Annotated in this window: 54 protein-coding genes and 1 pseudogene (2 of these 55 cut by a window edge); 26 read left to right on the top strand and 29 right to left on the bottom strand. The window is 65.8% G+C overall.

Translation table 11 applies throughout. The features are described 5' to 3' along the window. From AYK61_RS05060 to sthA, 3 genes are all read right to left on the bottom strand, one after another. On the bottom strand, positions 1-853 hold the 5' portion of the coding sequence (locus AYK61_RS05060; protein WP_094615355.1) for an alpha/beta fold hydrolase. 188 nt of this gene lie to the left of the window's left edge; 853 of the gene's 1,041 nt are visible here — the first part of the coding sequence; it begins with the start codon at positions 851-853; its stop codon lies beyond the left edge, outside the window. Between the two features lie 228 nt (positions 854-1,081). Beyond that, positions 1,082-2,026, bottom strand: coding sequence for a proteasome assembly chaperone family protein (locus AYK61_RS05055; protein WP_121870038.1), 945 nt, complete (start codon positions 2,024-2,026; stop codon positions 1,082-1,084). 178 nt (positions 2,027-2,204) lie between these two features. After that, on the bottom strand, positions 2,205-3,620 hold the full coding sequence (gene sthA / locus AYK61_RS05050) for a Si-specific NAD(P)(+) transhydrogenase (protein ID WP_121870037.1): 1,416 nt from the start codon (positions 3,618-3,620) through the stop codon (positions 2,205-2,207). 164 nt (positions 3,621-3,784) lie between these two features. On the opposite strand from sthA, the gene AYK61_RS05045 reads away from it, so the two are divergent. The 4 genes from AYK61_RS05045 (at position 3,785) to AYK61_RS05030 (ending at position 7,589) form a co-directional block, all read left to right on the top strand. Then, on the top strand, positions 3,785-4,870 hold the full coding sequence (locus AYK61_RS05045; protein WP_068050661.1) for an S-(hydroxymethyl)mycothiol dehydrogenase: 1,086 nt from the start codon (positions 3,785-3,787) through the stop codon (positions 4,868-4,870). Then, positions 4,867-5,499, top strand: coding sequence for an MBL fold metallo-hydrolase (locus AYK61_RS05040; protein WP_121870036.1), 633 nt, complete (start codon positions 4,867-4,869; stop codon positions 5,497-5,499). The genes AYK61_RS05045 and AYK61_RS05040 overlap by 4 nt, the downstream gene beginning before the upstream one ends. A 112-nt stretch (positions 5,500-5,611) precedes the next feature. Further along, positions 5,612-6,322: a DUF5642 family protein gene (locus AYK61_RS05035; protein WP_121870035.1), complete on the top strand. Its 711-nt coding sequence runs from the start codon at positions 5,612-5,614 to the stop codon at positions 6,320-6,322. A 151-nt stretch (positions 6,323-6,473) separates the two neighbouring features. Next, positions 6,474-7,589: a DUF4192 domain-containing protein gene (locus tag AYK61_RS05030; RefSeq protein WP_183130161.1), complete on the top strand. Its 1,116-nt coding sequence runs from the start codon at positions 6,474-6,476 to the stop codon at positions 7,587-7,589. A gap of 39 nt (positions 7,590-7,628) precedes the next feature. Here the strand turns inward: AYK61_RS05030 and galE are convergent, their stop codons facing one another. After that, positions 7,629-8,609 (bottom strand): UDP-glucose 4-epimerase GalE, encoded by a 981-nt coding sequence (galE, locus tag AYK61_RS05025; protein ID WP_121870033.1) that lies wholly within the window; start codon positions 8,607-8,609, stop codon positions 7,629-7,631. A 46-nt stretch (positions 8,610-8,655) separates the two neighbouring features. Continuing rightward, the gene (locus tag AYK61_RS05020) at positions 8,656-9,342 is read right to left on the bottom strand and encodes a metal-dependent transcriptional regulator (protein ID WP_032397915.1); all 687 of its coding nucleotides are present in this window, start codon (positions 9,340-9,342) and stop codon (positions 8,656-8,658) included. 185 nt (positions 9,343-9,527) lie between these two features. Here AYK61_RS05020 and AYK61_RS05015 point away from each other — a divergent pair, with 185 nt between their 5' ends. Both AYK61_RS05015 and AYK61_RS05010 read left to right on the top strand, forming a co-directional pair. After that, a complete protein-coding gene (locus AYK61_RS05015) occupies positions 9,528-10,796 on the top strand; it encodes an acetoin utilization protein AcuC (protein ID WP_121870032.1) in 1,269 nt (422 codons plus the stop codon). 64 nt (positions 10,797-10,860) lie between these two features. Next, positions 10,861-13,518, top strand: coding sequence for a bifunctional GNAT family N-acetyltransferase/acetate--CoA ligase family protein (locus tag AYK61_RS05010; RefSeq protein ID WP_121872451.1), 2,658 nt, complete (start codon positions 10,861-10,863; stop codon positions 13,516-13,518). Positions 13,519-13,645: 127 nt separating this feature from the next. Here the strand turns inward: AYK61_RS05010 and AYK61_RS05005 are convergent, their stop codons facing one another. The 3 genes from AYK61_RS05005 to AYK61_RS04995 form a co-directional block, all read right to left on the bottom strand. Next, positions 13,646-14,617, bottom strand: a complete 972-nt coding sequence (locus AYK61_RS05005; RefSeq protein ID WP_032377730.1) for a sigma-70 family RNA polymerase sigma factor — start codon at positions 14,615-14,617, stop codon at positions 13,646-13,648. A 178-nt stretch (positions 14,618-14,795) separates the two neighbouring features. Continuing rightward, positions 14,796-16,289: a class I SAM-dependent methyltransferase gene (locus AYK61_RS05000; protein ID WP_121870031.1), complete on the bottom strand. Its 1,494-nt coding sequence runs from the start codon at positions 16,287-16,289 to the stop codon at positions 14,796-14,798. Positions 16,290-16,322: 33 nt separating this feature from the next. Beyond that, positions 16,323-16,691: a DUF3099 domain-containing protein gene (locus AYK61_RS04995; protein ID WP_121870030.1), complete on the bottom strand. Its 369-nt coding sequence runs from the start codon at positions 16,689-16,691 to the stop codon at positions 16,323-16,325. Positions 16,692-16,793: 102 nt separating this feature from the next. Between AYK61_RS04995 and AYK61_RS04990 the strand changes: the two genes are divergently transcribed. Further along, the gene (locus AYK61_RS04990; protein ID WP_068050652.1) at positions 16,794-17,030 is read left to right on the top strand and encodes a DUF3039 domain-containing protein; all 237 of its coding nucleotides are present in this window, start codon (positions 16,794-16,796) and stop codon (positions 17,028-17,030) included. Here AYK61_RS04990 and AYK61_RS04985 read toward each other — a convergent pair. Then, positions 17,003-18,115, bottom strand: coding sequence for a YihY/virulence factor BrkB family protein (locus AYK61_RS04985; protein ID WP_259467935.1), 1,113 nt, complete (start codon positions 18,113-18,115; stop codon positions 17,003-17,005). The two genes, AYK61_RS04990 and AYK61_RS04985, sit on opposite strands and share 28 nt — an antisense overlap. A 190-nt stretch (positions 18,116-18,305) precedes the next feature. Between AYK61_RS04985 and AYK61_RS04980 the strand changes: the two genes are divergently transcribed. Next, positions 18,306-20,045 carry a DEAD/DEAH box helicase gene (locus AYK61_RS04980; protein WP_121870028.1) on the top strand — a complete coding sequence of 580 codons (1,740 nt, stop codon included), beginning with the start codon at positions 18,306-18,308 and terminating at the stop codon, positions 20,043-20,045. 112 nt (positions 20,046-20,157) lie between these two features. Here the strand turns inward: AYK61_RS04980 and AYK61_RS27590 are convergent, their stop codons facing one another. Further along, the gene (locus tag AYK61_RS27590; protein WP_027496884.1) at positions 20,158-20,352 is read right to left on the bottom strand and encodes a hypothetical protein; all 195 of its coding nucleotides are present in this window, start codon (positions 20,350-20,352) and stop codon (positions 20,158-20,160) included. Positions 20,353-20,585: 233 nt separating this feature from the next. Here AYK61_RS27590 and AYK61_RS04970 point away from each other — a divergent pair, with 233 nt between their 5' ends. Both AYK61_RS04970 and AYK61_RS04965 read left to right on the top strand, forming a co-directional pair. After that, a complete protein-coding gene (locus AYK61_RS04970; RefSeq protein ID WP_121872450.1) occupies positions 20,586-21,515 on the top strand; it encodes a DMT family transporter in 930 nt (309 codons plus the stop codon). 28 nt (positions 21,516-21,543) lie between these two features. Continuing rightward, the gene (locus AYK61_RS04965) at positions 21,544-21,903 is read left to right on the top strand and encodes a DUF952 domain-containing protein (RefSeq protein WP_121870027.1); all 360 of its coding nucleotides are present in this window, start codon (positions 21,544-21,546) and stop codon (positions 21,901-21,903) included. A gap of 76 nt (positions 21,904-21,979) precedes the next feature. Here the strand turns inward: AYK61_RS04965 and AYK61_RS04960 are convergent, their stop codons facing one another. Both AYK61_RS04960 and ppgK read right to left on the bottom strand, forming a co-directional pair. Then, positions 21,980-23,311 (bottom strand): RNA polymerase sigma factor, encoded by a 1,332-nt coding sequence (locus AYK61_RS04960; protein ID WP_037189474.1) that lies wholly within the window; start codon positions 23,309-23,311, stop codon positions 21,980-21,982. A 159-nt stretch (positions 23,312-23,470) separates the two neighbouring features. Continuing rightward, positions 23,471-24,292: a polyphosphate--glucose phosphotransferase gene (gene ppgK / locus AYK61_RS04955; protein ID WP_121870026.1), complete on the bottom strand. Its 822-nt coding sequence runs from the start codon at positions 24,290-24,292 to the stop codon at positions 23,471-23,473. A 187-nt stretch (positions 24,293-24,479) separates the two neighbouring features. Between ppgK and AYK61_RS04950 the strand changes: the two genes are divergently transcribed. Continuing rightward, on the top strand, positions 24,480-25,367 hold the full coding sequence (locus AYK61_RS04950; protein WP_397485423.1) for an inositol monophosphatase family protein: 888 nt from the start codon (positions 24,480-24,482) through the stop codon (positions 25,365-25,367). A 15-nt stretch (positions 25,368-25,382) separates the two neighbouring features. On the opposite strand, the gene cei is transcribed toward AYK61_RS04950, so the two are convergent. After that, a complete protein-coding gene (gene cei, locus AYK61_RS04945; protein ID WP_121872448.1) occupies positions 25,383-26,063 on the bottom strand; it encodes an envelope integrity protein Cei in 681 nt (226 codons plus the stop codon). 545 nt (positions 26,064-26,608) lie between these two features. On the opposite strand from cei, the gene AYK61_RS04940 reads away from it, so the two are divergent. Further along, the gene (locus tag AYK61_RS04940; RefSeq protein WP_027496891.1) at positions 26,609-26,911 is read left to right on the top strand and encodes a DUF4193 domain-containing protein; all 303 of its coding nucleotides are present in this window, start codon (positions 26,609-26,611) and stop codon (positions 26,909-26,911) included. A 73-nt stretch (positions 26,912-26,984) separates the two neighbouring features. Here the strand turns inward: AYK61_RS04940 and AYK61_RS04935 are convergent, their stop codons facing one another. Then, positions 26,985-27,449 (bottom strand): DUF3093 domain-containing protein, encoded by a 465-nt coding sequence (locus tag AYK61_RS04935; protein ID WP_121872447.1) that lies wholly within the window; start codon positions 27,447-27,449, stop codon positions 26,985-26,987. 220 nt (positions 27,450-27,669) lie between these two features. On the opposite strand from AYK61_RS04935, the gene dut reads away from it, so the two are divergent. Both dut and AYK61_RS04925 read left to right on the top strand, forming a co-directional pair. Further along, the gene (gene dut, locus AYK61_RS04930; protein ID WP_121872446.1) at positions 27,670-28,122 is read left to right on the top strand and encodes a dUTP diphosphatase; all 453 of its coding nucleotides are present in this window, start codon (positions 27,670-27,672) and stop codon (positions 28,120-28,122) included. Positions 28,123-28,186: 64 nt separating this feature from the next. Beyond that, a complete protein-coding gene (locus AYK61_RS04925) occupies positions 28,187-29,029 on the top strand; it encodes a DUF3710 domain-containing protein (protein WP_121870025.1) in 843 nt (280 codons plus the stop codon). Here the strand turns inward: AYK61_RS04925 and AYK61_RS04920 are convergent. Continuing rightward, positions 29,011-29,733, bottom strand: a complete 723-nt coding sequence (locus AYK61_RS04920; protein WP_259467934.1) for an alpha/beta fold hydrolase — start codon at positions 29,731-29,733, stop codon at positions 29,011-29,013. The two genes, AYK61_RS04925 and AYK61_RS04920, sit on opposite strands and share 19 nt — an antisense overlap. Before the next feature lie 122 nt (positions 29,734-29,855). Between AYK61_RS04920 and AYK61_RS04915 the strand changes: the two genes are divergently transcribed. Both AYK61_RS04915 and AYK61_RS04910 read left to right on the top strand, forming a co-directional pair. After that, the gene (locus AYK61_RS04915) at positions 29,856-30,233 is read left to right on the top strand and encodes an OB-fold nucleic acid binding domain-containing protein (protein WP_032397922.1); all 378 of its coding nucleotides are present in this window, start codon (positions 29,856-29,858) and stop codon (positions 30,231-30,233) included. A gap of 109 nt (positions 30,234-30,342) precedes the next feature. Continuing rightward, positions 30,343-30,996 (top strand): DUF3159 domain-containing protein, encoded by a 654-nt coding sequence (locus tag AYK61_RS04910; protein ID WP_259468166.1) that lies wholly within the window; start codon positions 30,343-30,345, stop codon positions 30,994-30,996. On the opposite strand, the gene AYK61_RS04905 is transcribed toward AYK61_RS04910, so the two are convergent. Next, the gene (locus AYK61_RS04905) at positions 30,970-31,629 is read right to left on the bottom strand and encodes a TrkA family potassium uptake protein (protein ID WP_032397923.1); all 660 of its coding nucleotides are present in this window, start codon (positions 31,627-31,629) and stop codon (positions 30,970-30,972) included. The genes AYK61_RS04910 and AYK61_RS04905 overlap by 27 nt on opposite strands. Positions 31,630-31,678: 49 nt before the next feature. Next, complete coding sequence (locus AYK61_RS04900; RefSeq protein WP_183130159.1) at positions 31,679-32,344, bottom strand: TrkA family potassium uptake protein; 666 nt, start codon at positions 32,342-32,344, stop codon at positions 31,679-31,681. A gap of 177 nt (positions 32,345-32,521) precedes the next feature. On the opposite strand from AYK61_RS04900, the gene AYK61_RS04895 reads away from it, so the two are divergent. From AYK61_RS04895 to AYK61_RS04885, 3 genes are all read left to right on the top strand, one after another. After that, entirely contained in the window at positions 32,522-34,519 is a 1,998-nt protein-coding gene (locus AYK61_RS04895) for an APC family permease (protein WP_121872443.1), read from the top strand. Then, entirely contained in the window at positions 34,516-35,787 is a 1,272-nt protein-coding gene (locus AYK61_RS04890; RefSeq protein WP_121870023.1) for a class I SAM-dependent RNA methyltransferase, read from the top strand. The genes AYK61_RS04895 and AYK61_RS04890 overlap by 4 nt, the downstream gene beginning before the upstream one ends. A gap of 203 nt (positions 35,788-35,990) precedes the next feature. Beyond that, positions 35,991-36,512: a CGNR zinc finger domain-containing protein gene (locus AYK61_RS04885; RefSeq protein WP_183130158.1), complete on the top strand. Its 522-nt coding sequence runs from the start codon at positions 35,991-35,993 to the stop codon at positions 36,510-36,512. 24 nt (positions 36,513-36,536) lie between these two features. Here the strand turns inward: AYK61_RS04885 and AYK61_RS04880 are convergent, their stop codons facing one another. Together AYK61_RS04880 and AYK61_RS04875 are read right to left on the bottom strand one after the other, a co-directional pair. After that, on the bottom strand, positions 36,537-37,376 hold the full coding sequence (locus AYK61_RS04880) for an ABC transporter permease (RefSeq protein WP_121870022.1): 840 nt from the start codon (positions 37,374-37,376) through the stop codon (positions 36,537-36,539). Next, entirely contained in the window at positions 37,373-38,335 is a 963-nt protein-coding gene (locus AYK61_RS04875; protein WP_121870021.1) for an ATP-binding cassette domain-containing protein, read from the bottom strand. The genes AYK61_RS04880 and AYK61_RS04875 overlap by 4 nt, the downstream gene beginning before the upstream one ends. 182 nt (positions 38,336-38,517) lie before the next feature. On the opposite strand from AYK61_RS04875, the gene AYK61_RS04870 reads away from it, so the two are divergent. After that, positions 38,518-39,273, top strand: a complete 756-nt coding sequence (locus AYK61_RS04870) for a sigma-70 family RNA polymerase sigma factor (protein WP_121870020.1) — start codon at positions 38,518-38,520, stop codon at positions 39,271-39,273. Beyond that, positions 39,270-40,028: an anti-sigma factor gene (locus AYK61_RS04865; RefSeq protein ID WP_121870019.1), complete on the top strand. Its 759-nt coding sequence runs from the start codon at positions 39,270-39,272 to the stop codon at positions 40,026-40,028. Before AYK61_RS04870 ends, AYK61_RS04865 begins: the two co-directional genes overlap by 4 nt. 42 nt (positions 40,029-40,070) lie before the next feature. Here AYK61_RS04865 and glsA read toward each other — a convergent pair whose 3' ends face one another. Then, the gene (gene glsA / locus AYK61_RS04860) at positions 40,071-41,897 is read right to left on the bottom strand and encodes a glutaminase A (protein WP_121870018.1); all 1,827 of its coding nucleotides are present in this window, start codon (positions 41,895-41,897) and stop codon (positions 40,071-40,073) included. 180 nt (positions 41,898-42,077) lie between these two features. Here glsA and dxs point away from each other — a divergent pair, with 180 nt between their 5' ends. Further along, positions 42,078-43,958: a 1-deoxy-D-xylulose-5-phosphate synthase gene (gene dxs, locus AYK61_RS04855; protein ID WP_121870017.1), complete on the top strand. Its 1,881-nt coding sequence runs from the start codon at positions 42,078-42,080 to the stop codon at positions 43,956-43,958. On the opposite strand, the gene AYK61_RS04850 is transcribed toward dxs, so the two are convergent. From AYK61_RS04850 to AYK61_RS04840, 3 genes and pseudogenes are all read right to left on the bottom strand, one after another. Further along, positions 43,945-45,336, bottom strand: a complete 1,392-nt coding sequence (locus AYK61_RS04850) for an MFS transporter (RefSeq protein WP_121870016.1) — start codon at positions 45,334-45,336, stop codon at positions 43,945-43,947. The genes dxs and AYK61_RS04850 overlap by 14 nt on opposite strands. A 243-nt stretch (positions 45,337-45,579) precedes the next feature. Then, positions 45,580-45,849 (bottom strand): YciI family protein, encoded by a 270-nt coding sequence (locus AYK61_RS04845; RefSeq protein ID WP_121870015.1) that lies wholly within the window; start codon positions 45,847-45,849, stop codon positions 45,580-45,582. A 1-nt stretch (position 45,850) separates the two neighbouring features. Then, positions 45,851-47,156: pseudogene (locus AYK61_RS04840) on the bottom strand (sugar porter family MFS transporter). Here AYK61_RS04840 and AYK61_RS28225 point away from each other — a divergent pair. After that, on the top strand, positions 47,080-47,256 hold the full coding sequence (locus AYK61_RS28225) for a hypothetical protein (protein ID WP_374700633.1): 177 nt from the start codon (positions 47,080-47,082) through the stop codon (positions 47,254-47,256). The pseudogene AYK61_RS04840 and the gene AYK61_RS28225 overlap by 77 nt on opposite strands. Positions 47,257-47,472: 216 nt before the next feature. On the opposite strand, the gene AYK61_RS04835 is transcribed toward AYK61_RS28225, so the two are convergent. From AYK61_RS04835 to AYK61_RS04810, 6 genes are all read right to left on the bottom strand, one after another. Continuing rightward, entirely contained in the window at positions 47,473-48,219 is a 747-nt protein-coding gene (locus AYK61_RS04835) for an SDR family oxidoreductase (protein WP_121870014.1), read from the bottom strand. Then, complete coding sequence (locus AYK61_RS04830) at positions 48,216-49,187, bottom strand: sigma factor (protein ID WP_259467933.1); 972 nt, start codon at positions 49,185-49,187, stop codon at positions 48,216-48,218. The genes AYK61_RS04835 and AYK61_RS04830 overlap by 4 nt, the downstream gene beginning before the upstream one ends. A gap of 97 nt (positions 49,188-49,284) precedes the next feature. Beyond that, the gene (locus tag AYK61_RS04825; protein ID WP_121870013.1) at positions 49,285-51,390 is read right to left on the bottom strand and encodes a 3-hydroxyacyl-CoA dehydrogenase NAD-binding domain-containing protein; all 2,106 of its coding nucleotides are present in this window, start codon (positions 51,388-51,390) and stop codon (positions 49,285-49,287) included. Then, positions 51,387-52,613 (bottom strand): acetyl-CoA C-acyltransferase, encoded by a 1,227-nt coding sequence (locus AYK61_RS04820; RefSeq protein WP_068050622.1) that lies wholly within the window; start codon positions 52,611-52,613, stop codon positions 51,387-51,389. The genes AYK61_RS04825 and AYK61_RS04820 overlap by 4 nt, the downstream gene beginning before the upstream one ends. A 72-nt stretch (positions 52,614-52,685) precedes the next feature. Continuing rightward, on the bottom strand, positions 52,686-53,966 hold the full coding sequence (locus tag AYK61_RS04815; protein WP_121870012.1) for a ribonuclease D: 1,281 nt from the start codon (positions 53,964-53,966) through the stop codon (positions 52,686-52,688). A 40-nt stretch (positions 53,967-54,006) separates the two neighbouring features. Then, complete coding sequence (locus AYK61_RS04810) at positions 54,007-54,606, bottom strand: DUF3000 domain-containing protein (RefSeq protein ID WP_037189453.1); 600 nt, start codon at positions 54,604-54,606, stop codon at positions 54,007-54,009. Positions 54,607-54,731: 125 nt separating this feature from the next. Between AYK61_RS04810 and hemE the strand changes: the two genes are divergently transcribed. The 3 genes in view from hemE to hemQ are tightly spaced (at most 4 nt apart) and all read left to right on the top strand, a layout consistent with a single transcriptional unit that may run on beyond the window. Further along, on the top strand, positions 54,732-55,805 hold the full coding sequence (hemE, locus tag AYK61_RS04805; protein WP_121870011.1) for a uroporphyrinogen decarboxylase: 1,074 nt from the start codon (positions 54,732-54,734) through the stop codon (positions 55,803-55,805). Further along, positions 55,802-57,157, top strand: coding sequence for a protoporphyrinogen oxidase (locus tag AYK61_RS04800; protein WP_121870010.1), 1,356 nt, complete (start codon positions 55,802-55,804; stop codon positions 57,155-57,157). The genes hemE and AYK61_RS04800 overlap by 4 nt, the downstream gene beginning before the upstream one ends. 4 nt (positions 57,158-57,161) lie before the next feature. Then, positions 57,162-57,671, top strand: partial view of a hydrogen peroxide-dependent heme synthase gene (gene hemQ / locus AYK61_RS04795; RefSeq protein ID WP_121870009.1) — the 5' portion only. The gene runs 186 nt beyond the window's last position; 510 of the gene's 696 nt are visible here — the first part of the coding sequence; the start codon lies at positions 57,162-57,164; its stop codon lies beyond the right edge, outside the window.

The following is a 57,671-nucleotide window of genomic DNA, read 5'->3' as shown; positions in this document are numbered from 1 at the left end:
CTCGGAACGGGAAGTGTCCGGAATTCTCGAACACCTCCAACGTGGAACCGGGCATGGCCGAGTGAGCGAGGCGAGCATGGCTGACCGGAATCACCGAGTCCTGGTCACCCCAGACGAGCAGAACCGGCAGGTTCTCGGTCAGATAACACCGGTCCAGCATCGTGACCACCTGGCCGCGCCAGTCGACGACGGCGCGCAAGGTCCGCAGATACGCCTCGTACGTCGTCGGAGCCGGGAGCTCGCTCAGCACTCGGATCAGATCCGGAGTGTCGTGCAGAAGCGACCCGGGGCGCAGGGGAGAGCTGTGCAGTTTGCTCAGCAGGCCACCCGCCAATTTGACCGCGGGGATCGCGCCGGGCAGGCGGAGCAGTTTGACCGCTTCGCTGAGAAACGGCATGGACGCCAGTCGAAGAATGGGATGTACGTCCTTGGTGACGCCACCGGAGGACACGAGAGCCAACCTGTCGACCATGCCCGGGAACTGGTAAGCGAACTGCATGGCGACGCCGCCGCCCAGTGAGTGACCGACGACGGTGACGTGTTCGATACCCAGCACCGAGAGCAGGTCACGCATGCCGTTTGCGTACGCGGCGACGGAGTAGTCCGCACGCGGCTTGTCCGAGCGACCGTGCCCGAGCAGATCCGGCGCGATGACGGTGTAGTTCTTCGCGAGGTGCGGGATGACCTCGTTCCACGTCTCGGAGTTGTCGCCGATCCCGTGGATCAACAGCAACACCGGACCTTCACCGGCCATCCGGAATGCCCGCCGGTATCCGTGAATGGTCCGGAAGATCAGCCGTGGTTCTTCGTCGGGAACCGGGCGGAGCTTGCGACTGCGCGGATTGGTGCTCATCTGCGCCTCCTGAAATTCCCTGGTGCACCGCGCGCGGCGGCACAGTACGGCGACGCCGTGCACGAGTGTGTAGACGTACGTACCGGAGTACGTGTTGCTACGACTCTTGCACGAGATGACGCTCGGGGCAGAACATCGAGCGTATTTGCGGTTACAGGTATGTTTCGATCGGCCCGGGCTGTCCGATATGCCCGCCCGAGCGATCATCTTCTGTGACCACTCACACTGTTACTGCTCGGTGGTGCCGTCTCCCTCGTCGAGACCGGCCTGCTCGGCGAGGAAGCGCTCGAACTCGGCCCCGAGCTCGTCGCCGCTCGGCAGCGGCTCGTCACTGGCCAACAGCGTCGACTGCTGTTCCTGCGCGGCAACGTAGGTGTCGTACTGGCGCTCGAGTGCCTGCACCACCGACTGGACCTCTTCGTTTCCGGTGATGTGCTCGTTCACCTGCTCCCGAACCCGCGCCGCGGCTTCACCCAACGCCGCCAGGGGCAGATCCAACTCGGCGGCCTCGCCGACGTTCTCGAGCAGCGTTTCGGCTGCACCGGGGTAGTCCGTCTGGGCGAGGTAGTGCGGGACGTGCACCGAGAAGCCCATCGACTCGTGACCGTGCTGCGCCATCCGAAGCTCGAGCAGGGACGAGGCGCTGCCTGGCACCTGCAGGTCACCTGCCCAGCTGTTGCCTTCCTTGACCAGATCCTTGTCGCTGGCGTGGGCCGTCACACCGAGTGGCCGGGTGTGCGGAATGGCCATCGGGATCGAGCCGAGACCGATGGTCCTACGGACGCCGAGCTGTTCGGCGAGCAGGCGCACAGCGGTGGTGAACTTCTCCCACCGCAGATCCGGTTCCATACCGGCCAGCAACAGGAACGGGGTGCCGGTTCGATCCTTGACGGCATAGAGGTTCAGTTCGGGAGCGTCGTAGTCCGAGAAATGATCGGACTTGAACGTCATCGTCGGCCGACGGGACCGGTAGTCGATCAACTCGTCCACATCGAACGACGCGACCAGCTCCGATTCCAGGCTCTCGCGCAGATGAGTCGTGGCCAACTTCACCGCGTGACCTGCGTCGGAGAAGCCCTCCAGGCCGTGCACGAGGACGGGTCCGACGCCGTCGTTGGAGAAGATTTGTGGTGCCGGAAACTCCAGCTCGTACATCTTCGACTGTTCGGTCATGGCCTGGCCCCTTTCGGATCGACTCGTCGGTACCTCGACGCGAGATTCGAGCCAGAATACGCCGACCCTCGGCTCGCGCCGTGTACGCGCCGACGTCGAACGTGGCGAATCACTACTCGAGAAGAACAACCGGCCGCCCGCCGTTCATTCCCCGACAGTCGTTCGACCTGCCGTCCGGTCAGCGGTCGAAGTTGGCCAGCGCACGGATCTTGTTGGTGACATCGAGGGCTGCGACCTTGTATGCCTCGGACAGCGTCGGGTAGTTGAACACGGCATCGACGAGGTAGTCGACGGTGCCGCCGCACCCCATCACCGCCTGCCCGATGTGCACCAGATCCGTCGCACCCGACCCGAAGATGTGAACGCCGAGTATCGACCGGTCCTCGGTGGAGACGAGCAACTTCAACATCCCGTACGAGTCACCGGCGATCTGACCCCGAGCGAGTTCGCGGTACCTCGACACCCCGACCTCGTAGGGGATCGATCCCTTCGTCAGGTCGACCTCCGTGGCTCCGACGTACGAGACCTCGGGAATGGAGTAGATACCGATGGGCTGCACGTCGGTCAGCTTGGCGCTCGACTCGCCGAACGCGTGGTAAGCCGCCAACCGGCCCTGATCCATCGACGTCGCGGCCAACGCCGGAAACCCGATGACATCGCCGACCGCGTAGATGTGATCGACCTTGGTCTGGAAATGCTCGTCGACGAAGATGCGACCGCGCGCGTCGGCCTCGAGACCGGCGTTCTCGAGTTCGAGCGCCGTCGTCAGACCCTGGCGGCCGGCCGAGTACATCACCGTCTCCGCCGGGATCCTCTTGCCGCTGGCAAGCGTCGTCACCGTTCCGTTCGGGCCGACGTCGACCGCGGTCACCGCCTCCCCGAAGCGGAAGGTCACCGCGAGATCGCGGAGGTGAAATTGCAACGACTCGATGATCTCGCGATCGCAGAAGTCGAGCATCGAATCGCGCTTCTCGACGACGGTGACCTTCGTTCCCAGAGCAGCGAACATCGACGCGTACTCGATTCCGATGACACCGGCCCCGACCACGACCATCGACGCCGGAATGAACTCGAGGTTGAGGATTCCGTCCGAGTCGAGTACTCGATAGTCGTCGAACGCGATGTCGGCCGGACGGGCGGGAGCGGTGCCGGTGGCGATCACCACGTTGGCGGCCTTGACGGTGATGCGTTCGCCCCGCATCTCGTCCTCGATCACGATGGTGTGCGCGTCGAGGAACTTGCCGACACCGGTGATCAACTCGATGCGGTTGCGGAGCAGTTGCGAACGCACCACCTCGATCTCCTTGCCGATCACGTGCTGCGTTCGGGCCAGCAGATCGGCCGGAGTGATGTCGGCCTTCACCCGGTAGCTCGCCCCGTACAGCTCACGTTGATTCATGCCCGTGAGATACAGAACGGCCTCGCGCAGCGTCTTGGACGGAATGGTGCCGGTGTTGACGCAGACCCCGCCGAGCATGTGGCCCTTCTCCACGATCGCCACCCGCTTGCCGAGCTTCGCAGCCGCAATGGCCGCCTTCTGGCCACCGGGGCCGGAGCCGATGACCACCAGGTCGTACTCCATGGGTTCAGACATTCGTCATAGGTACCGCTCGCACGCAAAGACTGCGTGCCCACCCGGTCACAACCTTGTGAACTCCACGATTCGGTGCGTCGAACCCATGCAGATGTCGCCACGTGCTGATGCGTTGTGCGAGGCTGAACACAGCACGAAACACCCGATTTACAGTGGAGGAACACATGCCGCAGCAGGTCCGCGCCGTCGTCGCCAAGAGCAAGGGCGAGCCCGTCTCCATCGAGACGATCACCATCCCCGATCCCGGGCCCAACGAGGTCGTCGTGAAGATCCAGGCCTGCGGGGTGTGCCACACCGACCTGCACTATCGCGAAGGCGGCATCAACGACGAGTTCCCGTTCCTGCTCGGACACGAGGCAGCCGGAATCGTCGAGACCATCGGCGACCGCGTCGAGCACGTCGAGGTCGGAGACTTCGTCGTACTGAACTGGCGCGCCGTGTGCGGGGAATGTCGAGCCTGCAAGCGCGGCACCCCGTGGTACTGCTTCGACACCCACAACGCCGCCCAGAAGATGACCCTCGAGGACGGCACCGAGCTGACACCGGCTCTGGGCATCGGCGCATTCGCCGAGAAGACCCTGGTGCACGAGGGCCAGTGCACCAAGGTCGCCGCAGACGCCGATCCCGCCGTCGTCGGACTGCTCGGCTGTGGAGTGATGGCCGGGCTGGGCGCGGCAATGAACACCGGCAACGTCTCGCGCGGAGATTCGGTGGCCGTGATCGGCTGCGGCGGCGTCGGCGATGCCGCGATCGCCGGAGCACGCCTGGCCGGCGCATCGACGATCATCGCGGTCGACCGTGACCCGGGCAAGCTCGAATGGGCACTCGGCCTCGGAGCCACCCACACCGTCGACTCCTCGGTGGTGGACGCAGTGGAGGCCGTGCAGGAGCTGACCGGCGGGTTCGGTGCCGACGTGGTCATCGACGCCGTCGGTCGCCCGGAGACCTGGAAGCAGGCGTTCTACGCACGCGACCTCGCCGGAACCGTGGTGCTAGTCGGCGTACCGACACCCGAGATGACCCTCGAGATGCCGCTGATCGACTTCTTCTCACGCGGCGGATCGCTCAAATCCTCCTGGTACGGAGACTGCCTGCCCGAGCGAGACTTCCCGCAGTTGGTGGATCTGTACCAGCAGGGCCGTCTGCCGCTCGAGAAGTTCGTCACCGAGCGCATCACCATCGACGACGTCGAAGCCGCCTTCGAGAAGATGCATCAGGGCACTGTCCTGCGTTCGGTGGTGGTCCTGTGAGCGGGCAGTTCCGCGTCCAGAATGTCGTCACCTCGGGCACGTTCAGCCTCGACGGTGGTACCTGGGACGTCGACAACAACATCTGGCTGATCGGTGACGACGACGAGGTCGTGATCGTCGACGCAGCACATACCGCGGCCCCGATCGTCGACGCGGTCGCAGGCCGGACCGTCAAGGCCGTCATCTGCACCCACGGTCACAACGACCACGTGACCGTGGCACCCGAACTCTCGGACACACTCGACGCGCCGATTCTGCTGCATCCAGCCGACGATATGCTGTGGGAACAGACGCACCCGGGCGTCGGGCACTCGACCCTCGAAGACGGTCAGCGCATCACCGTGGCCGGAACCGACATCCTGGCACTGCACACCCCCGGGCATTCACCGGGATCGACGTGCCTGTACCTGCCCGAGGCGGGGGAGTTGTTCAGCGGCGACACCCTCTTCTCCGGCGGTCCGGGTGCCACCGGACGGTCGTACTCGGATTTCCCGACCATCATCGGGTCCATCCGTGATCGGCTCTTCGCGCTTCCTGTCGAGACCCGCGTCAACACCGGCCACGGTGACGGAACCCGCATCGGCGACGAGGCACCACACCTCGAGGAGTGGATCGCCCGCGGAAGCTGACTTCGCGACACTGCGGCGGGTCGCCTGCCGCGTTCGAGGTGGTCGGAATGAGACAGTGGTGGGACGCCGGAGCGTGTGCTGCGGCGTCCCACCGACCCGAAGAGGACGTCTTGTGAGCCCCGCCGCACGCAGAACCCCCCTGTCCATCGCCGCGACCTCGGCGGCGATCGCAGCTCTCGTGCTGGCCGGTTGCAGCTCCACCGTCACCGGCACTGCCGAGCCCAGCGCTGGTGCCGCCACCTCGTCGTCGCAGTCCGGCGTGGATCTGAACACGCTGCTGATCGACCCGTCCAGCTTCCCGGCACCGTACGACGCCCTGGTGCTGCCTCAGCAGGCGATCTCGCAAGCCGCACCCGATCTCAGCGGAATTCCTGCCGGTGCAGAAGTCAGCCCGGCAGGATGCAAGCCCGCCGACCAGGACTTCGGCCCGACGGGCACGGCCATGATCGTCGGCACCGACAACGACAGCCGATCCACCATCTCGATCGAGTTGACCGCAGTGGACGAACCGCTCTCGGCGCGCAAGGAGCAACTCGAAGAGTGCGGTGAGGTGACCGCAACCAAGTCCGGCGCGACCTCGACGGTGACCTCCACTCTGACCCCGGCCCCGCCCATCGATGCGGACGACACCTTGGCCGTCCGGCAGACAGTTGCATCGGGCGCAGGCGGCGACGCCGTCACCCAATCGATGCTGACGTTGATGGCCCAGATCGACGGAGTACGAGTGTCGGCCACGTTCATGTCGTTCGGCTCGGGCACGCCCGATGCGATGACCCTCGACGAGTTGTTCACCGCGGCAGTCCAGAAGGTCGGCCAGAGCTGACGGAGCCCTAGCAGACGGCACCGACACGAATCGTTCGTCCCCAGCTCCGGCGATGCGATTCATCCACAACACGGCAGTTCTCCACAGGGCAGTACGAAAGCCCAGGTCGAGACTCGGTCGGTCGTCGGGACCCCGGCCAGGATTCTCCGGTATGTACACACCGACGAACTCACACGACAACTTCGACTCCCGCCATCGCGTTCGCCTCGGCCACGCGAGCGACCTGATGGCAGCCGTGCCGGCCATGCTCGGGTTCCACCCGCATCGATCGATGGTGCTCATCGCGGTCAAGGACGGCGGTGCCTGCGTCGGACCGACGATGCGTCACGACCTCGTCCTGGCAGGCGAACACATCGATCGGCGCGCAGGCGGTCACACCCGCGCGACCCCGGAGATGCTCGACGTCATCGGCTACCTGGCCGGCTACTGCGCGATGGAGAACATCCCGGCAGTCATGGCGGTGTTCGTCGACGACAGGCTCGATCGAACCGTCAGAACACCGCATCTGCTCGACGTCGAAGCGCTGGTGATCGAACTCGACGCCACACTCGCATCGTTCGGAGTGCAGCTCGGCGAGGCCCTCGCGGCGTCGGAGATCGCCGATTCCGCCGAGTGGTGGACGTTGCGCGGACCGCAGCGGCACGGCGTGATATCCGATCCGTCGGCGTCGCCGATGACCGTTGCCCGCGTGCTCGACGGCTACTCCGTCCGACGGTCCAGGCGCGAGCTGGCCGAGACCATCGCGCCGGGCCCCGACGCGACCGTGCGGGCCGTGGCCGCCGAGATGTCGCGCCGACGACGCGACGGCGGCCGGTCTCGTACCGACGACTTGACGTCGGTGCTGTCGTACGTCGCACGGGGACCGTACGACACCGAATTGGACCCGACCGACATCGCTCGGATCGCACTCGCGATCGGCCACGTCCAGGTGCGTGACGCACTGCTGGCGTTGACCCTCGGCGACGACGCGGGATTCGTCGAAGAGTTCTGGGCGAGGATGTGCCGCGTCCTGCCGAAGGTCGAACGCGCCATCGCCGCAACACTTCTGGCCTTCAGCGCGTACGTGCGCGGAGACGGGCCGATGGCCCGTATCGCGATCGATGCGGCACTGGAAGCCGACGAGACCTACTCACTGGCGCGACTGCTGGACAGATCGCTCAGCGCAGGCGCAGGTCCCGAACTCGTTCGCGAAGTGGCCGAGAGCGGCTTCGCATGTGCGCGCGCCTGCGGAGTTCGGTTGCCCGGCGACCCGTTCGGTCGACGATGACGGCAGTCGGGCACATCGACGATCGGCCGGCGACGCGGGTCAGCGCGCTGCGTGCGACCGATCGCCGAGCTGCTGCAGGAAGGTCCACGCATCGGCCACGATCCGATCGAGATCGGTCAGCTCCGGCGTCCATTTCAGCTCCTCGACCGCACGTGCGCTCGAGGCGATCAGGACGGCAGGATCACCGGCACGACGGGGAGCATGTTCGACGGCGATGGGCAGGCCCGTGACGCGCTCGCAGGACGAGATGACCTCGTGTACGGAGAATCCGGTGCCGCTGCCGAGGTTGTAGATGGTGTGCTCACCCGGTTCTGCCGCATCGACGGCGAGAATGTGCGCCTCGGCGAGGTCGGCGACGTGGATGTAGTCGCGAACAGCCGTACCGTCCGGAGTGGGCCAGTCGGTGCCGAACACAGAGATCTTCTCGCGCTGCCCCAGAGCGACCTGAAGCACGAGCGGAATCAGGTGGGTCTCCACGACGCGATTCTCGCCGAAACCGTTGTAGGCACCGGCGACGTTGAAGTACCGCAGGCTGGTGGCGGCGAGGCCGTAGGCCGCGGCGTACGACGTGATCGCGTGATCGATCGCGAGTTTGGTGGCACCGTAGGGATTGGTGGGGCGGGTGGGTGCGTCCTCGGTGATGGGAGTCTTCTCGGGCTCGCCGTACGTGGCGGCTGTCGAGGAGAACACCAGCTTCGCGGTGCCGGATGCTCGGATGGCATCGAGCAACGCCAGCGAGGTGACGACGTTCCCGCTCCAGTACTTGTCCGGCGAGACCACCGACTCGCCCACGAGAGATTGCGCGGCGAAGTGCAGGACGGCGTCGAATCCGCCGCCGATCAGCACGTCTGCGGCAACATCCTTGATGTCACCTTCGACGAACGTGGCACCGCCGGGCACTGCGTCCCGGTTACCGGTGGACAGGTTGTCCACGACCACGACCTCGTGACCGCGCTCGACGAGCACGGCCGCGCAGACGCTGCCGACGTACCCCGCACCACCGGTAACCAGAAGCTTCACTGTTCGTTCTCCCTCACACACGTCGAACGCCGTCGTCGGTGTGAGGTCAGACCTTCTTCACCTGGACGGCGTGCGCCATTTCCTCGGATATGTCGACACCACTGTGTCCTGGCACCGTGATCGTGATCGATCCGGGCTTGGCCTCGACTGTAACGCGAGCATCGGGGACCACGCCCGCTTCGCGGAGCTGAGCGATCACCTCGGGGTCGGACTGAACGTGCTCGGCGAGACGACGCACCACGACTGCTGTCGGCTGGCCGACCGGAACATCGGTGAGGCGGATGAGAGCCTCCGGTGCCAGAGTCGACTGGCCGAGACCGAGTTCGGCCAACCCTGGGATCGGGTTGCCGTACGGCGAGGTCGTCGGGTTGTTCAGTACGGTGACCAAACGACGCTCGACCTCCTCGCTCATCACGTGCTCCCAACGGCACGCCTCGGCGTGAACGTCTTCCCATCGCAGACCGATGATGTCCACGAGCAGACGCTCCGCCAAACGGTGCTTGCGCATGACCGCAACCGCCAGACTGCGGCCCTTCTCGGTCAGCTCGAGGTGCCGATCGCCTGCGACGGACAACAGCCCGTCGCGCTCCATCCGAGCAACGGTTTGGCTGACGGTGGGACCACTTTGTTCGAGCCGTTCGGCGATTCGCGCGCGGAGCGGAATCACGCCCTCTTCTTCCAAATCGTAGATCGTCCGGAGGTACATCTCCGTGGTGTCGACCAGATCCTTCACACTCAACCCCTTCGTCGGGCTCGATCCTACCGTCAGCGCCCAGAAATAGGCGCTGCACCCAGTCGTAGCGGGCGCGGCGCACCACAACTGTGGACGTCGTTTCCCATGGCTTCTCACAAGGGGGCTCTCGGGACAACACCGGAACCCGGCAACACCATCCCGCCCGACAACGTAGTTTTGTCCCTATGTCTGATCAGGCGACACGCGCCGCCGCGTCCATCCCGAACCGCCCCGAGGACATCGTCGTGTGGAGTACGGACTACCTCGGCTACCGGTGGAGCGACGACCACCCGATGAACCCGACTCGACTCGATCTGACGATGGCGCTCGCCACCGACATCGGCCTGCTAGAGGGCGTCGAATTGGTCGAGCCGTCCGCTGCACCGGATTCCGAACTGCTCCGGTTTCACACCAGCGCGTACATCGAGGCCGTCAAACAGGCACCGTCGCAGGGCCCGGCCCTGCGCGATCCCGACGACGTCGTCCACGGACTCGGTTCCGACGACAACCCGGTGTTTCCGCAGATGCACGAGGCGAGCGCCATGCTCGCCGGCGGCTCGCTGGCCGCCGCCCGCGAAATCGCGTCGGGTCGTGCTCGACGCGCGGTGAGCATCGGTGGCGGCATGCACCACGCGATGGCCGACTGGGCCTCGGGCTTCTGCGTCTACAACGACGCCGCTATCGCCATTTCGTGGTTGCTGGACAACGGGTTCGACCGAATCGCCTACATCGACGTCGACGCTCACCACGGGGACGGCGTTCAAGCGGCATTTCTCGGTGACCCGAGAGTGCTCACCGTCTCGCTGCACCAACATCCGGCGACGCTGTGGCCGAACACCGGATGGTCGACCGAGGTGGGAACCGAACGTGGTGAGGGAACCTCGATCAACGTTCCGTTGCTGCCCGGCACCGCGGACCGGTTGTGGCTGCGAGCGTTCCACGCGATCGTGCCGGGCGCGATCGGCGCGTTCAATCCCCAGATCATCGTCAGTCAATGCGGTGTCGACAGCCACCGCGAAGATCCCCTCGCAGATCTCGCCCTGACCGTCGACGGCCAGAACGCGGCATTCCTGGCCATGCGTGATCTGGCGGACAAGCATTCCGAAGGTCGGTGGTTGGCCGTCGGCGGTGGCGGGTACGGCCTGGTGCGAGTCGTTCCACGGTCCTGGACGCACCTCATCGCTGCCGCGCTCGGCCGCGACATCGACCCGATGTCGGCGCTGCCGGACACGTGGCGCGAGCGGGTACGGACCATGGCACCGAGTGTCGACCTGCCGCAGACCATGGGTGACGGGGGAGACGTCGACTACCCCGCCTGGGACGGACCCGGTGGATCTCTCGCCGGTACCGACGGCACCGACAGGGCGCTCGAACGCGTCGACTCGGCGATCATCGCCACCCGTCGAGCAGTGTTTCCACTGCTCGGACTCGATCCGGAGGACCCGCGTGACTGATCAGACCGACAGCCCCTCGGCCGAGGAGCCGGCCGTTGCGGCGTCGGACCCGAGCGACAAGGACCTGGCCCGAGAGCGAGCGGAGACAACTTTTCCGCGACACTGGGTTGCCGACGTCCTGACCTCCGACGGTGGTGTGGTGCACCTGCGTCCCATCGTCCCGTCGGACTCCGAGCGCATCGTCGCCTTCCACGGCCGGCTGTCCGAGCGGACGAGATACCTGCGATATTTCGGTCCCTACCCCACGATGCCCCAGCGCGACGTCCTCAACTTCACCACGGTCGATCACCACGACCGGGTGGCGTTCGTCGCAGTGCTCGGTGACGACATCATCGCGGTCGGCCGATACGAACGACTGCCCGAGGGCGACGGTAATTCCGCCGAGGTGGCCTTCGTCGTCGCCGACGCGCATCAGGGCCGCGGGCTGGGTCCGATCCTGCTCGAACACCTCGCGGGAGCGGCCGCCGAGAACGGGGTGAACATGTTCGTCGCCGAGGTGCTCGCCGAGAACCGGAACATGGTCACCGTCTTCCGTGAAGCGGGTTATCAGGTCAGCAGGTCCTTCGAGGGGGGAGTGCTGCGACTGGAGTTCGCCATCGACCCGAGCGAAGCTCTGCTCTCGGTGCGCAATTCGCGTGAGCGTGCCGCCGAGGCCCGCAGTGTGCGCAACGTGCTCAGCCCACGATCGGTGGCCGTGATCGGAGCATCGACCGACAGCTCGAAAGTGGGCAACGCCGTTCTCGCGAATCTCCTGGCGGGCAACTTCACCGGCCCCGTCTATCCCGTCAACGCCGACCATCGTTCGGTCCGCGGGGTCCGCGCCTACGCCACGGTGCACGACATCCCCGATCCGGTCGATCTGGCGATAGCAGCGGTACCGGCCGATGCGATCGACGCCGTGCTCGACGACTGCCTCGACAAGGGCGTCAAAGCGTTGCTGGTGGTCTCGGGTGGATTCGGCGAGACCGGACCCGCGGGCCAGGAGAGCGAGCGCAGGCTGGTGCTCGCCGCGAGGGCGCACGGAATGCGGTTGATCGGGCCCAACGCGCTCGGTGTGGCGAACACCGATCCCGAGTTCGGCCTGAACGCCACGCTGGCTCCGCATCTGCCCACTCCGGGCAACGTGGGGTTCTTCTGTCAGTCCGGTGCTCTCGGTATCGCGATTCTGGACGAGGCCGCCAACCGCAGGCTGGGACTGTCGACGTTCGTCTCGGCCGGAAACCGCGCCGATGTGTCCGGAAACGACCTACTGCAGTACTGGGATTCGGACCCGGCCACCGAGGTGATCCTGCTGTACCTCGAGAGCTTCGGTAATCCCAGGAAGTTCACCAGGATCGCCCGACGGGTCGCGCGCACCAAGCCCATCATCGCGGTCAAGAGCGGTCGCGGGGCCGTGCCGCCCGCACACGCGATCGGTGCCGACATCGACGACTCGATCGTGCGCGCACTGTTCGCGCAGGCCGGAGTCATCCAGGTCGACACCATCTCCGAACTGTTCGACTGCGCCGTCCTGTTCGGAAATCAGCCTCTTCCGGTCGGCCCGCGGGTTGCCGTGGTGGGAAATTCGACGGCTCTGGGTGTGCTGGCAGTGGACGCTGCGCGAGCCAAGGGCCTGCACGCGAGCAATCCGACCGATGTCGGTCCGCAGGCGGGCCCCGAGGAGTTCGCCGCGGCCGTGTCGTCGGCATTGGCCGCATCCGACATCGACGCGGTCATCGTCGTGTTCGTTCCACCGGTAGCGGTGGAGGTCGAACCGTTCGCGGCCGCGCTCGGCAACGCCGTCCGTGGATCCGACAAGCCCGTACTCTCGACGTTCCTCGCCACCGAGGGCATTCCGGACGTCCTCGCGGTCCGCGGACCGGGTGGACACCCCGTGCGTGGATCGGTGCCGTCGTACTCGAGTCCGGAGCGGGCCGTTGCGGCGCTGGCTGCTGCGTGGCGGTACTCGTCGTGGCGTTCGCGGCCGGTGTCGAATCTCGTCCGGCCCAAGAGCATCGACTCCGAACGTGCCAAGCAGCTGGTCGAGGGATGGCGGTCGGCGGGCAGTCACGGACGCTGGCTCTCGGATTTCGAGACCGCAGAACTGCTGAGCTGCTACGGCCTCGACGTCGTGGCCTTTCGGACCGTGACCGACGAGGACGAGGCTGTCGCGGCAGCAGACGAACTGGGATACCCGGTGGCGGTCAAGGCCACCGGGGAGCGGCGGCGGCACCGGCCGGATCTCGGTGGAGTGCGCCTGGACATGGCCGACGCCTCCGCGGTGCGGGTGGCGTATCGGAATTTGGCGGCTGCCTCGGGCGAGCCGCTGTTGCACGTCCAGCGCATGGCGGTCAAGGGAATCGGCTGCGTCGTACGCGTTCAGGACGACCCGTCTTTCGGATCACTCATCTCGTTCGGTCTGGCCGGGGTGATCTCGGATCTGTTGGGCGATCGTGCGTATCGAGTGCTGCCACTGACCGAGGACGAGGCCGCGCAACTGATCGACGCACCGAAGGCGGCTCCGCTGCTGTCCGGATATCGCAATGCGGTGCCCGTCAACAAGAAAGCCCTGATCGACCTCGTTCAGCGAATTTCTGCGCTGGCAGAAGACATCGCCGACATTCGCGAGATCTCGTGTGAGCCGGTTCTGGCGTCCGCCGACGGCGCACAGATCACCGACGCCCGGGTGCGCATCGGGCCCGAGCCCACCAAAGCCGATCTGGGGCCGCGCCGCCTGCGCTGAACGGACGGGCCACGAAAAAGCGGCAGCCGAGTCGACGTTCCGAGGGGGAGAGAACGTCGGCTCGGCTACCGCGTGAGGCGGCGCGAACGGGGATGGTCACCGTCGCTCCACCCGGTCGGGGCTGTGCTCAGCTGGCGTACGACCGCAGCTTCTCGGCGCGGTCGCCCTGCCGAAGCTTGACCATCACCTCGCGCTCGATCTGACGGACACGCTCACGGGAGAGACCGAAGAGCTTGCCGATCTGATCGAGGGTGCGGGGCTGTCCGTCGTCCAGGCCGTAGCGGAGACGAATGACCTGCTGCTCCCGTTCGTCGAGAGTGCCGAGAACGACACGGACGTCGCTGTGCAGCAGTCCGGCGATGACGGCGTTCTCGGCGGACGTCGCCTCGGAATCCTCGATGAAGTCGCCGAGAGGTGCTTCCTCGTCGCTGCCGACCGGCATGTCCAGGCTGACCGGGTCGCGGCTGTGGTCGAGCAGATCCGCGATCTTCTCCACCGCGATACCCGATTCGCTCGACAGCTCTTCGTCCGTTGCCTCGCGGCCGAGCTGCTGATGCAGCTCACGCTTGATCCTGGCCAGCTTGTTGACCTGTTCGACCAGGTGGACGGGCAGCCGGATCGTGCGGCTCTGATCTGCCATACCGCGGGTGATGGCCTGACGAATCCACCACGTCGCGTACGTCGAGAACTTGAAGCCCTTGGCGTAGTCGAACTTCTCCATCGCGCGGATGAGCCCGAGGTTGCCCTCCTGGATCAGGTCGAGCAGGGGCATACCGCGGCCGGTGTAGCGCTTGGCGAGAGACACGACCAGGCGAAGGTTCGCTTCGAGCAGGTGGCTGCGTGCAGCACTGCCGTCACGAACGATGATGGCGAGGTTGCGCTTCTTGACCGCGCTCAGTCGCTTCGTGTTCTCGAGAACCTGCTTCGCGTAGAGACCAGCCTCGATCCGCTTGGCCAGATCGACTTCTTCGGCAGCCGTCAGCAACGCGGTGCGGCCGATGCCGTTGAGGTACACGCGAACGAGATCGGCTGCTGGGCTCTGGGCGTCCAGATCGGCATCGGTGGGCCGCGGACGAATCGTGGTGCTGGGGCTGGTCATGACTTGCCTCCTGGTCGGTGGTGTCTCACAGGGTTCAACGCTCGGGAGACTCCGATAAGTTCCCACGCCGATCCTGTAGATACCCGTGTGACCAGGGATTACGTCATGTTCGTCCTGAGAAGTTGCTGAGAAGTGAAGTCGCCGGGAACGGTCGCTCTCCCGGGGCGGTGTCGGGGACTCATCGAGCCGGCAGAACCAAGCCGTGCCGGACGAGCCCCTGCATCATCGTCACCGCATGCACTGCCAGTTCCTCGGCGTCCTCGTCGTGCGCAGCAGCGAGCAACTCCACCAGTTCGCCGACCGGTAGGCCATCGGGTCGAAGCCCGGCGAGCAGAGCCGCACCGAGTTCGTCGACGTCGTGTTGCCACTGCGGGCCGTTCCCGCGATGGACCCGCACCGCCACCGGAGCCCAGCCCTCCTCGCCGGGAAGGTAGATGCGTTCGAGTGCGGTGTTCGGGTCGAGAGTGAGTACCGAGTCGAGGATGTCGTGCTCCCGCAGCCAGTCCAGCCGCGCGAAGTACTCGATCGATTCGTTGCCCAGCGGGTCGGAGAAGCCGTGCGTGAGCTCCTCGGCAAGCAGCTCGGTCGGCGCATCCGTTCGGCGGAGATAGACGAACCCGAAGCCGATTCCCTCGACATCGGCGGCGGCGAAGTGGTCGAGCCAGGACTGTGCCACCGCGGCCGCGTCGGGATCGCGGGGATCGAGTCCGCCGTCACGCATCCAGGTGCCCACGTAGAGCGCGGGATCGGCGACGTCACGCTCGACGACCCAGGCGTCGATTCCGTGCGCGGGCAGCCACGACGCCACCCGCGCACGCCAGTCCTCACCGCGGACGTGCACCCATGACGCCAGGATGGCCGCGGTACCGCCGAGCGTCAGGTGATCCGGGGCCCCGCCGATCATCAGAGCGCTCGCTCCGTCGAGGTCGAGGCCGGAATCGCGGTACGAGTGCTGCACTTCGGCGCGGCCGACGACGAACGGCGGGTTGGCGACGATGCGATCGAATCGACGCCCGGCGACGGGCTCGAACCACGAACCGTGCAGCAACTCGACGTCGAGCCCGTTGAGCGCCATCGTCGCGGCAGCGAGGTCCATCGATCGCGGACTGATGTCGGTCGCGGTCACCTGCTCCGCATAGCCGCAGGCGTGCACGGCCTGGACGCCGCAGCCGGTACCGACGTCGAGAACGCTTGTCGCCGGGGACGTGGGCGTTCCGCGCAGCAGCGACAACGAGGCCTGCCCGACGCCGAGCACGTGGTCGGGAGCGGTCTCGGCGGCGCGCATGCTGCCGTCCGGATCCGAGACGATCCACCGAGTTCCGTTTCCGGCGTCGAGCGGTCGAATATCGAGCAGCGTCCGCACTGTCGATCCGGAGCGGGTGAGAATCCCGGCTGCGACGGCGTCGGCAACCGTCAGTGGTGCGATGGCGTCGGCGACGTCGGACTCGGGGCAGTCGTCGACGAGCAGGAACAGGCGCACCAGAACACCCAGCGCACCACCGTCCCGGCTCGCGTTGCGTACCGGCACCGGCTCGCTGCGACCGAGGGCAGCGTGGGCGTCGTAGCCGAGCAGCGTCAGTACGCCGTCGGCGTCGTACCCCGCCCGCTCGAAGGCCTCACGTAGATCGGAGCAGGCGACGACGAGCGGGGACGTGGAATTCGGTGCAGTCACGACGCAAGTGTCGCATCGGCGATGGCCGCTGCGTCAGTCGTCGCCCGGTTCGATCACCCGGTGGTTGCTCGATTCCAGTTGCGGCCTGTCCACGGTCCGGTAGTCGTATCGGCTCATCTCGTCCTTGGTGCGGGGCGGCCGATCGTTGGCGATCAGCACCGCCATCCACGGCAGTGGAATGGACGCTCCGACTATCGCCATGGAGATCCACGGATTCATCCACATCCCGTACGCGATGGCAGCCAACACCAACGCCGGGATGCGGAACGACATGATGAAGATGTATTTGCGGACGCGAGCTTTGTGCTGCTCTTCGACCGACTTTTGCGCCTCGGTGATCAGGACGGGCCCATCCGGCGAGTCGCTGTACGCGCTTCCGTCGAACCCTGGGGTTCTCGTCATACCTCCACTGTGGCACTACTGCTCACAGAATGCATACGACGAGCTGTGGAACCGGTTACCCCTTGCTGTGGATGCACGGCCTGAACGGATTAATCTGTGTTCATGAGCACTCAGACGAAGGACCGTCCCGATATCGCACCGGACGAAACCACCGAGGACGACCGGCCGAAGTTCTTCCACTACGTGAAGAAGAACAAGATCGCCGAGAGCGCGGTGATGGGTACGCACGTCGTCGCGCTGTGCGGTGAGGTGTTTCCCGTCACCAAGTCCGCGAAGCCCGGATCACCGGTGTGCCCGGACTGCAAGAAGGTCTACGAGGGCTTGAAGAAAGGCGACTGACCACCGTCTCCCGGGTGCCGGTCCGGGGTCGGTTCGGGACGATCCGAACGGGCCCGGTCGCCGGACAGTTTGATCGGACCCGTGGCCAGCCGACGGGCGACAGCGGTCACCGGTCCCGACGGCTTGTCGTCGGTAGCGGCCTGCGCCGCGATCCACTCCCGCATCTGGTCCATTCGGGTCGCCCGTGCGGGCGAGAACTCCTGGATCGTTGCGTTGAACTCGGCACCGAGAACGATGGCGAAGCCGAGGAAGAACGTGAACAGCAAAAACGCGATGGGCGTCGCCAGCGCGCCGTAGGTGTACCCGGTGCTCGTCACCCAGCCCAGGTACCGGCGCAGTACCGCGCTCGCGATCATGAAGAACACCCCGGCCAGCAAGGCTCCACCGAGGAGACGATGCCACGGCAGCGAAGTGTGCAGTGCCACCTTGTACAGCGTGGTCAAACCGATGATCAGCAACAGCCCGACGGCCGGGTAGTAGAAGAAATCGATGACCTCGCTGCCCACGGTGATCCACGAATCCGGCAGAATCTGCTGCACGTACACCGGTCCGAGGGCGACGAGCGGAAGCACGAAGACCGCGATCACCAGGAAACCCACGTAGAGAAGCAGCGCGAAGAACCTCTGCCAGACGGGATGTCGCGCGTCGGCCTGCCCGTGCGCTTCGACGATGGAGTCCACGAATGTCGAGATCGCAGACGACCCGGCCCACAACGAGAGCAGAAAGCCCACGGACACGATCTCGCCGCTGCCCTGGGCGAGGACGTCCTTGACCGTCGGAGCGATGATCTGGTCCACGACGCTGCCGCTGAAGAGGGTGTTGCTGAAGGTGATGATCTTGGACTCGATGATTTCGACGGTGTTGGGTCCGAACCATCCGCCGACGAGTCCCAGACTGCCCAGCACGCCGAGCAACAGCGGTGGCAGCGACAGCGTCTGCCAGAACGCAGCCGTTGCGGCCTTGCTGAAGATCGAGTCTTCCCACGCTTTGCTCAGAGTGCGCAGAGTCACTTTCCATACTGCGTGTAGCGGCCTTCTCGCAGACAACCGTTCCGGTGGTGGAGTTCCGCCTGCAGACTCGCTCATGGTTCCTCCAGCATTCCTGACGAAAGGCGACTTCGCCTAACAGCCGACTCGCCGTGTCGCATCCGACTCACCCCAGCGATGCGGGATCGGTCGGTGCGGAGCGATAGGCTCCTCGGCGGACACTGCAGGGCTACCGAGAGCGCGAGGAATTTACATCGATGCCAGGAACCGGCGGCCAGTGAGCGCTGACATGTTCGATCCCACACCACCATCCACCGAGCAGACTGCCGCTCCCGCGAGTGGGGGAGCACCGCTGCGCGCGTGGCAGCGACGGGCGCTGACGAAGTATCTCGTCGCCTCGCCCAAGGACTTCCTCGCGGTCGCGACGCCCGGCGCAGGCAAGACGACCTTCGCCCTCCGGGTGGCCGCAGAACTGCTCGCGCATCGGACCGTCGATCAGGTCACCGTCGTTGCGCCCACCGAACACCTCAAGCACCAGTGGGCGGAGTCGGCCGCCAGGGTCGGCATCGCATTGGACTCGCGCTTCTCGAACTCGACCGGTCAGACCTCGAGCGACTACCACGGCGTGGTCGTGACGTATGCGCAGATCGCCTCGCACCCGTTCAAGCATCGAGTGCGCACCGAATCACGCAAGACCCTCGTGATTCTCGACGAGATTCACCACGGCGGCGACGCCAAGAGCTGGGGTGAGGGAATTCGCGAGGCGTTCGGAGACGCCACCCGACGTCTCGCACTGACCGGTACGCCGTTCCGCAGCGACGACAGTCCGATTCCGTTCGTCAACTACGAACCGGATCAGGACGGGTTGATGCGGTCCAAGGCCGATCACGCGTACGGCTACTCCGATGCTCTTGCGGACGGCGTGGTCCGTCCGGTCGTGTTCCTCGCGTACTCCGGTGAAGCGCGCTGGCGGGACAGCGCCGGCGAGGAATACACCGCGCGCCTGGGTGAGCCGCTCAATGCCGAACAGACCGCGAGGGCATGGCGCACCGCACTGGATCCGCAGGGCGACTGGATGCCTGCGGTGCTGTTGGCTGCGAACACGCGGCTCGCACAACTGCGCGCAGGCGGCATGCCCGATGCCGGCGGTCTGGTGATCGCAACCGATCAGACGGTGGCGCGGGCCTACGCGAAGCTGATCGAAGTGATCACGGGGGAGACACCGGCGATCGTGCTCTCGGACGACCCCACGTCCTCGGCTCGTATCGCCGAGTTCGGTAAGAGCGACCAGCGGTGGATGGTTGCCGTCCGCATGGTGTCCGAGGGCGTCGACGTTCCACGGCTGGCCGTCGGTGTCTACGCGACGAGCGCGTCGACCCCGCTGTACTTCGCGCAGGCGATCGGCCGCTTCGTGCGGTCTCGGCGCAAGGGTGAGACGGCGAGCGTCTTCCTGCCGTCGGTACCGGTGCTGCTCGATCTCGCGTCGCAGCTCGAGGCGCAACGCGATCACATCCTCGGCAAGCCGCACCGCGAGAAGGACGGCTTCGACGACGAGTTGCTGGCCGATGCCAACAAGCAGAAGGACGAACTGGGCGAGGAAGAGAAGGCGTACACCTCGCTTGGTGCGGATGCGGAACTGGACCAGGTGATCTACGACGGTTCCTCGTTCGGAACCGCGACGTTCTCGGGTAGCGACGAGGAAGCGGACTATCTCGGTCTGCCCGGTCTGCTCGACGCGACGCAGATGCGCGACCTGCTGCGCCAACGCCAGCAGGAACAGATCGACAAGCCGGCTGCCGGGCCGGCGGTTCCGGCACCCGCAGTCGTCAACGACAGGGCCACCAGTGCGGGCCAGTTGGCCGGTCTACGGCGTGAACTGAACAGTTTGGTTGCGGTGTACCACCACCGCACCGGGAAGCCGCACGGAGTGATTCACGGCGATCTGCGACGTATCTGCGGTGGCCCGCCGACGGCGATGGCGTCGGCCGATCAGTTGGGCGAGCGAATCGCGCAGTTGCGCAAGATGTAGAGATCCCTGGCAGATCAGGGCACGAAAAAGACGGACGGTCTGGTGACCGTCCGTCTTCTTCGTTGTGTTCGTCGATCGTGGCGAACCTGTTTCCCCCGACGCAAAAGGTGGGTTACACCGTGGAGTCCGATTCGGTCATCACCGTTGCGTTCACTTCACGCAAACGGGCTTCGTGCTCGGTGGCGTGGTGACCGCAGAAGAGAAGTTCTCCACCGGTCGAGAGCACGACACGCGCGCGAGCCCCTGCACCGCACCGGTCGCACCGGTCCGCTGCTGTCAATTGTGGGCTGGTCAATGTTCCGGGCATGACTCCTCCGTACTGGCTTGCGGGTTGTCCCGTTCGCCTGGGGCCGGTCCGCCGCGTCGGTATGGCGCGGTCCGTTCACTCTGTCAGACGTATGGCGGTCATGCGTTGTTCCCGAGCGCGTTTCTTTGTGTTGTCACTAACACGAAACATGGCTCACGAGCAGGAACGTCGTCGACAGTGTTCGCTGAGAGCTGATCGTGTTCGGTGCGAGTCGCGGCAGTAGGGTCGCCGATGTGGCTTCGACTTCTACCTCGCTCTCCGGCGCATCGAAGCTGGGTATTCCGTCACTGTTCGTGATCGGCGCGCTGTGCATGTACGTCGGTGCGGCGATCGGTGTGTTCTTGTTCGACACCGTCGATCCGGCCGCGGTGGCGTGGCTGCGCGGGTTCGGTGCGGCGCTGGTGTTGGTGCTCTGGCGGCGGCCATGGCGGCACCGGGTCGGCAGCAGCGGCGGATGGACCGTGCGTCGGGCGACCACGGCCGCCGCGTTCGGCGGTGCGACGATCGGCATGAACGCGATGTTCTACGAGGCGATCGCCAGGCTGCCGCTCGGCGCGGCGGTGGCCATCGAGTTTCTCGGGCCGATCGCGGTCGCTGCTGCCGGGTCCAGAAAGCCTGCCGACGTCTGCGCGCTGCTCCTGGTGGTGGCCGGCGTCGGAGCCATCGCTTCGGCGCAGTTCGAGGGCGGCGAGGTGGGGTTGGTCGGGATCGCGTTCGCGCTGGGCTCGGCGGCCCTGTGGGCTGCCTACATCGTGCTGGGCAAGTCGGTTGCCGACGCAGGCCAGGGGCTCGACGACATGGCTGCCGGGTTCGGAATCGCGTCCGTACTCCTTGCCGTCCCACTGTTCGGACCGTTCGCGGTCGCGCACTCGAATGCATTGGGAGACTGGCGGATCTGGGTTCTCGGATTGGGCGTCGGGCTGTTGTCGAGTGTGGTTCCCTACGTTCTCGATCAGTACGTCCTGGTGCGAGTCGGCCGGGCCCGCTTCGCGTTGTTGCTGGCTCTGCTCCCGGCGACGGCGACGGTGGTCGGTGCCGTGGTGCTGACTCAGATTCCGACGACTCTGGAGGCTCTCGGAATCGTCGCCGTCATCGTGGCCGTCGTGGTCGGTGGGCTTCCTGCCCGCAGAGATCGGGGCGTTGCCGACATTCCGCCGCCCTGACGCGCACTCGACACTGCAGAATGGAACTGTGACCAGCAAGCAGGACGACCTCGTTCACATCTGTACGGCAGGGGAGTGGCTCGCGATGCGTGGTCGGGCCGACTACACCCCGGACTCGTACGAAACCGTGGGTTTCGTGCACCTGTCCACACCCGAGCAAGTGCACTTGCCGGCGAATCGGCTCTTTTCCGGCCGCACGGATCTGGTTCTGCTGCGCGTGGATCCGGCTCGTCTGACGGCACCCGTTCGATGGGAACCGGGGGTGCCGACCGATCCGGAGTCCATGCGCTTCCCGCACCTGTACGGACCGCTGCCGATCGCGGCCGTCACGGCTGTGCTCGACTATCGGCCGGGGCCGGACGGAACGTTCGGGGTGCCGCAGGTGTGACGGCATCCACGCAGCAGAGAACAACGACCGCCGATCACAGTGATCGGCGGTCGTTGTTCGAGGTGGAGCGAACGAATCAGTCCAGGTAGTCGCGCAGCACCTGAGAACGCGACGGGTGACGCAGCTTGGACATGGTCTTGGACTCGATCTGACGGATCCGCTCGCGCGTGACACCGTAGACCTGACCGATCTCGTCGAGGGTGCGGGGCTGACCGTCGGTGAGGCCGAACCGCAGACGAACCACGCCCGCCTCGCGCTCGGACAGCGTCTCGAGAACCGACTGCAGCTGATCCTGGAGCAGCGTGAACGACACGGCGTCCACGGCGACGACCGCCTCGGAGTCCTCGATGAAGTCACCGAGCTGGCTGTCGCCCTCGTCACCGATGGTCTGGTCGAGCGAGATCGGCTCACGCGCGTACTGCTGGATCTCCAGCACCTTCTCCGGCGTGATGTCCATTTCCTTCGCGAGCTCTTCGGGAGTGGGTTCGCGACCCAGATCCTGGAGCAGCTCGCGTTGGATGCGGCCGAGCTTGTTGATGACCTCGACCATGTGCACCGGAATACGGATGGTGCGGGCCTGGTCGGCCATGGCCCTGGTGATCGCCTGTCGGATCCACCACGTGGCGTACGTCGAGAATTTGTAGCCCTTCGTGTAGTCGAACTTCTCGACCGCGCGAATCAGACCGAGGTTGCCTTCTTGGATGAGGTCCAGGAACGCCATGCCACGGCCGGTGTAGCGCTTGGCGAGGGAGACGACGAGTCGAAGGTTCGCCTCGAGGAGGTGATTCTTGGCGCGGTTGCCGTCACGGCAGATCCACGTCATGTCGCGACGTTGCGCAACGGGAAGCTTCTCGCCCTTCTCCGCGGACTCGCGCATCTTCTCGACCGCGAACAGGCCGGCCTCGATGCGCTTGGCCAGTTCGACCTCCTCCTCTGCGTTGAGGAGTGCGACCTTGCCGATCTGCTTGAGGTAGGCACGGACGGAGTCGGCGGACGCGGTGAGCTCGGCATCCTTGCGGGCCTGGCGCAGCGCCTCGGATTCCTCTTCGTCCCAGACGAAGTCACCGGACGCCTTGTCCTCGGCAGTCGGCTCGGCGGTGGCGTCTTCCTCGGTGTCGTCACCGGCAGCGACCACCTCGACGACATCGTTGGCGGCTGCGGCGAGGTCGCCCTCGGAGATGTCGATGTCTTCGATCCCCGGAGTGCTCTCGTCGGCATCGTCCCCGGACGCCGGTGTTGCTGCTGTCTTCTTTGCTGCGGCCTTCTTCGCCGGTGCCTTCTTGGCTGCGGCGCGCTTGGCGGGTGCCTTCTTTGCCGGTGCCTTCGCGGCGGGTGCCTTGACAGCAGGTGCAGGTGTCGCAGACTCGGTTTCGGAATCTACGGTCTGACGGATATCGGTGGCTGCCACGTACGCCCTTTCGTGACGAAGTCGTGCGGCGTCACGCCAGAGTTGTTTCCGGCGGAGAGGTCTTCGGATTCGGCCGGCTGCGTACCGGCACACACCATTGTAACGACCTCTCAGGAGTTTGTTACCGACCCTCGCCCTACGCAGGTGGCAACCCGCGTGTCAGTCCAGCGATCCCGCGGACGTACCGGTCTCGGCGGACGGTACGGCGGAGTCCGCCGCGAGTGCGGCGCCGACGATCCCGGCAGTGTTCAGCAGGGTTGCCGGAACCACGGGCGTGCGATTGGTCAGGTGTGGAATCCACTTCTCGCTCTTGCGGCTGATTCCGCCGCCGGCGATGAAAAGATCCGGCCACAGCAGTGCCTCGAACGTCTCGAGAACCTTCGAGACCTCCTTGGCCCACTCCTTGTAGGACAGCCCCTCATTCTCCTTCACCGACGACGCCGCGCGGTGCTCGGCTTCCTTGCCGTCGACCTCCATGTGACCGAATTCGGTATTGGGAAGCAGAACTCCGTTGTGCAGCACGGCCGAACCTATCCCTGTGCCGAACGTCAACAGCACGACGACGCCGTCCTTGCCCTTGCCGCCGCCGTACTTGTCCTCGGCCACCCCGGCCGCATCAGCGTCGTTGAGTACGGTGACGTTCTCGGTGCCGATGGCCTTCGCGAACAGCGCGCGGGCGTCGGTGTCGATCCAGGACTTGTCGATGTTGGCGGCCGAGCGAGCGACACCGTCGGTCACCACGGCAGGCAGTGTGACGCCCACCGGACCGGTCCACTCGAAGTGCGCGACGATCTCGGCGACGGTGCGCGCGACGGCATCGGGGGTCGACGGTTGCGGCGTCTCGATCTTGTAGCGGTCGCCGACGAGCTCTCCGGTGCTCAGGTCCACGATTCCGCCCTTGATGCCGCTGCCGCCCACATCGACGCCGAATCCGTGGCGCGCTGCCGCAGCGGTGGTGTTGTCCGAACCTGCCTGTGTCATGTGGATGCCGCTCCTGGCGTGATCGAATCCGTGTGATGCCGTCGCCTCCGAACAATAGTGCGTTTCGGCGTTCGCGGGACGGTGACGTCACCGGCGGTCGCTGCGGTGGTGCTCGGACGTCGGTGTGTGTTGCGATGTACGCGTGCCGAAACCAGACCAATCGCAGACCGACACCGCCAGTACGCAATTGCCGGAAGAGCAGGTGGCAGCAGAGGGATCGAACACGCGTGAGGTGGACGTGCTGCGCGAGGTCGCCGTACGGGTCGCGACGCGAGCCGCCGAGCATGTCAGACGGCGTCGCCCCGAGGTCTTCGGCGGCGATTCGAGCGAGGGTGACGGCGCGGTGCACTCCAAGAGCACGCCGACCGATCCGGTGACCGTCGTGGACACCGAAACCGAGCGCGTCCTACGCGAGATGCTGGCGCAGCTGCGGCCCGAGGATGCGATTCTCGGAGAAGAGGAAGGCAGCGAGGACGACTCGCTCGACGGTGTGCGATGGGTGCTGGACCCGATCGACGGAACCGTGAACTTCATGTACGGAATTCCGGCGTACGCGGTGTCGGTCGCAGTCCAGATCGACGGTGTCAGTGTTGCGGGGGCGGTGATCGATGTCGCCCGCGCGCTCGTCTACTCGGCCGCTCTGGGACGTGGGGCGACGGTGGAGCGGGCCGACGGTACCCAGGAGCAGCTGCACTGTTCCGGTGTCACCGATGTGTCGATGACGTTGTTGGCCACCGGATTCGGCTACGGATCCTCCCGTCGCGCGGTGCAGGGCGCGATCATCTCCGAACTGCTGCCTCAGGTGCGCGACATCCGCCGGATCGGTTCGGCCGCGCTCGATCTGTGCATGGTCGCGTCCGGAGTGGTGGACGCCCACTTCGAGCACGGACTCAGTCCGTGGGATTGGGCGGCGGGTGCGCTGATCGCGGCCGAGGCGGGCGCAATGATCAGGCTGCCCGCGGCCAACAGCACCAGTGCGCAGGGTGCGGTGACGGTGGCAACGGCCCCGGGGATCGCGGACGCCTTCGTGGCCGTACTCCGCAGCGCGGGTGCCCTCGATCCGATTCCCGGCTGACGCGGCCCTACTGCGTCAGCAGCGCGATTCGCGTGCTGCCGAGAGCAGAGCGGCATCGAGCGGCGCAGGCGGGGCACCGGGTGCGGCCCCGGCAAGCGTGCGCAGCACTTCCTCGGCGTCGTCGTTGGGCTGGATCTCGCTGAAGTAGGTACCGAGTGCCAGATCGACCGAGTCGTCGGCGCGGGCGTCTTGGATCAGTTCGGCGCAGGGCGCGACCAGCGACACCGCACTCGCTGCGGCCAGGCCGGCCGGGCCGAACCGAATCTGGCCCTGGCACTGCATGTTCTGATCGACGTATACCGGATCGTTGCCGACCTGGACGTCCGGTGCGCTGGCGAAACCGTAGTCGCTGAGCTGGGCGGCCACCAGAGCGGCTTGTCCGCGCTCACCGTTGGCGTTGAAAACACGCACTTTCGATGCGGACAGGGCGGCAGGCTCGACGTCGAGCAGTGTCGTGGGGTCCACTTCCTCGCCGAGTGGCGCGGGCAGCGTTCCGTCCGACGCGGCGGCGGTGGTGGGCACATTGCATTCGGCGGTTGCCGAGGTGGCCTCTGCGGTGGTGAACACCCTGACCCACACCAGCACTCCGAGCAGAGCCAGCACCGCGAAGACCGCGATGATCGGAAACGCGCGGCGTCGACGGAACGGACGACCTCGACCGTCGACCGAATGGCCTTCGGTGATCAGAGAAACCACAGTGATCTTCGCCTTTCCGTCGGCAGTCGCCGAGACCGGTTCGCAGAGTCGGTTCACACCGACGCGGTGCCTACTGTAGATGGCCGGGGTGCGCGAGGGCGGCACACTCGGCGGGGCACTCCTTCGATCCAGTGCGCGACGCCCGATTCGGAGCCCGAAACCGGCGTCGAGAAGTGTTCTGCGACGCGCGGAATGAAGCTGCCCATCCCGGTGTTGATGCGGCGTGCACCCAGGTTGTGGACTCGTCGGCGGTTCGGTTTCTGCTTTGCGACCGGCTTCGGCTATTGTCTGGCGGCCGCGGTGCTTCAAGAATCGGACGCCGGTGCACCATCGATCAGGTGAGCGAGGTCTCGATCGGGTTTCAACCGGCGAGTTCTGGGAACTACCCGGTGTAGTTTCGGGCACCGCGCGACGACGAACGGTTTTGAACAGATACGAACATCGGTGGGAGCGAGCAAGCGCCCTCTTCACAGCCGACGGCCACAAGCCGACCACATCGGCAGCTTCCACCACACACACGCACGAAGATGAGGGGTACGAAGACAATGGCAACCGACTACGACGCACCGAGAAGAACAGAATCCGACGATGTGTCGGAGGACTCGCTCGAAGAATTGAAGGCCCGACGCAACGAGGCCCAGTCCGCTGTGGTGGACGTTGACGAATCCGACACCGCGGAGTCCTTCGAGCTCCCGGGTGCAGATCTGTCCGGCGAGGAGCTCTCGGTTCGGGTGGTTCCCAAGCAGGCCGACGAGTTCACCTGCTCGAGCTGCTTTCTGGTCCATCACCGCAGCCGACTGGCCAGCGACGCCAACGGTGTACTGATGTGCCGCGACTGCGCGGCGTGACCATCTCCGCACAGACCTGATCGGTCGGATCAGGTCTGTGTCGACGGTTCCGATCGAAAGGTCGAGAGGTAGGTCAGCGCGCTTCGACGCCGTGCGCGGTCAGGACCGCCAACAGCTCCTCGGGGCGTTTGGTGCTCACCAGCCAGTAGGGCGTCGGATCGCTCGGGTCGTCGAGGACCACGATCACCATTTGCTTCACCCAGGTGCGGTGCTGCACGAAGGCCAGCGGATCGAGCTGCCTTCCCAGTGCCGCACTTTTTGCTGTCGCTGGAACGACGGCAGCCTTCGACGCCACATCGAGTGGCAGATGAGCAGACCCGACGCGTAACTCGGCACCGGCCGCACCCGCGACCACCTCGACGCGCAGCCTGCTGAAGGCGAACAACGCCCACGCGATCAGCGGGAGCAACACCACGTAGGGCAGCCAGGCACGAATGCCGGGCGCTCCCATGTGGATCTCCGCAGCCAGCAACACCGCCACGGCCGCGCCCGCTGCCCACCACCAGATCGGCACCCAGAGTCGCTCGGAGTAGAGCACCGAGTCAGCGGGTGCCGTGGAACCCGTGTGAGGAGTGGAGTCGCCGGACTCCGATGCGTGTTCGGCCTGTCGATCTGCAGTCACGAGTCCCAGGGTAGTCGCCACACCGAGACCGAAGCCGGCCAGCGTAGTCTCGTTCCACGTGAGCGACGAAGTCACCGAGTCCGGCAACGAACCGTCCGTCGACCGACCCCCCACCCCGCGCCGGCCGTCCGGTCCGTTGTCCGAGGTCCGGCTGCGCCGACTCGATCCCGAGCTTCCGGTGCCGACACGAGCGCACGAGGGTGATGCGGGCGTGGATCTGCGAATCACGGCCCCGGTGACGATCGCACCGGGCGAACGCGTCCTGGTGGGGACCGGAATCGCGATCGCTCTACCGTTGGGAACCGTCGGGCTGGTGCATCCGCGATCGGGACTGGCGGCGAAGTCGGGCCTGTCGGTGGTCAACACTCCGGGCACGATCGATGCCGGGTATCGCGGCGAGATCAAGGTGTGCCTGATCAACCACGACCTGCACACTTCGATCGAGCTCGAGCGAGGCGACCGCATTGCCCAACTGATCGTGCAGCGAGTCGAACTGGTGACGTTCGTCGAGGTCGACGAGTTGGACGACACCGTTCGAGGGGCCGGTGGTCACGGTTCGACCGGTGGCCATGCGAGTCTGAAGCAGTGAGTTCCGCCACGACGTTCGCCGGTGGCAGGCACAGTGGAAGCAACCGAGAAGAAGAGAGCTGAACATGTTCGGACGGCGTAAGAAGAACGACGCCGGCAGTGCCTCCGCGCCCGGTGCGGAGCCATTCGTCGACAGCGTCGAGGACGAAGACGACGATGTCGAGGCCGCGGACACGACCGCCGACGGTCCCCACGATCTCGAGGATCTCGACGACGATCGCGAGACCATCGCCAAGACGCGACTCGACCTCGGTTCGGTGCTGATTCCGCTGCCGGAGGGCGGTCAACTCCAGGTCGAGATGTCGCAGGCAGGCAGCCCGCAGGCAGTGCACATCGTCACGCAGTTCGGGCGCATCACCATCGCTGCCTACGCGGCGCCGAAATCACCCGGTCAATGGCGCGAGGTGGCAACCGATCTGGCGACGTCACTGCGCAACGACAAGGCCGAGACGACGGTCGAGACGGGTCCGTGGGGACGCGAACTGCTCGGTGTCACGGCCAACGCCGACTTGCGCTTCATCGGAGTCGACGGCTATCGCTGGATGGTCCGCTGCGTGCTGGCGGGACCGTCGGGTGCGGTGGGCGAGGGCCAACCCCTCGTCCGGCTGGCGCACACGATTCTTCGGCAGACCGTGGTGGATCGGGGTACCGACCCGCACCCCGTCCGGACACCGCTGCCGGTGGTGTTGCCTCAGGTGCTGGCCGAGCAACTTGCTGCAGCTGCACAGCAGCAGGCGGCAGCTCAGCAGAGCGCAGCGCAACAGGCTGCGCAGCCTCAGGCTGCGGTGCCCACGGCAGAACCTGTTGCGCCACAACAGGAGTCGACTCCGCAGCCGACCGCAGCCGAGCGCGACCGAGCTCCGCGTCGGGGCGCGTCGGGATCGGCGATTCAGCAGCTGGGCGGCTGAGCCGACCACCCGTCGAGACCGTCGACGGCCGCTCGGCCGAGGCATCCCGGATCGGTTCCGATGTCGTCCAAGGTCACGGTGCGCAGCTCGCAGTTCGGTAGCGCCCGCGCCCATTGTCGAGCTACCTCGATCGGATGGACGGCGTCGTCCACTGCGCCCACGACGACGGCAGGCAGCTCTATCCGAACGAGCTCGTCGAGTTCGAGTCCGCGATAGCGAGCCGCCTCGTCCAGCGCGTCGGGAAGCGCGGGCCACTGGGCCGCCCAGGACCTCCGCAGAGTCCGCGCGAGCCACGGCGGGCTGGACGCTGCCATTGCCGCGGTGACGGCGTCGAGCCCCTCTTCGCGCAGGGATCGGGCGGTGAACTCCGCGCTCAGGGCCGCGGGGGAACCGGCCGGGTCTCCGGTCCACGCCGGCAGCGCCAGTGCGAGAGCAGCGGTGTTCGATGGGTGGTCGCCAGCCCATCGAACCGCGACGGCTGCCCCGAGGGATATACCCGCGACCACGATGCGTCCGTGTCGATCGGCCGCGTCGTCGAGGGCGGACAGGTAGCTCTCGACCACGGCGGCCGGGTCGGGTTCGACCGCGACGGTGGCCAATCCCACACTGTCCAATGCTGCCGAGAACGCGTCGGCGGCGAACCGAGCATCGGACCCCGTCCCCGGTAGAACGACTGCGGTATGGGTGTCGAATCGGCTGTGCACGACACGATTGTGCACGCCTGCCGACACCGCCGTGACAACGGTTGGTCAGCGTGACGCTTCGGGTCTACAGTGGCGAAGTACCCACCCTGACGAGGGAACGACCCCCACCGCTGGAGCGCACAATGGCACCCGCTGCCGCAGGATACTTTCGCCGTCTGACGCGGAAGTTGACAGAGGACATCGATCAACTCGATGCCGAGGAGATGGCCGAAACCTCCGAAGCCTCCGGGGCTCGGCGGGCGTGCGACTGCTCGCGAGGCGAGGAAGTCACGATGCTCGGTCGGTTGCGCAGCGTCGAAGCCTGCTCGAAGGCGGCCAACGCCAATATCGAGGCCGAGTTCTTCGACGGCACCGACACGGTGACGCTGCTCTGGATCGGACGACGCAAGATCGCCGGAATCGAGCCAGGCAAGACTTTGCTCGTTCGTGGACGCGTCGGCGAACGCGACGGACGAAAGATCGTCTACAACCCCTACTACGAACTGCGCGACGACAGCTGATCGTCGCCGGTATGGCACTCTCGTTGTCGTGACCAACAGCGACGATTCCGTGCCGCCCCCGTCGACGACGCCGGAACCCGCGCCCGACGCGTCGACCACCGCCGAGAAGGTGGCTCCCACCGTCCTCGAACAGCTCGGCGGGTTGAGCGGGCTCATTTATTCGACCTTGCCCGTCGTCGTCTTCGTTCCGGTGAACAGCTACGTCAACCTCGCCGTTGCTCTGTGGTCCGCTCTGGGAGTCGCCGCTGCGGTGTTGGTGTGGCGGTTGGTTCGTCGTAGCCCGATTCAGCCCGCCATCTCGGGATTCTTCGGGGTCGGGATCTGCGCATTCATCGCATACCGGACGGGAGATGCCAAGGGCTACTTCCTGTTCGGCATCTACACCTCGCTCGCCTACGGCGCGGCGTTCGTGCTGTCGGTGCTCGCGCGCTGGCCGTTGGTCGGCATCATCTGGGGGTACCTCAACGGCAAGGGAGCGTCGTGGCGCGGCAACCGGTCGGCTGTGCGTTACTACGACGTGGCCACGATCGCCTGGGCGTCGGTGTTCGGTGCCCGATACATCGTTCAGTCGCAGCTCTACGACTCCGACCAGACGGGCTGGCTCGCCGTTGCCCGCATCAGCATGGGCTGGCCGCTCACGGGAGTGGCACTGTTGGTCACGCTCTGGGCCGTGCGTGCGGCCGATCGCGCGCTCGACGCTGAGTCGAGCGCGAACCGCACGCGGGAGCAGCTGCCGTCAGATCAGGCCGACAGCGGCGCGTAATTCGTTCTCCACCTCTTTGGCCGCGACGAACAGTAGCTCGTCGCCGCCCTCGAGCGGATCGTCGTGCTGCGGAACGATCACTCGACCGCCGCGTAAAATCGTCACCAACGCTGCGTCCCTGGGTAATTGGAGCTTGCGTACCGGCTTGCCCGCCAGGGGTGTGTTCTCCGGAAGCGTGATCTCGACGAGGTTGGCCTGACCCTTGCGGAACGTCATCAGGTGAACCAGGTCGCCCACCGACACGGCTTCCTCGACCAGGGACGCGAGCATGCGCGGGGTCGACACTGCGACATCGACGCCCCACGCGGCATCGAACAGCCATTCGTTGCGCGGATCGTTGACCCGGGCCACCACGCGATTCACGCCGAACTCGGTCTTGGCCAGCAAGCTGAGCACCAGGTTGGCTTTGTCGTCGCCGGTGGCAGCGATCACCACGTCGTAGTTCTCGAGGTGGGCGGCTTCGAGCAGACTCAACTCGCACGCGTCGGCCAGCACCCATTCCGCTTCCGGGATGGCGGCCTGATCGACGTGGTCGAGCTTGCGTTCGAGGAGCATCACATCGTGTTCACTGCGAATCAACTCGCGTGCGATGGATCTGCCGACTGCGCCGGCTCCGGCGATGGCGACTTTCATGGCTTCCCGTTCGGGTCGATGGGGGAGGTGGGGAACGTGCGCGCGTGCATCAATCGTCCGAGGGCGGCGGGTTGCCCGCCAGCGCAATGGCTTCGGCGACGGTGCCCGAGACCGCGGCGACGTACACCTCGTCACCGGCTTGGATCACGGTGCGCTTGTCCGGTAGCAGTCCGCCGCCGAATCGGATGACGAACGCGGCCCGCGAGTTGGTTGCATCTTCGAGTACGGAGAGCTTCTTGCCGATCCAGGCGTCGTGGAAGTCGAGAAGGACTACGGCGACGCTGCCCGACGGATCGCGCCACTTGGTGGTGGGGTCGTCGCGGAGCAGGTTGTGCAGAAAACGATCGGTGGCCCAGGGGACGGTGGCGACCGTCGGGATGCCGAGGCGTTCGTAGACGGCGGCGCGCTTGGCGTCGTAGATCCTTGCGACCACTTTGTCGACACCGAACGTCTCTCGCGCGACGCGCGCGGAGATGATGTTCGAGTTGTCGCCGGACGACACGGCCGCGAAGGCCTCGGCCTTCTCGATTCCTGCGCTCACCAACACATCTCGGTCGAAACCCATGCCGACGACGCGATGTCCGCCGAAGTCGGGATCGAGGCGCAGGAATGCTGTCGGGTCGCGGTCGATGATCGCTACCTCGTGGCCGATGCGCTCGAGTGCACCGGCCAGCGATGCACCGACGCGGCCACATCCCATCACGACTACGTACAACGCCCTGCTCCGTCCCGATCTCGATTGCCGACCACACTGCCGATCGACACTGCCACGATGGGCATGCGTGCACCAACGTATCGGGGATTCGTCGCCGGATCGACCGAGGGTGCGCTCCGACACCGTTTCAGGCGCGTGGTTGAGACGTCCACAGGAGGACGGCCTACGCTTCTCAGCGTGTCCAAGGTCTCGACTGCCGCCAAGCGGCTAGTGCTCGGTAAGCCGTTCCGCAGCGACAAGCTCGGTCATACGTTGCTTCCCAAGCGAATCGCGTTGCCGGTGTTCGCCTCGGACGCCATGTCGTCGGTTGCGTATGCACCCGAAGAGATCTTTCTGGTGCTCTCGGTCGCGGGCATCTCAGCACTCGCGTTCACCCCGTGGATCGGTCTCGCCGTCTGTGTGGTGATGGCGGTGGTGGTGGCCAGCTATCGACAGAACGTGCACGCCTATCCCTCCGGCGGCGGAGACTACGAGGTTGCCACCACCAACCTCGGCCCCGCGGCCGGATTGACGGTCGGTAGCGCGTTGCTGGTCGACTACGTGCTCACCGTCGCGGTGTCGATCTCGGCGGCCGCGTCGAACATCGGGTCGGCGGTCCCGTTCGTGGCCGAGCACAAAGTGTTGTTCGCCGTGGTGGCCATCGCCTTCATCACGTCGATCAATCTGCGTGGCATTCGAGAGTCCGGGGCCGCGTTCGCCATCCCGACCTACGCCTTCATGGGCGGCATGGTCCTGATGCTGGGGTGGGGGCTGTTCAGGGTCTACGTTCTCGGCGACGACATCCATGCCGAGTCGGCGGGCTTCGATCTGAAGGCCGAGGATTCGCACCTGTACGGCATCGCGTTCGCATTCCTCATCGCGCGGGCCTTCTCCTCCGGTTGCGCGGCATTGACCGGAGTCGAGGCCATCAGCAACGGGGTGCCTGCGTTCGAGAAGCCGAAGTCGCGCAATGCTGCAACCACGCTGCTGCTGCTCGGCGCGATCGGGATCACGCTGCTGATGGGCATCATCGTGCTGGCGCAGAAGATCGGCATCAAGTACGCCCTTGACCCTGACATCCAGCTGGTCGGAGCGCCGGAGGGGTACCAGCAGAAGACGCTGATCGCGCAGCTGGCGGAGGCCGTCTTCAGTGGTTTTCCCGCGGGCTTCTTCTTCATCACCACCGTGACGGCACTGATTCTCGTACTCGCGGCCAACACCGCGTTCAACGGCTTCCCGGTGCTCGGTTCGGTGCTGGCACAGGACCGTTACCTGCCCCGCCAGCTGCACACACGCGGCGACCGTCTGGCTTTCAGCAACGGCATCCTCTTCCTGTCCGGAGCTGCAATCGCGTTCGTTGTCGTGTTCGGGGCGGAGGTCACCAAGCTCATTCAGCTCTACATCGTGGGCGTGTTCGTCTCGTTCACCCTCAGCCAGACCGGCATGGTTCGGCACTGGACGCGGCTGCTGGCCACCGAGACCGATCCCGAGCAGCGGCGGCGCATGCAGCGCTCGCGCGTGATCAACGGTGTCGGTCTCGCCATGACCGGAACGGTGCTGGTGATCGTGTTGATCACCAAATTCGCCGCCGGTGCCTGGATTGCGATCGTCGCCATGGTGGCGATCTTCGTGCTGATGCGAATGATCAGGAAGCACTACGACACCGTGGCCCGCGAGCTCGAGAACGAGGAATGGGACGGAGTCCTGCCCAGCCGCACGCACTCGATCGTGTTGGTGTCCAAGCTGCACATGCCGACCCTGCGCGCCTTGGCCTACGCCAGGGCGACCAGGCCGGACACTCTGGAAGCGGTGACGGTCAACGTCGACGAGGCCGATACCCGCGCCCTGGTTCGGCAGTGGGAGGCCAGCGACGTTTCGGTGCCGCTCAAGGTCGTCGAGTCGCCCTACCGAGAGGTCACCAAACCGGTCCTGGACTACGTCAAGCGAGTCCGCCGCGACTCGCCTCGTGACGTCGTCACGGTCTTCATTCCCGAGTACGTCGTCGGTCACTGGTGGGAGCAGGTTCTGCACAATCAGAGCGCGTTGCGACTGAAGTCTCGACTGCTGTTCCAACCGGGAGTGATGGTCACCAGCGTGCCGTGGCAACTTCGGTCTTCCGAGAAGGCCAAGCGTGAGGTGCTCGGCAATGCACCCGGTGCGTCGCGTCGCGGCTACGAGCCGCCGGTGGGCAAGTGAGCGAGAGCTGGTTCGGGCTGCTACTCGAGGTCGAACTCGGCGCGCCCGGGCACGGCGGGTTCTGCGTGGCCCGCCACGACGGCCGGGTGGTGTTCGTGCGTCACGGATTGCCGGGCGAACGGGTCGTGGCCAAGGTGACCGAGGACCGAGGCGGGTCGTTCTGTCGCGCCGATGCCGTCGAGATCCTGAGGGCGTCTCCGGACCGGGTGGACGCGCGCTGTCCGATTTCCGGCCCCGGCGGCTCGGGCTGCTGCGATTACTCCCACGCCAGTGTCGATGCCGGGCGGCGACTGAAGTCCTTCGTCGTTGCCGAACAACTTCGCCGCGTCGCCGGAATCGAGCGTGAGGTGCACGTGGAGGAACTTCCGGGGTCCGGCGACGGCACCGGGTGGCGAACCCGAGTGCGACTCGCCGTCGATTCCAGCGGACGGCCCGGCTATCACCGCTATCGCAGTAGCTCGATCGTCACCGAACTGACCTGTCCTCAAATGGATTCCGCGGCGTTCGAGGGGCTCTCGGATCAGCAATGGCGGCCGGGGGCCGAGCTGCAGGTGGTGCTGGACGGGAAAGGCGAGCGGCACGTGGTGGAGATCGCGCCCGCGCAACTCTCGGCCACCGGACGCCGATCGCCGGGTCGTCGTGGGGCGTCCGCGCGCCGGGCAGCGTCGTCTCGGTCTCGGCCCGAGAAGGCCGTGATCGGATCGGGTCGGGTGACGGAACACGTCTCGAACAGGGCGTGGACCCTCGACGCCACCGGATTCTGGCAGGCCCACCGCGGCGCGCCGCAGGTGTACACCGACGTGGTGGGGGACTGGGCGGACGCCACAGTGGGTGACGGTGCGTGGGATCTGTACGGCGGTGTCGGGGTGTTCGCCGCCGCCCTGGCCGACCAGGTGGGTCCGAGCGGCCGAGTCACCAGTGTCGAATTCTCCCGTCGTGCAGCCGAGGACGGCCGTTCGGCGCTGCGGGATCTGCCGCAGGTCTCGTTCGTGCCGGGTCGGGTCGAGCGCTCGATCGATGCGTTGGCCGAGCCGGTGTCGGTAGCGGTGCTCGATCCACCTCGCGCGGGAGCCGGACGGGACGTGATCGACGCCCTTGCCGTCAGATCTCCACGTTCGGTGGTGCACATCGGATGCGATCCGGCCTCGTTCGCGCGGGATGTGAGCCTGTATCGAGCTGCGGGATACGAGCTCGACGACATGCGCGCCTTCGACGCCTTTCCGTCGACCAGCCACGTCGAATGCATCGGTCGTTTCGTTCGTCGGTGAGCGCTGCGGCAGCCGATCAGCCCCGGTGTGCAACTTCGGCGACCGGGGCGAAGGTGTGCATGGGAACGGTGACGATGCGTTGGGCGCCGCACCTGCAGCCCTGATATCCGACGAGTCCCTCGCTCGTGTCGTGGGTGGAGTGGGTGGTCCAGGTGTGTGTGGTGTGTTCGGTGTGCATGCGTCCATCGTGATGTAATGGTCTTGTGCACATCAACCCTTACGGCGAATACGCGGTGAAACTCGGCATCGACCTGCTCAACTCACCACCCACGTCGGCAACCGAACTGGGCGACCGCTGCGTGGATGCCGGCCTCGTACCGGACTGGACCGCAACAGATGCCGATCTGGTCGACACCCTCCAGTTCCTGCGGGACTGGGCGCGGGTGGTGGACGCAACCACGGAAGACGATCGAGCCGACGAGCTCAATGCTCTGCTGGCACAGGCGTCGGCCTACCCGCGGTTGACCAACCATGCCGACGACGGCTGGCACATGCACTACCGCGACCCCAACATCGAACTCGGCGGCGTCATCAGGGCCCTGGTGAGCGTCGGCACTGCGTTGCACCTGACCGGACGCGGAATGTCTCGCCTCGATCGCTGCGCCGCCGCCGACTGCACACTCGCCTTCGCCGACACCTCGAGAACCGGAAGGCAGCGATACTGCGGAACGGTGTGCTCCAATCGCGACGCGGTCCGCAGGCATCGAGCACGCGCGGCCTCGTGATCGGCGCACTGCGCAGCGCCTTCGCTAGGACTTCCGGTTGTACAGGCGCATCGTGATCGGCCCGAACACCGCCAGCAACACCGCGCACAGCATCAGCGTCACTCCCAGCCCACCGGTGTCGACGTCGCCCTGCATGAGGCCACGCAGCGACGTGACCAGGAAGCTGACCGGGTTGACGTCGACGAACGCGCGCAGCCAACCGGGCATCGTGCTGGGGTCGACGAAGATGTTGCTCGCGAACGTGAGCGGAAACAGGATGAACATCGACACGCCCATCACTGCAGCCTCGGTACGCACGATCATCGCGATCATGGTCCAGATCCAGGACAGGCAGAACGAGAACACCAGCAGCAGAGCGATGGAGGCCACGACGCCGACGACGCCACCCTGCGGCCGGAAACCGAGGATCAACCCGAGGATCAGCACGATCACCGAAGCCAGCGTGTAGCGCACGACGTCACCGAGCAACGCACCGACCAAGGGCGACGGCCGCCAGATGGGCAGCGAACGGAATCGATCGAACACGCCCTTCTCGATGTCCTTGTTCATGGTCACGCCGGTGTACATCGTGATCATCACCACGGTCTGCACGAGGATGCCGGGGAGCAGGAACTGGATGTACGCCTCGGTCGACCCGGCCAATGCGCCACCGAACAGGTAGGTGAAGAGCAATGTGAACATGATGGGGAAGGCCGTCACGTCGAACAGTTGCTCGGGCACGTGCTTGATCTTGAGCAGCGCTCGCCACCCGAAGCTCAACGACGTCGACAACGACGACGGACGCGGCGGACGAGGCCCGGCGGCGCCGAGCACATCGATGATGGTCGACGCCTGTGGCGTCGCCTGCTGGGCTTCGGTTGTCATGACGCAACCTCCCGGTCGGATTCGGAACCGGCATCGTGCCCGGTGAGAGCGAGAAACACCTCGTCCAAGCTCGGTTGTCCCAGCGTGAACGACGCGATGGAGATGCCTGCGGTCTCGAGTGCGGGCAGCACGGGCGCGGCCTGTGCCGGATTGTCCAACCGTGCGGTGACGGTGGACGGATCCGGGTCCTCGGTGACGTTGCCGCCGAGGAGATCTCGCAGGATCTGCGCGGCGGCCGTTCGCTGGGCCGCCTCGAGCACGCGCAGGTGCAGTGAATTCGATCCCACGGATGCCTTCAGCTCACCCGTCGTTCCCTCGGCGATGACCTTGCCGCGATCGATGACTGCGACACGCCCGGCCAGTTGATCGGCCTCGTCCAAATACTGTGTCGTCAACAACACAGTCGTCCCGCCCGCGACCAACGCGCGGACGATCTCCCACACGTGGTTTCGGCTGCGGGGGTCGAGTCCGGTGGTGGGCTCGTCGAGGAAGATCAGTTCGGGAGTGACGATGATGCTGGCGGCGATGTCGATGCGACGGCGCATGCCGCCGGAGTAGGTCTTGACCTGTCGCGGTCCGGCATCGGCGATGTCGAACGCCGTCAGCAACTGCTCGGCTCGTGATCGGGCGGCGGGCCGGGAGTAGCCGAGCAGCCGAGCGAGCAGCACCAGGTTCTCCGTCCCGGTGAGATCCTCGTCCAGAGAGGCGAATTGTCCTGTCAGAGCGACCTTCTGCCGTACCGCCTCCGGTTCGCTCGCCACGTCGTGACCCAGGACTCGGGCGCTGCCCCCGTCGATCGGAAGCAGGGTGGCCAGCATCCGGATGGTCGTCGTCTTCCCTGCGCCGTTCGGCCCGAGCACGCCGTAGACACCACCGGACGGAATGGACAGATCGACTCCGTCGACGGCGATGTTCGCTCCGAAACGTTTGACCAGACCGTGTGTCTCGATCGCCGCCATGTCTCTCGATTCCTCCGGTGGGCCGGTCACCCGATTCCCCACGATTGTCCGATTGTCCACCAAGGATGAAACGCCGACCACATCTGTCGCAAACGAATTTTCGTCCCGAACCATCCTCCGGTCGGTTTGTTCCGAATATGTACTGCGGCGGGAAAACGCGGAGGTTTCGATATGAGAGCGATATGACCACTAGTGTCGTGATCGATGAACTCGATCATGAACCCGTCTGTTGGGACGACTTTCCGATGAGCGCGCCGTTGTCGGATGCGTCCGGATCTTCGAATGCCGGCCGTGACCGGACGTCGTCCGCTGCCTCGGAGAGCTACGCGGCAGAGGATGCGGTGTGTGCTGTTCCCAGTCCACAGCTCAAGAACCTGCGTGCCGACGAAACGGATCGTCTGCGTCGGTTGATGGCGTCGGTCGCGCAGGGCGACCGGGCGGCGTTCGCCGAGCTGTACGACGCGACGTCGTCGCGGGTCTACGGAATGGTGCTGCGGGTGCTTCGAGACCCGGGGTACAGCGAGGAGACCGCGCAGGAGGTGTTCCTCCAGATCTGGCGCGCGGCGCCGAACTACGACCCGAACCAGGGCAGCCCACTGGCCTGGATCATGACGCTCGCGCACCGGCGAGCGGTCGATCGCGTTCGAAGCGAGCAGTCGGGTACCGACCGTGAGGCCGCGTACGGCGCAGTCAGCCACACACCAGAGCACGACGAGGTGCTCGAGACGGTGACGCAGCGGCTCGAATCGGAGGCCGTGATCGCCTGTCTCGACACCTTGACCGATACGCAGAGCGAGTCGGTCCGAATGGCCTATTACAGCGGTTACACCTATCGCGAAGTTGCGGAGCGGCTCGGGGTCGCGGTTCCTACCATCAAGTCGCGCATACGAGACGGATTGATCAAATTGAAAACTTGTCTGGGGGTGATCCCGCAATGAGTGAATCGTCACGGCAACGGCTTCTCGACGACGCGGAGGTCTACGCCCTCCACGCGACGACCGATGCCGAGCGACGCGACATCGAAGCCGAACGAACTCGCGTCGACGACACCGCGCGAGCCCAGTTCGACATTCTCGTGAGCGAGATCCACGAAACGTTGGCCTTGGCCGTCGCAGTCGATGCGACGCCCGCGCCCGACCGGCTGCGACAGGTGGTGCTCGATCGAGTCGCCTCCAGTGACCAGGAGCCCACCGTTCGGGAGTTACCGCCGAATGTGACGCCGTTGCACCGGCATCGGCAACCACGGTCGAAGTCCTGGCGCTACTCCATGGTGTCGGCCGCCGCGGCGGTGATCGTCGCCGTCGGGGGTGTGGTGGTCGTGACGCAGACCATGGGGAACGATCCGCAGCCGTCGCAGGCCGACCAGATCGTGGCTGCACCGGATGCGCGTAGAGCCACGGCGGAGTTCCCCGGTGGCGGTTCGGCAACGGTGTCGTACTCGCTCTCCCAGAACGCCGTCGTGGTCACTCTCGACGGGGTTTCACAGCCGCCGCCCGGACGCGCGTATCAGATGTGGTTCGTGGACGGTTCTCCACGATCGGCCGGTGTGATGACCGACGAGCAGATCACTTCCGAGTCCGGCACGGTGGTCGACGGTCTCGGGGCGTCGACGAACTTCGCGTTCTCACTCGAACCCGCAGGCGGGTCGGCGCAGCCCACCGAGGTGCTCACCATGCTGACATTGGGTGCCTGAGCACAGCATCCGCACGATCGCCTCGGGCGGTTCGACAATCGGTCAGATACCGATGTCGAACCGCCCGAGCGTTCTGATCACCGTTGCCATCTGGCCGTAGGCCCCGGTGGCGAGATTTTCCAGCAGCGCCAGCTTGATCTCCGGTGCGTCGCGCGTGAGCGCCTGGAAGTGCGCCGTCGACACCACCACGAGATCGACCGGTGTGTCGGCGACCATGTCGAGCAGGAACGGTACCGACATCAGCAGGGGCATCTCACCGAAACTCATACCGGGGGAGAGAGTCGTGATGCGGTGCTTGCCACCGTCGGCGGCGACGGCCGTGGACGTCACCTCGCCGCGCAGCATCAGGAACAGGCCTGCCGCCGCATCGCCGTGGCGAACGATCACGTCTCCGCGCGCGTAGTGCCGCTTCTCCAGATACGGAGTGACGGCCTCGAATTGTGCGGCGGACAGCCCGGCCAGCAACGGATGCTCGGCCGTGGTGACGACGGTCGGCTGTCGCACCCCCGAGCAATGGCGATCGAGCAACAGATTCTCGGCCCACTGGATGGCCGCACCCAGGCTCGAGTAGGTTCGGCCAGCGGGGTCGGCCGGGTCGAGACTCGACGTCGTGTGACCCATGATCGCTCTGGGATCCACCAGACCCACCACACAGCCGTGCTCCGCCAGATCCTGACGTAGATCCTCGAACATGGTCCGAGCGATGTCGCTGACCTCGTCGACGCCTCGCACATCGATGACGAGTGCGTCGAGTTCCCGATCGAGGTCGCCGATCTCACGGACGGCAGTCTCGGCACCGGAGAACAGCAGATCACCGTGCAGCTCGTACACACGGGCGCGATCGCCCACGGCAGCCAAGGTTGCCTGTTCCACCTCCGATCGCCGTTTGCGTGAGGGTGCCTCGGTGACGACGTAGCGGCGCCGGATCGAGGACTTCGCCGCTCGGGTGACGTGCAGGAAGTGCAGTTCGAGGCGTTTCGAGAGTTCTCGGCAGGCGGCGACTCCGCGCACGCTGTTGCCGTGCGAATCGAGCCGTGGGGAGTAGACGGCGATGCCCATCTGTCCAGGGAGAACCGCGAGGATCCCGCCGCCGACCCCGCTCTTGGCCGGCAGGCCGACCCTCGCGACCCAGTCGCCTGCACCGTCGTACATCCCACACGTCGTCATGACCGACAGCACTCGCTCGACCAGAGCCGGTGCCAGTGCGCGTTCACGCGTGCGCGGGTTGACGCCGTTGTTGGCCATGGTGGCCGCCATCATCGCGAGGTCCGCGGCGGTGACGTCGATCGAGCACTGGCGGAAGTACAGATCGACGGCGGCGTCGGGATCGTGGTCGATGATGTCGAACGAACGGAGCATGTAGCCGATTGCGCGGTTGCGATTGCCGGTGCGCGCCTCCGACCGGTACACGGCATCGTTGAACGCCAGAGACCTCCCCGCGTACCGCGAGTACGAGGCTCGAATGCGCTCGAATCGATCCTCGGCACTTCGCCCCGCGATCAGCGACGCCGACGTGATGGCACCGGCGTTGATCATCGGGTTGCGTGGGCGCTCGGTGACGGGGTCGAGACTGATCTCGTTGAACGGCTCACCGGACGGCTCGACGTCGACCTTGCTCGCGACGACGTCCATGCCCCGGTCGGCCAACGCCAGTGCGTAGGTGAACGGCTTGGAGATCGATTGGATCGTGAAGGGGAGTCGAGTGTCGCCGACCTCGTAGACGTAACCGTCCGTGGTCGTCAGCGCGATACCGAACCCGTCCGGCGTGACGGCAGCGAGCTCGGGGATGTAGTCCGCCACCTGCCCGGACGTATCGTCGCGGCACAGTTCGTGAACTCGGCGCAGGATGGCATCGACCACGTTGCTCATAGGCCACACTGTATGTGTGATGTCCGATTCGACACCGGGCGAGGTTAGGGGCGGCTGACCCAGGGCACCCCGACGTTCGACGGTACTGTCGGCGTCACGACGCTGGGCGGAGCAGCAGGGCACGGCAACTCCGTAGACTGAAATTTCCATTGTGTTTTCCGGCCGGAGGGAGCGATCTCGTTGGGTGTCCTAGCTCGAATTCAGACGCCCGAGGACCTGCGCGACCTCGGCAGTGCGGAGCTGGCCGAATTGGCTCGCGAGATCCGTGCGTTTCTCGTCGAGAAGGTGTCCGCTACCGGCGGCCACCTCGGTCCCAATCTCGGTGTCGTGGAACTGACGTTGGCGATTCATCGCATCTTCGACTCCCCGCGTGATCCCGTCATCTTCGACACCGGTCATCAGGCGTACGTGCACAAGATGCTGACCGGGCGCACCGGTCTGTTCGACACGCTCCGCAAGCAGGGCGGCCTGTCCGGCTACCCGTCACGTGTCGAGAGCGAACACGACTGGGTGGAGTCATCGCATGCGTCGGCTTCCCTCTCCTACGCCGACGGCCTGGCCAAAGCCTTCGCACTCAAAGGCGAAACCGACCGGCACGTCGTCGCTGTTGTCGGCGACGGTGCGCTCACCGGCGGGATGTGTTGGGAGGCCCTCAACAACATCGCCGCAGGCCGCGACCGATCACTGGTGATCGTCGTCAACGACAACGGTCGCTCGTACGCCCCGACCATCGGGGGCCTGGCCGATCATCTGGCAGCCCTTCGGCTTCAGCCCGGGTACGAGAAGGTGCTGGACAACGGTCGCCGCATCGTTCGTCGCATTCCGATCGTCGGGCCCACGGCCTACGCGATGTTGCACGGCATGAAGGCCGGGGTGAAGGACGCCATCAGCCCGCAGGTGATGTTCACCGATCTCGGTATCAAATACCTGGGTCCGGTCGACGGCCATGACCAGCACGCGATGGAATCGGCTCTGCGCCGAGCCAAGGCGTACGGCGGTCCGGTCATCGTCCACGCGGTGACGCGCAAAGGCATGGGCTACGTGCACGCCGAGAACGACGTCGCCGACCAGATGCACGCCACCGGCGTCATCGATCCGTTGACGGGACTGGCGCGGTCGAAGTCGGCACCGGACTGGACATCGGTGTTCTCGGCGGCACTGATCGAGCAGGGCGAACAGAACGAGGACGTCGTAGCGATCACCGCAGCGATGGCCGCGCCCACCGGGCTCGCCGCGTTCGGAGTTCGCTTCCCCGACCGGTTGTTCGACGTCGGTATCGCCGAGCAGCACGCGATGACGTCGGCTGCCGGGCTCGCGCTCGGCGGGATGCATCCGGTGGTCGCGATCTACTCCACCTTCCTCAATCGCGCGTTCGACCAGTTGCTGATGGACGTAGCGCTGCTCGGACTGCCGGTCACCGTGGTGCTGGACCGCGCCGGGGTCACCGGGGCCGACGGTGCCAGCCACAACGGCATGTGGGACATGTCTCTGCTCGGCATCGTTCCCGGCATGAAGGTGGCGGCACCGCGAGATGCCGAAACACTGCGAGAAGAACTGGCCGAGGCGATCGCGACGTCCGACGGACCCACAGCACTGCGCTTTCCGAAGGGCGCAGTGACCGAAACCGTACCTGCAGTGCGCAGACTCGACGGAATCGTCGACGTACTGACCGAGCCGTCCGACGCGACGGGCGATGTGTTGATCGTGGCCGTCGGAGTGTTCGGTCCGCTGGCCGTGCACGCGGCGGACAAACTTCAGCAGGACGGCATCTCGGTCGCAGTGGTGGACCCGAGATGGGTGCTGCCCATCCCGCAGGCGCTGCTGAAATTGGCGGAGGACTACCGGATGGTGGTCACCCTCGAAGACAGTGGCCTGCACGGTGGCATCGGCTCGACCCTGTCTGCGGCTCTCCGCGGGGCAGGCGTCGATACCCCGTGCCGCGATCTCGGTGTGCCACAACGATTCCTGGACCACGCATCGCGCGAACAGCTACACCACGAACTCGGTCTCACCTGCGAGGACGTCGTGCAGCGGGTCTCGCACTGGGTCAAGAGCCTCTGACACCGGTCTCCTGCCGGACGTCGACGCCGTAGAACGCGCGGCGTCCGGCCACCGCACCCGCGACTGCCATCGGAGCCGTCATCACGAGAAGGAAGAGCACCGACGGTTCCCACCGCTGCGTCACCGAATGCACAGCGCCGCACACCAACGGGCCGCAGGCTGCCAGCACGTAGCCGACCGTCTGTGCCATCGAACTCAACGACGCAGCATCACGTGCCGTCGCGGCCCGCAGATTCATCAGCGTCATCGCCAGGGACAACTGCCCGCCTTGGCCGAGTCCGAGCAACACGGCCCACAGCAGCGCCCAGGAATCTGCAGACGACAACACCCCCGCCAAGCCCGCAACGGTGGGCAACACCACCGCAACGGCCAGAACGCTTTGTCTCGGCAACCTGGTGGCCACGCTGGGCACCGTCAGCGCCGTCACGACACTGCTGAGGGACAGAGCCGTCAACAGTAGCCCGGCCGCGGCGGCGTCCACTCCACGATCCCGGTAGATCGTGGGCAGCCACGCGATCATCGAGTACGCCATGAGTGACTGCACACCCATGAACGCCGTCACCGCCCACGCGACGGGGGAGCGCAGCACGGCCGAACCGCCCTGCGATTCCACGGCACCGGACACTGCCGTCGGCCCCGCCCTCGCGAACATCCGGGACAGCAGCGCCATACACAGCGCCGCAATAGCCACCGGGACCGCCCACAGCCCGAGCACCCACCGCCAACCGCCGTCGAGCGCCTCCGCCAACGGAACGGAGACCCCCGACGCAACACCCGCACTGGCACTGATCACGGCAGTCAACACACCGGTCAACAACCCCAGCCGCCGAGCCGACACCGCCGGATTCTCCGATCGTCCCTGCGGGCTCCACTCCTGCCCATCGGGTCGTTCCTGCGGGCTCCACTCCTGCCCATCGGGTCGTTCCTGCGGGCTCCACTCCTGCCCATCGGGTCGTTCCTGCGGGCTCCACTCCTGCCCATCGGGTCGTTCCTGCGGGCTCCACTCCTGCACGATCACACGTACCAGAACCGGACCCAACACATTCGCCACCGCAATACCCGCAGCCGCCACGAGGGCTCCCGCCACCAGCACCGGCCAGGACGGCACTGCGCGCACCGCGGTGCCCACAGCGATGAGAATCAAGCATCCGACGAGCACGTGGGTCACCCGCGCGCGACGCAGCACAAAGCCTGCAGCAGCCGCGCACACGCCGAGGACGATCACCGGCCCCGTCGTCAGCAGCGCCATCGAGACGGAGTCGGCAGAGTAGAACGCTGCAATATCCGAGGTGAGAGCAGAGGTACTGCCGAACAACAGACGCAGACCGAGACCGAACAACACGACGGTGACCACAGCGAACACGGTTCGGGAATTCATGGCCTGCTTTCGGCATCGGAACGAGGGATAGTTTCCTTCCCTCACAATGCACCACAGGTCGAGCGGGAATTCCCTCGACTCCCGCCACGGGTTCACGAATGCCGCACCGAACCGAGACCGGATCAACCGTGTATCTGACAGTCCCCGCATGGACTGCGGCCGTCACCGGTCCGGTCACGGTGGTGATCGGGTTGGTGGTCGTGTTCTCCGACGTGTGGCGTTTTATCGGACCTCGACCATCCGCTACGTGCCTGTCACCCGCTCTTCGATCCGAACGCGATCTATCAGATGGGCCAGGGCGAACGGGTCGTGTGCGAACATCCGCTCCACACTTGCCTTGTCGGTGCCTTCGACGATCATCGTGGCACCACTGTGATCGGCGAGTGGGCTCGACGATCGGAGAATCTTGCGACGCTCGAGTTCACGCAGCCATGCGCGGTGATCGGTTCGGTGATCGTCACGGCCCGAGGATGTTTCGGGGGTGTAGGTGTATTCGACGACGAATATCGGCATGTCAGATCTCCATGTCCTCGAGCTCCATTCCCTTGGTCTCTCTGATCTTGTACTTGACGAAGAAGAAAGACAGGATCGCGAAGAACGCAAAGAACGAATAGATGAATCCGAGTCCGATGGTGTCGGACAACGGCGGAAAGGCCAGGGTGATGGCGAAGTTGGCAATCCAATTGGCCGCAGTACTGATACCGAGGGCGACGGCGCGCATTCGGTTGGGGAACATCTCTCCGAGCATCACCCACATGATCGGTCCCCAGGTCGCGGCGAAGAAGACCACGAAGAGGTTCGCGCCGACGAGAGCGACCGGGCCCCACGGCGACGGCAACTCGAGTTGGTCCCCGCTGCCTACTGCCTGAGTGAACGAGACGGCTGCGAGAACGAGGCCGACGAACATTCCTATCGAGCCGATCATGAGTAGATTTCGCCGGCCGAATCGGTCGACGAACAAGATGGCGACGAATGTCATCGAGACATTGATGACAGAGGTGATCACCGAGGTGACGAAAGACTGGTTCTCGCTGAATCCGACGGACTTCCACAGAGTCGTCGAGTAGTAGAAGATCGCGTTGATTCCGACGAACTGCTGCAGAATCGCCATCGTGATGCCGACCCAGACGATCGGTTGCAGGCCGAACTTGGGTCCGCGAATATCGGCGAACGACGACTTGGATTCCCGGCGCAGGGTCAATCGGATTTCCTTGACCCTCTCGTTCGGGTTCACTTCTCCGGTGATGTCTCCCAGAATGCGCGCCGCTTCTTCGTCGAGGTGTTTTCCGACGAGGTATCTGGGTGACTCGGGAATCAGAGTGGCGAGAAAGCCGTAGACGAGGGCCGGTGCGACGCCGACCAGGAACATCCACCGCCAGGCTTCTAGTCCGAACCACAGGTCGTTCGACGGTCCGCCTGCGGCGTTCTGCAGCACCGCGTCCGACAGTAGAGCGGCGAAGATTCCGACGGTGATGGCCAGCTGTTGCAGCGAGGCCAATCCACCTCGGTAGCGGGCCGGGGCAATCTCCGAGATGTACGCGGGCGCGATCACCGATGCGATACCGATGCCCAGGCCGCCGAGTACACGCCAGAGCATGAGATCCGGAACGCTGAACGCGAACCCGGATCCCACCGACGAAAATGGTGAACAGTGCGGAACCGAGCAACATCACCTTCTTTCGGCCCCAGCTGTCGGCGAGACGGCCGGCGAACCAAGCTCCGACGGCACAACCGAGAAGTGCGATGGCCACCGCGAAGCCGGTGACGAACGACGACAGTGCGAAGTTCTCTTGGATGGAGTCCACCGCGCCGTTGACCACGGACGAATCGAACCCGAACAGGAAGCCGCCGACAGCGGCGGCAATCGTGACTCCGATGACTTTGGCGGTGTGCCGATCGGTGGATTGCGTCATCACGTGACCCAGCTTTCGAGGTGAACCAGCATCCTTGGTGGTCGATCGCCATCATCGTCCTCGCATCGACGGAATGGGAGCGAAATCGCCTCGTTATTATCGGCGTGCGAAAATCGGCTCTCCGAAAAAGGGTGAATTGTCCGATATTCCGCTGTCGAACTCGAAGTTGTGGACGGAAATCTCTCGAATGTCGTCCGTAGCTTCGAGTTCGTCGAGATGCGAGTCAGCGTGCCTGGGCGGCCGACCACTGATCGAAGGTCTGTGAACCGTGATCCGAATCGTTTGTGATGACCAGAGTTCCGTCTCGCATCGCGCGACCGTATGCGCCGGGAATCGGGACCTCGAGTACCAGACCGCGAGCACCGATTGCTCGTGCATAACCACGCACCATCTCGGCCATGCGCTCTTCACGTGGTCCACCGAGATCGGCGACTCGCCCTGCCGGTGGACCCTCCGCAAGGTCGACCAGTCGCTCGGCGACCTCGCGGGCGGCGATCGGTTGCGAGACCATCCTGGGGATGATTGTCAGTGGACCGAACGAGGTCTGCGAGCGGATCTGCGCGGCGAACTCGTGGAACTGGGTTGCTCGAAGAATCGTCCAGGGTACTGCTCCGGCACGAACGAGGCTCTCCTGCTTCACCTTTCCGGCGTAGTAGCCGTGCGGTGCCGCGTCTACCCCCACGATCGACAACGCGAGATGATGACCGACTCCGGCGGCGCTCTCCTCCGTGAGCAGATTGCGGGTGACGGCAGCGAAGAACGCCGTCGATTCTTTCGCCGAGATCGTCTGCGTCGATGCGACGTCGACCACCGCGTCGACGCCGGACAGGGCGTCGGACAGTCCTGACCCGGTGACGAGATCCACACCGGCAGATCGCGACAGTACGACCACCTCGTGTCCACGTTCTCGCGCAACCTCGACCACGTGCATTCCGACGGTTCCGGTTCCACCGGCTACGGCTAGCTTCATCGCGTATCCACCTGATTCTCGAGAGATGATGCGGACCGCGCTGTGCGGCCCTCCACTCTCTGACGACGCAGCCGTGCCGAATGTATGGCTGGTGTCAGACCCAGTGCCGGAGTTTGTCCGGATTCAGCACGATCCAGATGCTGGAGACCGCGCCGTCGGCGGTGTCGAACCCGATGACGTCGAACCCGATGACTCCGAACACCGCGCCGTCGCGCCGGATGACGATGCCCGACAGGCCGTTGACGGGTTCTATCGACCACTCGAGGTCGGTGGACTTGGCAGTGATGCCGCGGACGAAGCGAGCGACTCGATCGGATCCGAGGACGGCATTGCGGGCCGCGGATACGTGGCCGCCGCCGTCGCTGACCAAGGTGACGTCGGGCGAGCACCGAGACGAGGGATGCGATGTCCCCGCCTGCGGAGGCCGAGGCGAACGCCCGCACGACGCGGTCGTGCTCGATGGGGTCGGCGATGGAGCGGTGACGAGAATGGACGTGAGTTCGTGCGGCAGAGGCGAGTTGGCGGCACGCAGCAGGAGATCGATCGAGAACGGTCGCGATCTCGTCGAACGGCACAGCGAACGCGTCGTGCAGTACGAAGGCGACTCGCTGCGCCGGACCGAGCGATTCGAGTACGACGAGCAGTGCCAGCGTCACCGATTCCTGTTGCGCAACTCGGTCGGCGGGGTCGGCGGCGGCCGAACTCTCGGGGTCGAGTCCGCGGACGGGTTCCCGCAGCCACTGCCCGACGTAGTTCTCGCGGCGAACGCGAGCGGATCCGAGCATGTCGAGGCAGATGCGGCCCACCACTCGGGTGAGCCACGCAGCAGGGACGTCGACAGCGTCACGTTCGGCGTCGGTGAGTCGGTACCAGCGAACGAGAGCCTCGGATGCGGCGTCTTCGGCGTCGCTGTAGGAACCGAGCATGCGGTAGGCGATACCGATCAGCCGACCGCGTTCGTTGTTCATGGCGTCAGACCTTATCCCGACAGAACAATGCCGAGTTCGAGGTCATGGACGAAAAACCGGAGAAATCCGTCCACAACCTCGAACTCGGCGGGCAATGCTAGACGCTGGCTACACCCGGGGCGAGGAAGCGCTGACCGGTTGCGGCCTCGGAGGCTCCGCTGCGATCCAGGTACGGCGTGATGCCGCCGTTCCAGAAGCCGAATCCGCCGCCGAGGAGCAGGCAGAGGTCGATGTCCTCGGCCGCTGCCACGACGCCCTCGTCGAGCATGATCTTGATCTCGTCGGCGATCGCGTTGCGGGTACGTTCGAGCACCTGCTCGGCGGTCGACGGCGAATCGCCCTGCGGCCACAGCGCAGCGACCTCGGGGTCGACGACCTGTCCCTCGGGGCCGTAGTTCCAAACGCCGGGCTTCTTCGCCTCGACCAGCGCGCGGAATCCGGGGGAGTCCTTGAACCGCTCCGGGTATGCCTCACCGAGGGTTTCCGCGGTGTGCAGGGCAACGGCAGGACCGACGAGGGCCAGCAGGGTCAGCGGGCTCATCGGCATGCCGAGTTCGCCCACGGCACCGTCGGCGACGTCGAAGGGGGTGCCTTCGTCGATCGCGCTGATGATCTCGTTCGACGCTCGCGTCACGAGCCGGTTGAACACGAAGCCGGGAAGATCCGCCGAAAGCACGGCGGACTTCTTCAGCGTCTTGGCTGTAGCGAACGCCGTTGCGAGCGTGGCGTCATCGGTCTTCTCGCCCTTGACGACCTCGAGCAGAGGCAGGACCGCCACCGGGTTGAAGAAGTGGAAGCCCACGACGCGCTCGGGGTGCTTCAGATCCGCAGCCATCTTCGTGATCGACAGCGAGGAGGTGTTGGTCGCGAGAATCGTTTCGGCGGAGACGAACTCCTCGACCTCGGCGAACACCTTCTTCTTCACGTCGAGGTTCTCGAACACTGCCTCGATGACGAAATCGGTCTTCGCAAAGGCTGCCTTGTCGATCGAGCCGGAGACCAACGCCTTCAACCGATTTGCGGCGTCGGGGGACAGGCGCTTCTTGCCGAGTAGTTTGTCGATCTCGCCGTGGACGTAGCCGACGCCCTTGTCGATGCGCTCCTGGTCGATGTCGGTGAGGATCACCGGCACCTTCAGCTGCCGCACGAACAGCAGAGCGAGCTGGCTGGCCATCAAGCCGGCACCGACGATGCCGACACCGGAGATCTTGCGTGCCAACGACTTGTCGGGCGCACCGGCGGGACGCTTCGCACGTTTCTGCACCAGATCGAAGGCGTACAGACCCGCGCGGAGCTCGTCCTTGACCAGCAACGTGGACAGGGCCTCGTCCTCGGCCGCGAAGCCCTTGTCGAGCGAGGCCGAGTCGGTGATGTCGGTGCTCTTGGCGAGCTCGAGCAGCTCCACCGCGGCGACGGGTCCGGGGGCGAAGTTGTTGGTCTTGCCGGCGACGATTCCCTTGGCGCGGGCGATGGCGTCGTCCCAGGCCTGTCCGCGGTCGATCTCGGGACGGTTGGGGACGATCTCACCCTTGATGACCTGAGCAGCCCACGCGAGGGACTGCTCGAGGAAGTCGGCTCCGCCGAAGAGGGCGTCGGCGATGCCGAGGTCGAGTGCCTGCTGCGGCTTGAGGACGCGGTTCTGGTTCAGCGCGTTCTCGATGACGACGGTGACGGCGTTCGAGGCTCCGATGATGTTGGGCAGCAACTGGGTTCCGCCCCATCCCGGTACCAGGCCGAGGAAGGCCTCGGGCAGACCGAGCGCGGCAGCGTTCTCGGCGACGGTGCGGTAGTGCGAGTGCAGTCCCACTTCGAGGCCGCCGCCGAGCGCGGCACCGTTGATGAAGGCGAACGTCGGAATCGTCGACTCGCGCAGGCGACGGAACACCTTGTGGCCGAGCTGCCCGATCTGCAGCGCCTCGTCCTTGGCCTTGATGTTCGGCACACCGTTGAGGTCGGCACCGACGGCGAAGATGAACGGCTTGCCGGTGACGGCGATGGCCACCGGGTTCGCTGCGAATGCTTCGTCGAGTGCGGCGTCGAACTTGGCCAGTCCGCCGGGACCGAAGGTCGACGGCTTGGTGTGATCGAAGCCGTTGTCGAGCGTCACGAGGGCGATGGAGCCGTCGAGCCCCGGTACGGAGACGATCTTGGTGAAGGCGTTCGTGACTACCTCGTCGGTGAACGCTGTGGTGATGTCGCTCATGCCTTCGCTCCTGAGTAGTCAGCGTGGTTGGGGTTCTCCCAGATGACGGTGCCGCCCATGCCGAGACCGATGCACATGGTCGTCAGGCCGTAACGGACGTCGGGCTGCTGAGCGAACTGGCGGCTCAGCTGGGTCATCAGGCGGACGCCCGAGGACGCGAGGGGGTGGCCGCACGCGATGGCCCCGCCCCACTGGTTGACGCGGGGGTCGTCGTCGGCGATGCCGTAGTGCTCGAGGAAGGCGAGAACCTGGATGGCGAAGGCCTCGTTGATCTCGAACAGGCCGATATCGTCGATGCTCAATCCCGTTCGGCCGAGCAGCTTCTCGGTTGCGGGGACCGGTCCGATGCCCATGACGGCCGGGTCGACGCCGGCGAAGCTGAAGCCGACCATGCGCATGCCGATGTTCAGGCCGAGTTCGTGTGCGGTGTCCTCGCCGGCCAGGATCGCGGCGGTGGCACCGTCGTTGAGTCCTGCGGCGTTGCCTGCGGTCACGCGACCTGCGGGCCGGAACGGCGTCTTGAGCTTGGCGAGGTCCTCGACTGTGGTACCGGGGCGAGGCGGCTCGTCCTCGGTGGCCAGGCCCCAGCCTGCGGCGGACTTGGTGGCGACGGGCACGAGAGTGTCGGCGATGAAGCCGGCCTTCTTGGCGGCGTCGTACTTGTTCTGGCTGGCGACGGCGTATGCGTCGGTGCGGTCCTTGGTGATGCTCGGGAACCGGTCGTGCAGGTTCTCGGCGGTGTTGCCCATGACCAGCGCGCTGGGATCGACGAGCTTGTCGGCGAGGAAGCGCGGGTTGGGGTCGACGCCTTCACCCATCGGGTGGCGGCCCATGTGCTCGACGCCACCGGCGATGACGACGTCGTACTGGCCGAAGCCGATGCCCGATCCGGTGGTGGTCACCGAGGTCATCGCGCCCGCGCACATGCGGTCGATGGCGAAGCCGGGGACGCTGCGGGGGAGTCCGGCGAGCAGTGCGGACGTACGGCCGATGGTCAGGCCCTGGTCGCCGGTCTGCGTGGTCGCGGCGATCGCGACCTCGTCGATGCGCTCGGGAGGGAGGTTGGGGTTCTTGCGAAGAAGTTCGCGGATTGCCTTGACGACGAGGTCGTCTGCGCGAGTGTCGGCGTACATGCCCTTGGGGCCTGCTTTGCCGAACGGGGTACGGATGCCGTCGACGAAGACAACATTCCTCTGTGAGCTGGTGGACGCGGGTACAGACACGCTTTTGGATCCTCCCGACAGATGCGGACGACTCGCCCGGGTGCCCGGACGCGTGTCCTACTGTAGCCGGTATTACCCGTCGGTAACTTGGGAAGGGTGTAGTGCCTTCGCCAGTACCGGCACCACCAGCGTCCGCTGCCAGGGTCGGGCCGCGCCCTCGGCCAGTCGGGCGTCGATCAGCTCGGCAGGGTCGACGTCGGGATCGGTCGGACTCTGCCAATCCCACACCAGGCGGCGCAGCAGATCCGGCATCAACAAATTCTCGACCGGTACTGCAACCGATTCGCTGAGCGCGGTCATTGCGGCTCGAACGTCGGCGAGTCGCGCTGCTGCATCGGGATCGCGGCGAGCCCACCGATTGACCGGCGGTGGACCGTCGAAAGAGGCTGCCATCGAAGGTAATTCGGAGGTCGGAAGCGCCCGTGCACGGGTCAGGGCCGAGGCCCACAATCGGGACGATCTGCGTTGACGGGGACCGCCGAAGACCGGCAGTTGCTCGAGCTCCCGCGAGGATTTCGGGTCCGCTGTTGCCGCCGCCACGATCGCCGAGTCTGGCAGCACCCGGCTCGGTGCCACATCACGCTTGGCCGCCAATTCGTCTCGCGTGGTCCACAGCTCGCGAACGGCAGCGAGGGTGCGGGGAGATTTGATCGCATGGATCCCCGATGTCCGACGCCATCTGTCGGTCTTGGGTTTGGGCGGCCCGAGGGTGAGGATGTGGGCGAATTCCTGTGCTGCCCATTCCGTCTTGCCCTGTTGTTCGAGCTCCTCGGCCATCGCGTCGCGCAGTTCGAGTAGAACCTCGACGTCGAGCGCGGCGTAGTTGAGCCAGGTGTCGGGCAGGGGGCGGGTGGACCAGTCGGCGGCCCCGTGGCCTTTCTGCAGGGCCAGTCCGAGCGTGCGTTCGACGATGGCACCGAGTCCGACTCGGTCGAATCCGGCGAGGCGTCCTGCCAGTTCGGTGTCGTAGAGCGTGTCGGGTATCAGGCCGAGTTCGGCGAGTCCCGGTAGGTCCTGATCGGCGGAGTGCAGTACCCATTCGAGCGGGTTGATCACCTCGGCGAGCGGAGCGAGGTCGCCGGTGACCGGGATCGGATCGAGCAGAACCGTGCCTGCGCCGCGGCGACGGAACTGCAGCAGGTAGGCGCGCTGGGAGTAGCGGAAGCCGGAGGCGCGTTCGGCGTCGACGGCGAGGGGGCCGTGACCTGCGGCGAGCAGAGCGGCAGCCGAGCGCACTGCGTCCGGTGTGTCGACCACGTCGGGTACGCCGTCAGCCGGGGCCAGTAGCGGAACGGCGACAGGCTCGTTCGCCTCGTCGTCCGGCGTGGTCTCGGGAGAACTCTCGGCTGACATGAGATGTGACTCTAAGCCCTGCGGGTCGAGGGACCGTCCACTATGTCCGGCTGGAACTGCGCTGACCGAGGGTGGTGATGCCCGCCGGCGGTAGACCGGCCGCGTAGGCGAGCACCTCGCAGAACGCCTCGACGTGCGTCGAGAGGTCCTCGGACGTGGCCGTCCACGAGGCGCGCAGTTCGAGCTGATGGGCCTTCGGTGGCCCGGCGATGTCGCCGTAGCGCACCGAGCTGGTCGAGGTGACCGTGCCGCCGAGTGCGTTGAGCGGCTCCGACCGTGACTCCAGCGCGTCGACCAGCCAACTCCACCCGACCTCGGGGAGCAGGGGATCGTCGGCGAGGGATTCGTCGACGTCAGCCTGGATGTACGCGACCAGTCGAAGGGTGCCGTTCCAGGCCTCGGCACCGTCGGGGTCGTACAGCAGGATCAGGCGGCCGAAGGCGTCGCCGTCGCTCTGTTCGTCTACCTGGTCGGAGTCGGGATGCTTGACCTCGGCACCGATCGCGTAGCTGTAGGGGGCGAGACGCTGCGGCGGCCGGATCGGACCGATTTCGATCGCCGGGTGTACCTGAGCCCGATGCATCGCGTCGATGGCGGCGCGGAACGGCGCGGGTTCGGCGGTGGATTGGGATTCGGTCACGTCACCGGACGTTAGACGCGTCACGTTGCGCTCAGGCGGAGGCGCGCCGAGCCGTGATGGAACCGAAGTGGGTGTGTCGCCCTTGGTGGCAGGAGCTTTACCGACGCGTGGCAGCATGGAACCCGATGAACGCCGAACTGCACGCCACAGCCCCCGCCCGTCGAGAACTCCCGGACGCGCCGTTCCTGGCCGCGATCGCCGGTCGAGCTCCCTCGCGTCGGCCGGTGTGGTTTATGCGCCAGGCGGGTAGGTCGCTGCCCGAGTACCGCAAGATTCGCGCCGGCATCGGCATGTTGGATTCGTGCTTCCGACCCGACCTCGTCGCCGAGATCACCCTGCAGCCTTTTCGTCGGCACGACGTGGACGCGGCAATCCTGTTCTCGGACATCGTTGTTCCGCTCAAGGCCGCCGGTATCGATCTCGACATCGTCGCAGGCACCGGACCGGTCGTCGCGCAGCCGGTGCGGTCGGCTGCCGACGTAGCCGCACTTCCCGTCCTGACTTCCGATCAGGTGGAGCCGGTGGCCGATGCAGTACGGATCCTCACCCGCGAACTCGCCGGTACACCGCTCATCGGTTTCGCAGGCGCACCGTTCACCCTCGCGTCGTATCTGGTCGAGGGCGGCCCGAGTCGCAATCACGAGAAGACCAAGGCACTCATGCGGTCCGATCCGGCCACCTGGCACGCCCTGCTCGACGCACTGGCCACCACGACGATCACCTTCCTGCAGGCTCAGCTGGCCGCAGGCGTCGACGCAGTGCAGGTGTTCGACTCCTGGGCGGGTGCGTTGTCCCTCGCCGACTACCGCGAATACGTCTTGCCACACTCGCAGAGAGTGTTCGAGACAGTGTCCTCGGCCGGAGTGCCGAAGATCCACTTCGGCGTCGGAACCGGAGAGTTGCTCGGGGCGATGGGTGAGGCCGGTGCCGATGTGGTCGGCGTCGACTGGCGGATCCCACTCGACGACGCCGTGCATCGTGTCGGCAACGGCAAAGCTCTGCAGGGCAATCTCGATCCAGCGGTGCTGTTCGCGGGCTGGGATGCCGTGGAGACGGAAGTTCGACGCATTGCCGCCGAGGCAGACCGCGCGGTGGCGGCCGGTGCGCGGGGACATGTGTTCAACCTCGGACACGGAGTGCTTCCCGATACCGATCCCGAGATTCTGACGCGAGTGGTGTCGCTGGTGCATTCGTTGTGACGGTGCGGCGATATGCCGTGGTCGGCGGCGGAATCTCCGGCCTCGTCGCGGCGTATCGCCTTCGGCAGTCCTGCGGCCCGAATGCCGAGATCACTCTGGTCGAGGCCTCGTCTCGCATCGGCGGCACGCTGCGCACCACCCCGGTCGGCACGGACTCGCTCGACGTCGGTGCGGAGGCCTTCATCGGTCGACGTCCGGAGGTGCCGGCACTGCTCGCCGAGCTCGGTCTGTCGGATCAGCTGGTGTATCCGGCACCGGTGCGTCCGCTCGTCTTCTCCGGCGGTCGAACGCACGCGCTCCCGCTCGGCACTCTGATGGGCATCCCGTCGTCCGCCGATTCGGTACGAGATCTGGTGGACCCCGAAGACCTGCACCTCATCGAGACCGAGACCGCGCGGCCCTTCGCATGGACGGCGGGTTCGGACGTGAGTGTGGCCGATCTCGTGGGCTCCAGGTTCGGCTCCCAGGTGGTGCGCCGTTCGGTCGATCCGTTGCTCGGCGGCGTGTACTCCGCTTCGTCGACTTCGATCGGCGTCCGCGCGGCACTGCCCACGTTGGCTACCGCGTTGGACGCCGGAGCGGCGAACTTGACCGAGGCCGTGCGGGCTGCACTGCCCACGCCGTCGCCGGGACCGGTGTTCGGCGGGCTGCGCGACGGTTATGCGGTGTTGCTCGATGCACTCGTCGCTGCGACCGATGCCAGGACGGTCGTCGGAGCAGGTGTCGAGGAGATCCGCTGCGAGGCCGCCGGCTGGTTCGTCGATGGACTCGGACTCGTCGACGGAGTGGTGCTGGCGGTCCCTGCGCCGATTCTCGGTCGGCTCATCGCCGAGGTGGCGCCCGCGGCGTCGCAGGCCGCAGGCGACATAGAACTGGCGTCCTCGGTCGTCGTCGCGCTCGCTTTCCCCAAGACGACGGAGCTGCCGCAGAATTCGGGAATCCTGGTGGCCACGGACGCGGGCTTGGACGTCAAGGCATTCACCCTGTCGAGCCGCAAGTGGCCGCACCTCGGCGAGCGTGACGCGGTACTGCTGCGGGCCTCGCTCGGCCGATTCGGTGACACCACGGCCTCGGACCGATCCGACGCGGAGTCGATCGAGACGGCGCTGAACGACCTCGCGGCGGTGGCGAACATCGATGCGCAGCCGCTCGCTGCGACCGTGCAGCGCTGGCCGGGAGGCCTGCCGCAGTACGCGCCGGGGCACCTCGATCGCGTGGCCGCCATCGAGGCCGGAGTCGCAGACCTACCCGGCCTCGAGGTCACCGGGGCCTGGCAGCGCGGCGTCGGGGTGCCCGCGTGTATTGCGTCCGCCACCACCGCTGCCGCCCGTCTGATCGAAGTGGCACGATAGGGCCATGGCACGCCTCGATTACTCAGCGCTCAATTCGACTCTTCGTTACTTGATGTTCTCGGTCTACAAGGTCACACCCGGTGTTCTGGGCGAGGATCGGGCCGCGGCCGCCAAGGAAGCGAAGGTGTTCTTCGAAGGTCGTGAAGACAAGGGCGTTGCGGTGCGCGGGGTCTACGACATCGCCGGCATGCGCGCCGACGCCGACTTCATGGTGTGGACACACGCCGAGCGCATCGAGGACCTGCAGGCGACGTATTCCGATTTCCGTCGCACCACCGCGCTGGGCAAGGCGAGCACTCCGGTGTGGAGCAACACCGCGCTGCACCGCCCGGCCGAGTTCAACAAGAGCCACGTCCCGGCCTTCATCGCCGGTGAGGATCCGGGCGCGTACATCTGCGTCTACCCGTTCGTGCGGTCGATCGATTGGTACCTGCTGCCCGACGACGAGCGCCGCACGATGCTCGCCGATCACGGTATGGCTGCACGTGGCTACAAGGACGTGCGGGCGAACACC

It is taken from the genome of Rhodococcus sp. SBT000017 (assembly GCF_003688915.1).
GTDB lineage: Bacteria > Actinomycetota > Actinomycetes > Mycobacteriales > Mycobacteriaceae > Rhodococcoides.
The sequence above is the reverse complement of the archived record's forward strand: the minus strand, read 5'-3'. Positions and strand labels throughout refer to the sequence as shown.

Bases quoted from the DNA above. Each gene is read 5' to 3' on its own strand.
- AYK61_RS05055 (WP_121870038.1), bottom strand. From the start codon at position 2,026: ATGACCGAACAGTCGAAGATGTACGAGCTGGAGTTTCCGGCACCACAA.
- sthA (WP_121870037.1), bottom strand. From the start codon at position 3,620: ATGTCTGAACCCATGGAGTACGACCTGGTGGTCATCGGCTCCGGCCCC.
- AYK61_RS05045 (WP_068050661.1), top strand. From the start codon at position 3,785: ATGCCGCAGCAGGTCCGCGCCGTCGTCGCCAAGAGCAAGGGCGAGCCC.
- AYK61_RS05030 (WP_183130161.1), top strand. From the start codon at position 6,474: ATGTACACACCGACGAACTCACACGACAACTTCGACTCCCGCCATCGC.
- AYK61_RS05015 (WP_121870032.1), top strand. From the start codon at position 9,528: ATGTCTGATCAGGCGACACGCGCCGCCGCGTCCATCCCGAACCGCCCC.
- AYK61_RS05005 (WP_032377730.1), bottom strand. From the start codon at position 14,617: ATGACCAGCCCCAGCACCACGATTCGTCCGCGGCCCACCGATGCCGAT.
- AYK61_RS04995 (WP_121870030.1), bottom strand. From the start codon at position 16,691: ATGACGAGAACCCCAGGGTTCGACGGAAGCGCGTACAGCGACTCGCCG.
- AYK61_RS04990 (WP_068050652.1), top strand. From the start codon at position 16,794: ATGAGCACTCAGACGAAGGACCGTCCCGATATCGCACCGGACGAAACC.
- AYK61_RS04985 (WP_259467935.1), bottom strand. From the start codon at position 18,115: ATGAGCGAGTCTGCAGGCGGAACTCCACCACCGGAACGGTTGTCTGCG.
- AYK61_RS04980 (WP_121870028.1), top strand. From the start codon at position 18,306: ATGTTCGATCCCACACCACCATCCACCGAGCAGACTGCCGCTCCCGCG.
- AYK61_RS27590 (WP_027496884.1), bottom strand. From the start codon at position 20,352: ATGCCCGGAACATTGACCAGCCCACAATTGACAGCAGCGGACCGGTGC.
- ppgK (WP_121870026.1), bottom strand. From the start codon at position 24,292: ATGACACAGGCAGGTTCGGACAACACCACCGCTGCGGCAGCGCGCCAC.
- AYK61_RS04940 (WP_027496891.1), top strand. From the start codon at position 26,609: ATGGCAACCGACTACGACGCACCGAGAAGAACAGAATCCGACGATGTG.
- AYK61_RS04925 (WP_121870025.1), top strand. From the start codon at position 28,187: ATGTTCGGACGGCGTAAGAAGAACGACGCCGGCAGTGCCTCCGCGCCC.
- AYK61_RS04915 (WP_032397922.1), top strand. From the start codon at position 29,856: ATGGCACCCGCTGCCGCAGGATACTTTCGCCGTCTGACGCGGAAGTTG.
- AYK61_RS04905 (WP_032397923.1), bottom strand. From the start codon at position 31,629: ATGAAAGTCGCCATCGCCGGAGCCGGCGCAGTCGGCAGATCCATCGCA.
- AYK61_RS04880 (WP_121870022.1), bottom strand. From the start codon at position 37,376: ATGACAACCGAAGCCCAGCAGGCGACGCCACAGGCGTCGACCATCATC.
- AYK61_RS04875 (WP_121870021.1), bottom strand. From the start codon at position 38,335: ATGGCGGCGATCGAGACACACGGTCTGGTCAAACGTTTCGGAGCGAAC.
- AYK61_RS04870 (WP_121870020.1), top strand. From the start codon at position 38,518: ATGACCACTAGTGTCGTGATCGATGAACTCGATCATGAACCCGTCTGT.
- AYK61_RS04865 (WP_121870019.1), top strand. From the start codon at position 39,270: ATGAGTGAATCGTCACGGCAACGGCTTCTCGACGACGCGGAGGTCTAC.
- glsA (WP_121870018.1), bottom strand. From the start codon at position 41,897: ATGAGCAACGTGGTCGATGCCATCCTGCGCCGAGTTCACGAACTGTGC.
- AYK61_RS04850 (WP_121870016.1), bottom strand. From the start codon at position 45,336: ATGAATTCCCGAACCGTGTTCGCTGTGGTCACCGTCGTGTTGTTCGGT.
- AYK61_RS04845 (WP_121870015.1), bottom strand. From the start codon at position 45,849: ATGCCGATATTCGTCGTCGAATACACCTACACCCCCGAAACATCCTCG.
- AYK61_RS28225 (WP_374700633.1), top strand. From the start codon at position 47,080: ATGGCCACCGCGAAGCCGGTGACGAACGACGACAGTGCGAAGTTCTCT.
- AYK61_RS04835 (WP_121870014.1), bottom strand. From the start codon at position 48,219: ATGAAGCTAGCCGTAGCCGGTGGAACCGGAACCGTCGGAATGCACGTG.
- AYK61_RS04830 (WP_259467933.1), bottom strand. From the start codon at position 49,187: ATGAACAACGAACGCGGTCGGCTGATCGGTATCGCCTACCGCATGCTC.
- AYK61_RS04825 (WP_121870013.1), bottom strand. From the start codon at position 51,390: ATGAGCGACATCACCACAGCGTTCACCGACGAGGTAGTCACGAACGCC.
- AYK61_RS04815 (WP_121870012.1), bottom strand. From the start codon at position 53,966: ATGTCAGCCGAGAGTTCTCCCGAGACCACGCCGGACGACGAGGCGAAC.
- hemE (WP_121870011.1), top strand. From the start codon at position 54,732: ATGAACGCCGAACTGCACGCCACAGCCCCCGCCCGTCGAGAACTCCCG.